Annotated in this window: 54 protein-coding genes and 1 tRNA gene (2 of these 55 cut by a window edge); 22 read left to right on the plus strand and 33 right to left on the minus strand. The window is 71.5% G+C overall.

The window, feature by feature from the left end:
• A protein-coding gene (locus tag ACYVGN_RS05765; RefSeq protein WP_460789396.1) for an ABC transporter substrate-binding protein crosses the window boundary here: on the minus strand, positions 1–980 show its 5' portion. Its footprint begins 292 nt before the window's first position; 980 of the gene's 1,272 nt are visible here — the first part of the coding sequence; the start codon lies at positions 978–980; its stop codon lies beyond the left edge, outside the window.
• 268 nt (positions 981–1,248) lie between these two features.
• Here ACYVGN_RS05765 and purS point away from each other — a divergent pair, with 268 nt between their 5' ends.
• The 3 genes from purS to ACYVGN_RS05780 all read left to right on the plus strand — a co-directional run bounded on the left by purS (position 1,249) and on the right by ACYVGN_RS05780 (position 3,233).
• Positions 1,249–1,515 (plus strand): phosphoribosylformylglycinamidine synthase subunit PurS, encoded by a 267-nt coding sequence (purS, locus tag ACYVGN_RS05770; protein WP_460789398.1) that lies wholly within the window; start codon positions 1,249–1,251, stop codon positions 1,513–1,515.
• Complete coding sequence (gene purQ / locus ACYVGN_RS05775; RefSeq protein WP_055988042.1) at positions 1,512–2,219, plus strand: phosphoribosylformylglycinamidine synthase subunit PurQ; 708 nt, start codon at positions 1,512–1,514, stop codon at positions 2,217–2,219. The genes purS and purQ overlap by 4 nt, the downstream gene beginning before the upstream one ends.
• A gap of 72 nt (positions 2,220–2,291) precedes the next feature.
• The gene (locus ACYVGN_RS05780; protein WP_460789399.1) at positions 2,292–3,233 is read left to right on the plus strand and encodes a 2-hydroxyacid dehydrogenase; all 942 of its coding nucleotides are present in this window, start codon (positions 2,292–2,294) and stop codon (positions 3,231–3,233) included.
• A gap of 9 nt (positions 3,234–3,242) precedes the next feature.
• Here ACYVGN_RS05780 and ACYVGN_RS05785 read toward each other — a convergent pair whose 3' ends face one another.
• From ACYVGN_RS05785 to ACYVGN_RS05810, 6 genes are all read right to left on the minus strand, one after another.
• On the minus strand, positions 3,243–3,731 hold the full coding sequence (locus ACYVGN_RS05785; RefSeq protein WP_460789400.1) for a copper homeostasis protein CutC: 489 nt from the start codon (positions 3,729–3,731) through the stop codon (positions 3,243–3,245).
• A 42-nt stretch (positions 3,732–3,773) separates the two neighbouring features.
• The gene (locus tag ACYVGN_RS05790) at positions 3,774–4,619 is read right to left on the minus strand and encodes an ABC transporter permease (RefSeq protein ID WP_460789402.1); all 846 of its coding nucleotides are present in this window, start codon (positions 4,617–4,619) and stop codon (positions 3,774–3,776) included.
• A 2-nt stretch (positions 4,620–4,621) separates the two neighbouring features.
• Positions 4,622–5,437 carry an ABC transporter permease gene (locus ACYVGN_RS05795; protein WP_460789403.1) on the minus strand — a complete coding sequence of 272 codons (816 nt, stop codon included), beginning with the start codon at positions 5,435–5,437 and terminating at the stop codon, positions 4,622–4,624.
• Positions 5,430–6,263 carry an ABC transporter ATP-binding protein gene (locus tag ACYVGN_RS05800; protein WP_055988031.1) on the minus strand — a complete coding sequence of 278 codons (834 nt, stop codon included), beginning with the start codon at positions 6,261–6,263 and terminating at the stop codon, positions 5,430–5,432. The genes ACYVGN_RS05795 and ACYVGN_RS05800 overlap by 8 nt, the downstream gene beginning before the upstream one ends.
• A 20-nt stretch (positions 6,264–6,283) precedes the next feature.
• Positions 6,284–7,345 (minus strand): ABC transporter substrate-binding protein, encoded by a 1,062-nt coding sequence (locus ACYVGN_RS05805; RefSeq protein WP_460789405.1) that lies wholly within the window; start codon positions 7,343–7,345, stop codon positions 6,284–6,286.
• Between the two features lie 260 nt (positions 7,346–7,605).
• Positions 7,606–8,136, minus strand: coding sequence for an adenine phosphoribosyltransferase (locus ACYVGN_RS05810; RefSeq protein ID WP_460789407.1), 531 nt, complete (start codon positions 8,134–8,136; stop codon positions 7,606–7,608).
• 11 nt (positions 8,137–8,147) lie between these two features.
• Between ACYVGN_RS05810 and ACYVGN_RS05815 the strand changes: the two genes are divergently transcribed.
• Both ACYVGN_RS05815 and ACYVGN_RS05820 read left to right on the plus strand, forming a co-directional pair.
• Positions 8,148–8,738, plus strand: a complete 591-nt coding sequence (locus ACYVGN_RS05815; protein ID WP_460789408.1) for a hypothetical protein — start codon at positions 8,148–8,150, stop codon at positions 8,736–8,738.
• Between the two features lie 141 nt (positions 8,739–8,879).
• On the plus strand, positions 8,880–9,152 hold the full coding sequence (locus ACYVGN_RS05820) for a GlsB/YeaQ/YmgE family stress response membrane protein (RefSeq protein ID WP_460789410.1): 273 nt from the start codon (positions 8,880–8,882) through the stop codon (positions 9,150–9,152).
• Between the two features lie 152 nt (positions 9,153–9,304).
• On the opposite strand, the gene ACYVGN_RS05825 is transcribed toward ACYVGN_RS05820, so the two are convergent.
• On the minus strand, positions 9,305–10,513 hold the full coding sequence (locus tag ACYVGN_RS05825; RefSeq protein ID WP_460789412.1) for an ROK family protein: 1,209 nt from the start codon (positions 10,511–10,513) through the stop codon (positions 9,305–9,307).
• Positions 10,514–10,710: 197 nt separating this feature from the next.
• On the opposite strand from ACYVGN_RS05825, the gene ACYVGN_RS05830 reads away from it, so the two are divergent.
• Genes ACYVGN_RS05830 through ACYVGN_RS05845 form a run of 4 tightly spaced genes read left to right on the plus strand, consistent with a single transcriptional unit; the run spans position 10,711 to position 15,480 of the window.
• A complete protein-coding gene (locus tag ACYVGN_RS05830; protein WP_460789504.1) occupies positions 10,711–11,916 on the plus strand; it encodes an ABC transporter substrate-binding protein in 1,206 nt (401 codons plus the stop codon).
• A gap of 27 nt (positions 11,917–11,943) precedes the next feature.
• Positions 11,944–12,873 carry a carbohydrate ABC transporter permease gene (locus ACYVGN_RS05835; protein ID WP_134745311.1) on the plus strand — a complete coding sequence of 310 codons (930 nt, stop codon included), beginning with the start codon at positions 11,944–11,946 and terminating at the stop codon, positions 12,871–12,873.
• Positions 12,870–13,757 (plus strand): carbohydrate ABC transporter permease, encoded by an 888-nt coding sequence (locus ACYVGN_RS05840; protein WP_460789413.1) that lies wholly within the window; start codon positions 12,870–12,872, stop codon positions 13,755–13,757. Before ACYVGN_RS05835 ends, ACYVGN_RS05840 begins: the two co-directional genes overlap by 4 nt.
• Positions 13,758–13,782: 25 nt before the next feature.
• Positions 13,783–15,480 (plus strand): glycoside hydrolase family 13 protein, encoded by a 1,698-nt coding sequence (locus ACYVGN_RS05845; protein WP_460789415.1) that lies wholly within the window; start codon positions 13,783–13,785, stop codon positions 15,478–15,480.
• A 65-nt stretch (positions 15,481–15,545) separates the two neighbouring features.
• On the opposite strand, the gene glgB is transcribed toward ACYVGN_RS05845, so the two are convergent.
• From glgB to ACYVGN_RS05865, 4 genes are read right to left on the minus strand one after another with little or no spacing between them, the layout of a single operon-like run.
• Positions 15,546–17,780, minus strand: a complete 2,235-nt coding sequence (glgB, locus tag ACYVGN_RS05850) for a 1,4-alpha-glucan branching protein GlgB (RefSeq protein ID WP_460789417.1) — start codon at positions 17,778–17,780, stop codon at positions 15,546–15,548.
• Entirely contained in the window at positions 17,777–19,237 is a 1,461-nt protein-coding gene (locus ACYVGN_RS05855) for a maltokinase N-terminal cap-like domain-containing protein (RefSeq protein WP_460789419.1), read from the minus strand. Before ACYVGN_RS05855 ends, glgB begins: the two co-directional genes overlap by 4 nt.
• Entirely contained in the window at positions 19,234–21,003 is a 1,770-nt protein-coding gene (gene treS, locus ACYVGN_RS05860) for a maltose alpha-D-glucosyltransferase (RefSeq protein WP_460789421.1), read from the minus strand. Before treS ends, ACYVGN_RS05855 begins: the two co-directional genes overlap by 4 nt.
• Positions 21,003–22,970, minus strand: a complete 1,968-nt coding sequence (locus ACYVGN_RS05865; RefSeq protein ID WP_460789423.1) for an alpha-1,4-glucan--maltose-1-phosphate maltosyltransferase — start codon at positions 22,968–22,970, stop codon at positions 21,003–21,005. The genes treS and ACYVGN_RS05865 overlap by 1 nt, the downstream gene beginning before the upstream one ends.
• Before the next feature lie 164 nt (positions 22,971–23,134).
• Here ACYVGN_RS05865 and glgP point away from each other — a divergent pair, with 164 nt between their 5' ends.
• Entirely contained in the window at positions 23,135–25,714 is a 2,580-nt protein-coding gene (gene glgP / locus ACYVGN_RS05870; RefSeq protein ID WP_460789425.1) for an alpha-glucan family phosphorylase, read from the plus strand.
• 125 nt (positions 25,715–25,839) lie between these two features.
• Here glgP and glgX read toward each other — a convergent pair whose 3' ends face one another.
• The 5 genes from glgX to dnaK form a co-directional block, all read right to left on the minus strand.
• Positions 25,840–27,984 carry a glycogen debranching protein GlgX gene (gene glgX, locus ACYVGN_RS05875; protein ID WP_460789427.1) on the minus strand — a complete coding sequence of 715 codons (2,145 nt, stop codon included), beginning with the start codon at positions 27,982–27,984 and terminating at the stop codon, positions 25,840–25,842.
• Between the two features lie 78 nt (positions 27,985–28,062).
• The gene (locus tag ACYVGN_RS05880) at positions 28,063–28,494 is read right to left on the minus strand and encodes a heat shock protein transcriptional repressor HspR (RefSeq protein WP_460789429.1); all 432 of its coding nucleotides are present in this window, start codon (positions 28,492–28,494) and stop codon (positions 28,063–28,065) included.
• Between the two features lie 90 nt (positions 28,495–28,584).
• Positions 28,585–29,568 (minus strand): DnaJ C-terminal domain-containing protein, encoded by a 984-nt coding sequence (locus ACYVGN_RS05885; protein WP_460789431.1) that lies wholly within the window; start codon positions 29,566–29,568, stop codon positions 28,585–28,587.
• An 11-nt stretch (positions 29,569–29,579) separates the two neighbouring features.
• Positions 29,580–30,233 (minus strand): nucleotide exchange factor GrpE, encoded by a 654-nt coding sequence (locus ACYVGN_RS05890; RefSeq protein ID WP_460789433.1) that lies wholly within the window; start codon positions 30,231–30,233, stop codon positions 29,580–29,582.
• Positions 30,233–32,092, minus strand: a complete 1,860-nt coding sequence (gene dnaK, locus ACYVGN_RS05895; protein WP_460789435.1) for a molecular chaperone DnaK — start codon at positions 32,090–32,092, stop codon at positions 30,233–30,235. Before dnaK ends, ACYVGN_RS05890 begins: the two co-directional genes overlap by 1 nt.
• A 174-nt stretch (positions 32,093–32,266) precedes the next feature.
• On the opposite strand from dnaK, the gene ACYVGN_RS05900 reads away from it, so the two are divergent.
• Complete coding sequence (locus ACYVGN_RS05900) at positions 32,267–33,664, plus strand: MFS transporter (RefSeq protein ID WP_055988005.1); 1,398 nt, start codon at positions 32,267–32,269, stop codon at positions 33,662–33,664.
• Here the strand turns inward: ACYVGN_RS05900 and ACYVGN_RS05905 are convergent, their stop codons facing one another.
• Positions 33,665–34,060 (minus strand): MarR family winged helix-turn-helix transcriptional regulator, encoded by a 396-nt coding sequence (locus ACYVGN_RS05905; protein ID WP_460789436.1) that lies wholly within the window; start codon positions 34,058–34,060, stop codon positions 33,665–33,667.
• A 58-nt stretch (positions 34,061–34,118) separates the two neighbouring features.
• Between ACYVGN_RS05905 and ACYVGN_RS05910 the strand changes: the two genes are divergently transcribed.
• The 4 genes from ACYVGN_RS05910 to ACYVGN_RS05925 all read left to right on the plus strand — a co-directional run bounded on the left by ACYVGN_RS05910 (position 34,119) and on the right by ACYVGN_RS05925 (position 38,133).
• Positions 34,119–36,497: an immune inhibitor A domain-containing protein gene (locus tag ACYVGN_RS05910; RefSeq protein WP_460789438.1), complete on the plus strand. Its 2,379-nt coding sequence runs from the start codon at positions 34,119–34,121 to the stop codon at positions 36,495–36,497.
• Between the two features lie 93 nt (positions 36,498–36,590).
• Positions 36,591–36,935, plus strand: coding sequence for a TfoX/Sxy family protein (locus tag ACYVGN_RS05915; protein ID WP_460789440.1), 345 nt, complete (start codon positions 36,591–36,593; stop codon positions 36,933–36,935).
• Complete coding sequence (locus ACYVGN_RS05920) at positions 36,932–37,315, plus strand: YchJ family protein (protein WP_055987999.1); 384 nt, start codon at positions 36,932–36,934, stop codon at positions 37,313–37,315. Before ACYVGN_RS05915 ends, ACYVGN_RS05920 begins: the two co-directional genes overlap by 4 nt.
• A 77-nt stretch (positions 37,316–37,392) precedes the next feature.
• Positions 37,393–38,133: a glycerophosphodiester phosphodiesterase gene (locus ACYVGN_RS05925; RefSeq protein ID WP_460789442.1), complete on the plus strand. Its 741-nt coding sequence runs from the start codon at positions 37,393–37,395 to the stop codon at positions 38,131–38,133.
• Positions 38,134–38,183: 50 nt separating this feature from the next.
• Here the strand turns inward: ACYVGN_RS05925 and ACYVGN_RS05930 are convergent, their stop codons facing one another.
• From ACYVGN_RS05930 to dcd, 3 genes are all read right to left on the minus strand, one after another.
• Positions 38,184–39,344: a zinc-binding dehydrogenase gene (locus ACYVGN_RS05930; RefSeq protein ID WP_460789443.1), complete on the minus strand. Its 1,161-nt coding sequence runs from the start codon at positions 39,342–39,344 to the stop codon at positions 38,184–38,186.
• A 1-nt stretch (position 39,345) separates the two neighbouring features.
• Entirely contained in the window at positions 39,346–39,972 is a 627-nt protein-coding gene (locus ACYVGN_RS05935) for an HAD family hydrolase (protein ID WP_460789445.1), read from the minus strand.
• Positions 39,973–40,281: 309 nt separating this feature from the next.
• Complete coding sequence (gene dcd / locus ACYVGN_RS05940; protein ID WP_055987990.1) at positions 40,282–40,887, minus strand: dCTP deaminase; 606 nt, start codon at positions 40,885–40,887, stop codon at positions 40,282–40,284.
• Between the two features lie 152 nt (positions 40,888–41,039).
• Between dcd and ACYVGN_RS05945 the strand changes: the two genes are divergently transcribed.
• The 5 genes from ACYVGN_RS05945 to ACYVGN_RS05965 all read left to right on the plus strand — a co-directional run bounded on the left by ACYVGN_RS05945 (position 41,040) and on the right by ACYVGN_RS05965 (position 43,276).
• Complete coding sequence (locus tag ACYVGN_RS05945) at positions 41,040–41,552, plus strand: hypothetical protein (protein ID WP_055987988.1); 513 nt, start codon at positions 41,040–41,042, stop codon at positions 41,550–41,552.
• Positions 41,553–41,690: 138 nt separating this feature from the next.
• Positions 41,691–41,764 (plus strand) — tRNA-Gly (locus tag ACYVGN_RS05950).
• A gap of 54 nt (positions 41,765–41,818) precedes the next feature.
• The gene (locus ACYVGN_RS05955) at positions 41,819–42,385 is read left to right on the plus strand and encodes a CDP-alcohol phosphatidyltransferase family protein (RefSeq protein ID WP_460789447.1); all 567 of its coding nucleotides are present in this window, start codon (positions 41,819–41,821) and stop codon (positions 42,383–42,385) included.
• A 57-nt stretch (positions 42,386–42,442) separates the two neighbouring features.
• On the plus strand, positions 42,443–42,742 hold the full coding sequence (locus ACYVGN_RS05960) for a DUF1905 domain-containing protein (protein WP_460789449.1): 300 nt from the start codon (positions 42,443–42,445) through the stop codon (positions 42,740–42,742).
• Between the two features lie 45 nt (positions 42,743–42,787).
• Complete coding sequence (locus ACYVGN_RS05965) at positions 42,788–43,276, plus strand: MarR family winged helix-turn-helix transcriptional regulator (RefSeq protein WP_134745240.1); 489 nt, start codon at positions 42,788–42,790, stop codon at positions 43,274–43,276.
• 1 nt (position 43,277) lies between these two features.
• Here ACYVGN_RS05965 and ACYVGN_RS05970 read toward each other — a convergent pair whose 3' ends face one another.
• The 9 genes from ACYVGN_RS05970 to ACYVGN_RS06010 form a co-directional block, all read right to left on the minus strand.
• Complete coding sequence (locus tag ACYVGN_RS05970; RefSeq protein ID WP_460789450.1) at positions 43,278–43,784, minus strand: NADPH-dependent FMN reductase; 507 nt, start codon at positions 43,782–43,784, stop codon at positions 43,278–43,280.
• A 45-nt stretch (positions 43,785–43,829) separates the two neighbouring features.
• Positions 43,830–44,318 (minus strand): hypothetical protein, encoded by a 489-nt coding sequence (locus tag ACYVGN_RS05975; RefSeq protein WP_460789452.1) that lies wholly within the window; start codon positions 44,316–44,318, stop codon positions 43,830–43,832.
• 11 nt (positions 44,319–44,329) lie between these two features.
• Positions 44,330–44,971: a TetR/AcrR family transcriptional regulator gene (locus ACYVGN_RS05980; protein WP_460789453.1), complete on the minus strand. Its 642-nt coding sequence runs from the start codon at positions 44,969–44,971 to the stop codon at positions 44,330–44,332.
• Complete coding sequence (locus ACYVGN_RS05985) at positions 44,968–45,999, minus strand: phosphotriesterase family protein (RefSeq protein WP_460789455.1); 1,032 nt, start codon at positions 45,997–45,999, stop codon at positions 44,968–44,970. Before ACYVGN_RS05985 ends, ACYVGN_RS05980 begins: the two co-directional genes overlap by 4 nt.
• 4 nt (positions 46,000–46,003) lie before the next feature.
• Positions 46,004–47,044 carry a DctP family TRAP transporter solute-binding subunit gene (locus ACYVGN_RS05990; RefSeq protein WP_460789457.1) on the minus strand — a complete coding sequence of 347 codons (1,041 nt, stop codon included), beginning with the start codon at positions 47,042–47,044 and terminating at the stop codon, positions 46,004–46,006.
• A complete protein-coding gene (locus ACYVGN_RS05995) occupies positions 47,041–48,009 on the minus strand; it encodes a shikimate dehydrogenase (RefSeq protein ID WP_460789458.1) in 969 nt (322 codons plus the stop codon). Before ACYVGN_RS05995 ends, ACYVGN_RS05990 begins: the two co-directional genes overlap by 4 nt.
• Positions 48,009–49,283, minus strand: a complete 1,275-nt coding sequence (locus ACYVGN_RS06000) for a TRAP transporter large permease (protein WP_460789460.1) — start codon at positions 49,281–49,283, stop codon at positions 48,009–48,011. The genes ACYVGN_RS05995 and ACYVGN_RS06000 overlap by 1 nt, the downstream gene beginning before the upstream one ends.
• A complete protein-coding gene (locus ACYVGN_RS06005) occupies positions 49,280–49,831 on the minus strand; it encodes a TRAP transporter small permease (protein ID WP_460789462.1) in 552 nt (183 codons plus the stop codon). Before ACYVGN_RS06005 ends, ACYVGN_RS06000 begins: the two co-directional genes overlap by 4 nt.
• 108 nt (positions 49,832–49,939) lie before the next feature.
• Positions 49,940–51,724, minus strand: coding sequence for a bifunctional sugar phosphate isomerase/epimerase/4-hydroxyphenylpyruvate dioxygenase family protein (locus tag ACYVGN_RS06010; RefSeq protein WP_460789464.1), 1,785 nt, complete (start codon positions 51,722–51,724; stop codon positions 49,940–49,942).
• A gap of 8 nt (positions 51,725–51,732) precedes the next feature.
• Between ACYVGN_RS06010 and ACYVGN_RS06015 the strand changes: the two genes are divergently transcribed.
• Both ACYVGN_RS06015 and ACYVGN_RS06020 read left to right on the plus strand, forming a co-directional pair.
• Positions 51,733–52,041, plus strand: a complete 309-nt coding sequence (locus tag ACYVGN_RS06015; protein ID WP_460789466.1) for a hypothetical protein — start codon at positions 51,733–51,735, stop codon at positions 52,039–52,041.
• Positions 52,042–52,129: 88 nt separating this feature from the next.
• Positions 52,130–52,471: a hypothetical protein gene (locus ACYVGN_RS06020; protein WP_134745243.1), complete on the plus strand. Its 342-nt coding sequence runs from the start codon at positions 52,130–52,132 to the stop codon at positions 52,469–52,471.
• Between the two features lie 6 nt (positions 52,472–52,477).
• Here the strand turns inward: ACYVGN_RS06020 and ACYVGN_RS06025 are convergent, their stop codons facing one another.
• The 3 genes from ACYVGN_RS06025 to ACYVGN_RS06035 form a co-directional block, all read right to left on the minus strand.
• The gene (locus tag ACYVGN_RS06025) at positions 52,478–53,362 is read right to left on the minus strand and encodes an EamA family transporter (RefSeq protein ID WP_460789468.1); all 885 of its coding nucleotides are present in this window, start codon (positions 53,360–53,362) and stop codon (positions 52,478–52,480) included.
• Positions 53,359–54,630, minus strand: a complete 1,272-nt coding sequence (locus ACYVGN_RS06030) for a serine hydrolase domain-containing protein (RefSeq protein ID WP_460789470.1) — start codon at positions 54,628–54,630, stop codon at positions 53,359–53,361. Before ACYVGN_RS06030 ends, ACYVGN_RS06025 begins: the two co-directional genes overlap by 4 nt.
• A 90-nt stretch (positions 54,631–54,720) precedes the next feature.
• On the minus strand, positions 54,721–55,238 hold the final stretch of the coding sequence (locus ACYVGN_RS06035; RefSeq protein WP_460789472.1) for an ATP-dependent DNA helicase. Its footprint extends 868 nt past the window's final position; the window shows 518 of its 1,386 coding nt (coding positions 869–1,386); its start codon lies off the right edge, out of view — the gene reads right to left on this strand; the stop codon is at positions 54,721–54,723.

A 55,238-nucleotide genomic window follows, 5' to 3' on the forward strand; every position in this document is an offset into this window, starting at 1 on the left:
GTCAGCCACGCGGCGAGCTCCTGGGCCGCGGCGACGTTCTCGCCGTTCGCGGGGACGACCAGGTACGAGCCGCCCCAGTTGCCGCCGCCGCCGGGGAAGACGTCGGCGATGTCCCAGCCGGTCACCTCGGGCGCCTCACCGGCGATGATGCCGTGCATCCACGGCGGGCACAGCATCGCGGCGAACTCGCCGTTGGCCATCGACGCGAACCAGTCCTCGCTCCACTGACCGGGGTATGCGGTGATCGGGACGGCCTTCTCGATGACGGTGTCGTACATCTCGCGCACGTCGGGGTTCTCGGTGGCCACGACCGTGCCGTCGGCCTCCTCGTAGGTGACCTCGAGCTGGTTGGCGAGGCCCTGCAGGACCGAGTTGGCCGAGTCGAGGAACGGCTGACCGGTCTTCTCGGTGTACTCGGCGCCCACGGCGAACAGGTCGTCCCACGTGGTGAACAGACCGGCGACCTCCTCGCGGTCGGTCGGCAGGCCCGCCGCCTCGAACAGGTCGGCGCGGTAGCACACCGCCTGCGGACCGATGTCGGTGCCGTAGCCGACGAGGTTGCCGTCCGCATCGGTCGCGGCGGCCTCCTTCCAGTCGAGCCAGCGGCCCTTCAGCTCCTCGGGCACGGGGGCCAGCAGGTCGGCGTACTGCATCATCTCGGCGGTCCAGTCGATCTCGATCGCCTCGATGTCGGCCAGGCCGGTGTTGCCGAGCTTCTGGAAGAAGTTGGCGCGCGCGTCGTTGGACGTCGCGGCCTTGTTGTGCACGATCGTCACGTTCGGGTGCTCGTCCATGTACTCCTGGAGGAGCTCGTCCGAGTAGCCGAAGTCGTTGAACGTGGCGATGCTCAGCTCGATCGGGGCGTTCGGGTCCGCCGACTCGGCGGGCGCGTTGCCGCCGGAGCAGCCGGCGAGCGCGATGGCGCCGGCGGCGACAGCCGACACCGCGGCGGCGCCGCGGCGGAAGGCACGTGAGTTCACTGTCACTCCTTTGTGTGTGAGGGCCGCGCGACACAGCGCGGTCCCGGTGCAGAACGGGCAGGCGGGTGCGCATCGCACGCGGTGCGTGGGAGCGCTCCCATCCGGACTGCAGGCGAGCCTATGGGAGCGCTCCCACGACCGCAAGTCCCGTGACCGGGTTGTGATCGAAGCGGGTGCGCACCGTCGCGTGGAGGCTCGGCCGGGGAGCGGCCGGCGGGCGACTAGAATGGTGGGGACTCTCCCGCCCGCGACATCCGGAGCTCCCCTTATGCCCACCATCGTCGTCGACGTCATGCCCAAGGCCGAGCTGCTGGACCCCCAGGGCAAGGCGGTCACCGGATCGCTCGCGCGCCTCGGCCACGGCACCTTCCGGAACGTGCGCATCGGCAAGCGCATCGAGCTCACGGTCGAGGGCGAGGTGACCGAGGAGGTGCTCGCCGAGGCGCGTCAGGTCGCCGACGAGATCCTCTCGAACGCCGTCATCGAGGACGTCGTGGGCGTCGAGGTGCTCGCCGAGGCTCAGGAGCAGGCATGACCGCCCGCATCGGCGTCATCACCTTCCCGGGCTCGCTCGACGACCGCGACGCGCAGCGCGCGATCCGCCTGGCCGGCGGCGAGCCCGTCGCGCTGTGGCACGGCTCGCACGACCTCGACGGCGTGGACGCCCTCGTGCTGCCGGGCGGCTTCAGCTACGGCGACTACCTGCGCGCCGGCGCGATCGCGGCGCACGCACCGATCATGGCCGAGGTCAAGGACGCGGCCGCGAAGGGCATGCCGATCCTCGGCATCTGCAACGGCTTCCAGATGCTCGTCGAGGCGCACCTGCTGCCGGGCGGCCTGATCCGCAACGCGCACCAGCAGTTCATCCGCCGCGACCAGCGCCTGCGCGTCGAGAACGCGGACACGGCGTGGACCAGCGCGTTCGAGGCGGGCCAGGAGATCGTGATCCCGCTCAAGAACGCCGACGGCGGCTACATCGCCGACGACGAGACGCTCAAGCGGATCGAGGGCGAGGGCCAGGTGGCGTTCCGCTACCTCGGAGTGAACCCGAACGGCTCGCTCGACGACATCGCGGGTCTCACCAACGAGCGCGGCAACGTCGTGGGCCTGATGCCGCACCCCGAGCACGCGGTCGAGCCGGGCTTCGGCCCGCAGACCCCCGCGGCCATGCGCTCGGGCGTCGACGGCCTCGGCTTCTTCACCAGCGCGATCTCGGCGGTCGTGGGCGCCGCCGCGTAGCCCCGCACGCCTCGCGGAGCCGCTCCCTCCCGGGGGGCGGCTTCGTCGTCTGCGCGCCGATAGGGTCGAAGCGTGAGCGATACCTCCGAGACCGTGGTCCTGTCCGTTCCCGACGCGCAGCTCGCCGACGACGTGCGCGCGCTGCTCGACCCGCAGCTGCCGATCGAGGTGATCGAGTGGGACGGCTCGGGCGACGCCCCGCGCGAGCGCATCGACATCGTCGTGCCGCCGTACATGAAGCAGGGAAAGACGCTCAAGAAGCTGTCGACGTTCGAGCACCGGCTCGTGCAGGGGCAGGCGATCGGGTACGACGGCGTCGCGGAGCGGCTGCCCTCCGGCACGGTCTACGCGAATGCGTCGTCGGTGCATGAGACCGCCACGGCGGAGCTCACGGTCGCGCTCATCCTTGCCGCCCAGCGCGAGCTGCCCCGCATGGTGCGCAACCAGGAGCGCGGCGAGTGGGAGACCTTCCAGGCCGAGGGCCTCGCCGACCGCCGCGTCGTGATGCTGGGCTTCGGCGGCGTCGCCAAGTCGATCGCCGACCGCCTGCTGCCGTTCGAGGTGGAGCTGATCCCGGTCGCGTCGCGCGCCCGCAAGGAGGAGGGCATCGAGGTCCGGCCGATCTCGGAGCTGCCCGAGCTGCTGCCGACCGCGGACATCCTGGTCATCGTCCTGCCCGGCGGCCCCGAGACGCATCACCTGATCGACGACGCCGCCCTGTCGGCCCTGCCCGACGGCACGCTGGTCGTGAACGTCGGCCGCGGGCCCATCGTCGACACGGACGCGCTGGTCGACCACGTGCGCCGCGGGCGCATCCGCGTCGCGAGCGACGTGTTCGACCCGGAGCCGCTGCCGCAGGACCACCCGCTGTGGTCGCTCCCGGGCGTGCTGATCGCCCCGCACGTGGGCGGCCGCTCGGGCGCCATGCGGCCGCGCATCGCCAAGCTGGTGGCGACGCAGGCCGAGCGGATGGCGCGCGGCGAGGAGCCGATCAACGTCGTGCTCCGCGCCTGATCTGCGGGGCTACGCGCCCCGCAGGATCTCGCGCAGCCGCATCGCGGTCGCCTCGTCGGTCGTCTCGTAGCCGCCCTCTCCCGCCGGCGCGCCGGTGCCGAGCGACACCGCGACCGCGTCCGACACGATCCCCTTCGCCGACGCGTGGATGCCGTCGACGCCGGTCGCGACGATCTCGGCGAGGTTCGACGGGTCGATGCCGCCGCCGGCCATGACCTGGATGCGGCCCGCCGCGTGGTCGGCGAGCGTGTCGAACGCGCGGTGGAACGAGACCGGCACGTCGCCCGCCGCGTCGAGCACGGGGCGCACGATCTCGGGATCCACGCGCCCGTCGCGCGTGCCGCCGATCACGATGCCGTGCGCGCCCGCGGCGACCGCACGGCGCGTGTCGGCGACCATGAGCGCGACCTCGTCGGCGTCGTACGCGAAGCCGCCCGCGCGCGGGCGCACCATGTCGAGGTCCTCGACGGCGACGACTACATCGCCACCCACATCCACGCCAGCGACCGGTTCATCACCGAGTGGCTCGAGTGACGGGGCTCAGAGGTTCTTAAGGGGGTGCATCCCGAGGCGCGTCAGGACGACGTCCTCGATCGCCTGGATCAGGTTGTACAGGATGAGCGCGGCGGCCGTGACGAGCACGATCGACGCCCACACCTCGGGGAACCGGGACTGCGAGATCGCCGGGCCGATGCCGCCGCCGATGCCGTCGCTGGTCGCGAGCCACTCGGCCAGCAGCGCGCCCGTGAGCGCGCCCGGCACCGAGATGCGGACGGCCGCGAAGAACGCCGGCAGGGACGACGGCAGGGCGACCTTGCGCAGGGCCGTGAACGCCGAGCCGCCGTACACGGCGACGAGGTCGAGCATCTGCGGCGACGCCGAGCGGAGGCCGAACACGATGTTCACGAGCGCCGGGAACAGCACGACGATGCCGCCGATCACGGCGACCGACCACAGATCCCGGCCGAAGATCAGCGTGATCACGGGCGCCATCGCGACGAGCGGCACCGAGCGCAGCAGCATCGCGAGCGGCATCAGCGCGTGCTCCACGCCGCGGTTCAGCTGGAACAGCATGGCTGCGACGAGCGCGACCACGAGCCCCGCGACGAAGCCGATCACGGCGTGACCGAGGCTCACCCAGAGCCGATCGAACAGCACGGCGCGGTTCTCGCCCGCGTCGGCGTCGGTCACGAGGTAGGCCCAGATGTCGGCGGGGCCCTTGCCGATGTAGGTGTTGACCCCGAAGGCCCACAGCGCGAGCTGCCACAGCACGGTCACGACCACGAGCGTGACCACGAGCTTCAGCAGGTCCCGGCCCAGTGCGCGGGCGGTCGCCGCGGCGGCCTGGCGGCGCAGCGAGGAGCGGATCTCGTTCGAGCTCGCCATCCTCACGCCCCCTTCGCCCACGGCGTGACCGCGCGGGCGATCAGCCCGACGATCCAGTAGCCCGCCAGCGCGACGACGCCCGACAGGATGGCCAGCGCCCACACGAGCGGCGCGTTGACGTCGACCTGGGCGATCATCATGGCCCGGCCGACGCCCATCCGGGTCTTGCCGAAGAACTCGCCGAGGACGGCGCCGAGGAACGCGGCGGGCACCGCGATCTGCAGGGCGTTCAGGATGGCCGGCAGCGCCGCGATGAGCCGCACCTTGGTGAGCTGGGTCAGCCGCGAGCCGCCGTACACCGTGACCACGTCGAGCGCGCTGCGGTCGGCGGCCTTCAGCCCGAGGAGGGCGCCCACGACCGTGGTGAAGAACACGCTGAGCGCGGCCAGGATGACCGAGTTGAGCCAGGGCTCGCCCGGCTTGGGCACGGGCACCATGACGCTCAGCAGCAGGCCGATCGCGACGATCGGGAGGCAGTACGTGATGGTCGCCAGCTGCATGACGGTGCCCTCGATGCGCGGCACGATCAGGACGAGCGCGGCGAACAGCAGCGCCAGGGCGTTGCCCCACAGGTAGCCGATGCCGGACTCGACCAGCGTGATCCCGAACTCGGGAGCGAAGTACGACCAGCCGCGCTCCGCGGCCTCGGCCACGACCTGCGCGGGGGTCGGGATCGCCTGCACGCCGGCCGGCCCGACGCTCGAGAACACCGTGGCGGCGAGCAGCCACCACAGCGCGATGATCCCGATCACGCCGGCGACGCCCCACGCCCACGCGGGCACGGGGCGCCGGTCGACGACGCGGCGGGCGTCAGTCATCCGAGCCGTCCTGGCCGCCGAACAGCAGGTCCGAGGCGTGGTCGACGTAGGCGTGGAACTCCGGCGTGCGCATCATCTCGGGCGTGCGCGGGCGCGGCAGGTCGATGTCCATGACCTCCTTGATGCGCCCCGGCCGCGGGGTCATCACCGCGACCTTGTCGCTCAGGAAGATGGCCTCCGAGATGCCGTGGGTCACCAGCAGGGTCGTCGCGGGCTTCTCGGTCCAGATGCGCAGCAGCTCGAGGTTCAGCCGCTGGCGGGTCATGTCGTCGAGCGCGCCGAACGGCTCGTCGAACAGCAGCACCTCGGGCTTCATCACGAGCGAGCGCGCGATCGAGACGCGCTGGCGCATGCCGCCCGACAGCTGCGCGGGCTTGGCGTTCTCGAAGCCCGTGAGGCCCACCAGGTCGATCAGCTCGGCGACGTACGCCTTGTCGACCGGCTTGCCCGCGACCTCGAAGGGCAGCTGGATGTTCGACTGCACGCTGCGCCACGGCAGCAGGGCCGAGTCCTGGAACGCGATGCCGAGGCTGTTGGACGCCCGCAGCTCCTTGGGCGACTTGCCGTCCACCCGCGTCGTGCCGCTCGTCGGCGACTCGAGCCCCGCCAGGATGCGCAGGATGGTCGACTTGCCGCACCCGGACGGGCCCAGCAGCGACAGGAACGTGCCCTGCTCGGTGTGGAGGTTCGCGTCCTGCAGGGCGACGACGTCGCGCCGCCCCTGCCGGAACACCTTGTTCAGTCCGCTGATGTGCAGGCCGGTGCCCAGGGTGTCCTGGGCTCCGGCCTGCGCGTCCTCAGCCGAGGACGAAGCCGTGTCGGTCACGGTCTCGATTCTCCCCCGCCTCAGCCGGCGTAGTCGACGAGCTCGGGGTTCTCGGCGTAGACCTCCTCGAGCAGGCTGAGGTCGAAGATGTCCTCGGCCGCGACCTCGATGCCGGCGCCCGCGAGGCTGTCGACCGTCGCCTGCTGCATCTCCTCCGTGATCGTGAACAGGCCGTTGGCCTCGGTGTCCTCGGTCACGATGAGCTCGAGCTGCGCGTTCATGGCCTCGAGGGTCTTGACCGGGTCGAGGTCGGTGCCGAACTCGGCGACCACGTCGTCCGCGGCCTGCTCGGGGTTCTTCACGACATCCGACCAGCCCTTGATCTCGGCGACCAGGAAGTCCTTCAGCAGCTCGCGGTTCTCGGCGAGGTACTGGTCCGTGACCGAGATCGTCTCGGCCACGAGCGGGAACCCGTTGTCGGCGAGCGGCAGGTTGGTGATCTCGTGGCCGGCCAGCTTGACCGTCAGCGCCTCGTTGGTGAGGTACGCGTAGAAGCCGTCGACCTCGCCGTTCACGAGCGGGGCCGGGTCGTACTGGACAGCGACGATCTCGAGCTCGTCCTGCGCGATGCCGTTGGCCTCGAGGAACGCGTCGAACGCGGCGCGGTTCGAGTCCTGCACGCCGATCGTCTTGCCCTTGAGGTCCTCGACCGTCGCGATGTCCGCGCCGTCCTTGAGCGAGAGCACCGTGAACGGGTTCTTCTGGAACGTGGCGCCGATCATCTTGATCGTGGCGCCGTCGTTGGCGACGGCCGAGCCGACCGCGAGCGGGTCGTTCAGCGCGACCTGGGCCGTGCCGCCCATGAGCTCCGCGACGCCGGTCGAGGGACCCTCGACGAGCGTGACCTCGTCGAAGCCCGCCTCCTCGTAGTAGCCGAACTTCTGCGCGTAGAACTCGCCGGCGAACTCCTCGTTCGAGATCCAGCTCTGCTGCACGGTGATGGCGCCGTGGCCGGCGTCCTCACCCTCGGCGGCGTCGCCGGCCGGGGCCGAGCCGCCGGCGCAGGCGGCGAGGGCCAGGGCGCCCGTGGTCAGGAGGCCGGCGGCGACGAGACCGCGGCGGAGGAAGGTGGTGCGGGTCATGTGAGAGTCTCCACTCGTGCGGGACGGGGCGCGATCCGACATCCGGGGTTCCGGGGGGTCTCGCGCCGGGAGGGTGATCGGCAGGAACGGGCCGGTCCTCCCACCGTAGGGTGCGGCGGAGCGACCAGCCGGACACCCGCGTTTCGGCGATGTAAAACATTGTGCCGTGCCCGATCCTGCGAGGTCGCAGAATGCCGGATATCCGGGCGTTCCGTGCCCGGATCGATACGGACGGGTCGGTCCGGTCGGGGTCGTCCGGATCAGGCGGTGAAGACCGCGTGCACGTCGCCGACGACCGCGCGGCCGCCGAGGTCCGTCAGCTCGAGCACGACGGCCGATCCCGCCACGACGGCGCCCAGCTCGGTGACCAGGCTCTGCGCCGCCGCGAGCGTGCCGCCGGTCGCGAGCACGTCGTCGAGGAGCAGCACGCGCTCGCCCGGGTGCAGTACGCCCGGGGCCTCGATGGTGGCCGTGCCGTACTCCAGCGCGTAGGACACCGCCGCGGCGGGGCGCGGGAGCTTGCCGGCCTTGCGGATCTGCAGCATGCCCACCCCGGCGAGCGCCGCGGCGTAGCCGGCCAGCAGGAACCCGCGGGCCTCGATGCCGGCCACGATGTCGAAGCGGCCCGCGTACGGCTCGATCAGGGCCTCGACGACGGCGCGCAGCGCGGCGCCGTCGGCCAGCATCGGCGACACGTCGCGGAAAAGCACGCCGGGCTCCGGGTAGTCGGGCGTCAGCGCGATCAGGGACTCGGCGCGGCTCAGGGCATCCACCCGTCCATCCTCCCCCATACCCTGGATGCATGACCCGACTGCAGGCCGACGCCGACGCCGCGCGGTGGGTGCCCATCACCGGCTCCCTGGGGCTGCGGGGCCGTCGGCACCGCAAGGCCGCGATCCGGATGCTCCTGGGTCACGGCAGCCGGATGATCGGCGGCCAGGGGCGCGGCAGCGGCCTGCTCGCCTGGACGATCAGCCAGGCCGCTCCCCTGCTGATGCGCCGCGCCGACGGCAAGCTGCTCGCGTGGGTGTGGAAGGACGAACCCGAGCTGCTGGTCGTCACGGCCCAGGTCCACCAGATCACCCCGCAGCTGCGCGCAGCACGCGCCATGCGGCCCATGGAATACGACGACACCGAGCCGTTCCGCGGCGCGTACCTCGGGATGGGCGAGCGCCTGGTCGTCGACGCCCCGGCGGGCGCAGGCACCCCGCCGTTCGCCGAGTACACGTGGGACACGGGCGCGCACTTCGTGACGGTCACGGCCGTGGGCGGCGACCGCGAGCGCTTCCGGACCGTCCTCGGATCGGTCGACGAGCTGGCCCGCACGGTGCGCATCGTGGACGATCTGCGCGTCGCGGAAACGCCCGGCGTGCTGCGCCTCGGCCCCGCCTGAGACCGGCTCCGGGCCCACGCTCCTCCCAGTCAGCGGAACCCCTAAGCGCACATTCCCAGCCCATGTCAAGCCCCTCAGGGGTATTCGCCTCGGCTCGTACATTGGATTCCGCGGGAGATCCCCGCAGGAAGGGAGCGCGTCATGGGCTTCATCGCATTCATCATCCTCGGTCTCATTGCCGGCGCGATCGCGAAGGCGATCCTGCCCGGACGGCAGGGTGGCGGCTGGCTCGTCACACTTCTTCTGGGTGTCGTCGGCGCCATCCTGGGAGGCTGGCTGGGTTCGGTCCTGTTCGGGGTCGGGCTGGAGAACTTCTGGGACCTCTCCACCTGGCTTCTCGCGATCGGCGGCGCGATCATCGTGCTTCTGATCTGGGGCCTGATCACGGGCCGCAGCAACCGGACGACCCGGTAACCACAGACGTCGGCCGCACCCCTCCCTCGCGTCCGACCGAAAGGGGAACATCCCTTCACGAGCCACCAGATCCCGCGCCTCGCGGGCCGGCCCCGGAGGGGATGCTTCCCGGAAAACGCAGAACGCCCGTCGCACATGCGGCGGGCGTTCCGCTATTCCGCGGGCGGCGCGATCCGCGCGGACGCCCGCGGAACGAAGCGGAGCGGCTCCTCGCGCAGCTGCGCGAGCGCGAACTCGACGGCACCGACGACCACGACGTCGCTTCCGAGCCGGCTCGCGACGAGCTCGGGCACGGGCGGGGAGAACTCATCGGCGAGCACGGCGCGGGCCCGCTCGAGGACAGGTTCGATGGCATCGGCCACGGCGCCCGCGATCACGACGCGCTCGACGTCCAGCAGGCTCGCGAGCACGACGGCGAGTCGCGCGATGCGCGCGCCGAGGCGGTCCAGGATGCGCAGCGCAACCGCGTCGCGCTCCGCCGCCGCCCGGAACACGTCCCGCGCCGTGATGCCCTCGGGAGCGAGCCGCGCGAGCGCGCCGCGCGCGCCGTCCGCGATCGCGTCGCGCGCCCAGGAGCGCGCAAGCGACGCGATGCCCTCGGCCGATCCGGCCCCTTCGACGATGTCGAGGAAGCGCATCTCGCCCGCTCCGCCGCGCGCGCCGCGGAGGAGGCGACCGTCGAGGATCACGCCCGCGCCGAGCCGCTCGCCCGACAGCACGGTCGCCACATCGCCCAGGTCCGCCGACCCCTGCGCGCGCTCGGCGACGGCGGCGAGGTTGGCGTCGTTCTCGACGACGACCGTCCCGCGCAGGGAAGCGAACCCCGGGTTCATGGTGCCCCAGAACCCGTCACCCGAAGGCGAGGAGCCGCGGGCGTCGACCGGCGCCGGGACGCCGATGACCGTCAGCAGCACGTCGCCGCCATCCAACCCCGCCTCCTCGCGCAGCTCGCGGACGAGGCTCGCCGCGAGCTCGGACCGCACCGGTCCGGACGAGGTCGGATCGAGCTGAAGCGTGCGGCGCGCGAGCGCGCGACCGCGCAGGTCGGCGACGACTCCCGTGAAGCGGTGCTCGCCTGCGTCGATCCCGACCACGGCACCGGCGCCGTCGCGCAAACGGTAGCGGCGGGCCGGACGGCCCTTGCTCGTGAGCCCCGCGGCGCGGCTGTCCTCGAGCTCCTCCAGCCAGCCGAGAGCGACGAGCTCATCGCACACACCGAGTGCGGTCGCGCGGGTCAGACCGGTCTCCGCCATGACCTCGGCGGCCGTGAACTCCGCGACGCGCAGCGCGAAGCGCACCACCGCCCCCGAGTTCATCCGCCGCAGCACCTGCGGCGAGCTCGCCGTCGCCTTCACGCCCACCTCTTGACGATATCCCCGGCCCTCGGACATACTTCCTCCAAGGTCTAAATTTATGCCCTAAATCAATCCTGTCGACGACCCGCCCCGCGCGATGCCGCGCACAGACGAAGGAGACGAAGGTGTCCTCTCCGCATCGGACCCCGCCGCCCGGCCTCAGCCGCCGGACGTTCCTGGCCGCATCCGGCGCGGCGCTCGCCATGCTCGGCCTCTCGGCATGCGCCGCCGGCCCTGCAGCCGGACGGACCACGATCACGTTCCACCAGAGCAAGCCGGAGGCGATCGGCTGGTTCCGCGACCTCGCGGCCGACTTCACGGCCTCGCAGGACCGCTGGCGCATCCTTCACGACACCGCGACCAACCTGTCCGCGAGCTTCGTGCGCAGCAATCCGCCCGACCTCGGATGCCTCAACTACAACCTGGAGATGGGGCGCTTCATGGAGCGCGGGGCGCTCAGCGATCTCGGCGACCTGCCCGAGGCGGCGACGATCCGCGACGACGTGCTCGAGCTCGCCGACTGGTACGCGACCTACGAGGGCCGCACGAGCGTCATCCCCTACTCGGTGACCGCCGCCTCGGTCATCTACAACAAGCGCATCTTCGCGGACCACGGCCTGGCCGTGCCTACCACCTGGGACGAGTTCATCGCCGTGTGCGACGCGCTGACGAACGCCGGCGTCACCCCGCTCTACAGCACCTTCCGCGACCCCTGGACGGTCGCGCAGGGCCTGTTCGACTACTCGGTGGGCGGCATGGTCGACGTGCGCGCCTTCTACGCCGCGATGACCGAGATCGGCGCCGATGTCGGCCCCGATTCCGAGGTCTCCTTCCAGCGCACCCTGCGCGAGCCGGTGGAGCGGATGATGACGATCGCGGCGTACTCGAACGACGACGCGGACAGCCGCGGCTACGGCGATGGCAACACCGCGATGGCCCAGGGCCAGGCGGCGATGTACTTCCAGGGCCCGTGGGCGTTCGGCGAAATCGAGAAGGCGGGCACGGACATCGAGCTCGGCACGTTCCCCCTCCCGATGACCGACGATCCCGCCGATCTGAAGGTGCGCGTCAACATCGACCTGTCGCTCTGGGTCCCCGAGATGGCGAGCGGCAAGGACGGGGCGCGAGCCTTCCTGCAGCACCTCATGCAGCCCGAGATCCAGGACGCCTACAACGCCGAGTTCCTCGCGTTCGGCACCACGAAGCATGCAGCACCCGTGACCGACGAGCGGATCATCGGGATGCGCGAGTACTACGACGCCGGACGCTTCTACATGGGCGCGTCGCAGTTCATCCCCCGCACCATCCCGGCCGAGAACTACCTCCAGGCGATCGTCACCGGCGCCGATCCGGAGGCGGTCCTCGCGCGGATGGACTCCGACTGGGCCCGGCTGGCGTACCGGCAGTGACCCCGACAGATTGAACGAGGACCCTTCATGTCGACCATGACCTCCACCCGCGCGGTGGTGACGGCCGGATCGGGACGGACCGTCCGCTCCGAGCGGCGACGCATCGACCCCGTGTACTACCTGTTCCTGCTGCCGTCGCTCGCGCTGTTCACGGTGGCCATCACGGTGCCGGCCGTCATCGGCATCGCCTACAGCTTCACCGACTCCATCGGCTTCGGCGACTTCGAGTGGATCGGGCTGCGCAACTACATCGCCCTGTTCCGCGACGAGGGCATCCTCGGATCCTACGGATTCACGCTCGGCTTCGCCCTCGTGACCGTGATCGTCGTCAACCTCGTGGCGTTCCTGCTGGCGCTCGGCCTGACCGCGCGCATCCGGTTCCGCACAGCGCTTCGCACCGTGTTCGTCATCCCGATGGTGATCTCGGGCATCATCATCGCGTTCGTCTTCCAGTTCCTGTTCTCGAACTCGCTCCCCGCCTTCGGCCGGGCCCTCGGCATCGAGCCGCTCGCGAGCAGCCTGCTGGCCGACCCCGATCTCGCCTGGCTGGCCGTGGTGTTCGTGACGGCGTGGCAGGCGATCCCGGGCACGATGCTGATCTACATCGCGGGCCTGCTCACGGTCCCGGGCGAGGTGTACGAAGCGGGCGCGATCGACGGCGCGACGGGCGCCCAGCGCCTGTGGCACATCACCCTGCCCCTCGTCTCGGGCTACATCGTGATCAACACGATCCTGGGCTTCAAGGGCTTCCTGAACGCGTACGACATCATCGTCGGACTCACCAACGGCGGCCCCGGCGTCGCCACCCGCAGCGTCGCCATGGCGATCTTCACCGGCTTCTCGGGAGGCGACTACGCCTACCAGATGGCGAACGCGGGCGTCTTCTTCCTGATCAGCATCGCGATCGCGGTGCTGCAGCTGCGCGCGACGCGCGGAAAGGCGGGCTTCGGATCATGACCGCGCTCGACAGCACCAGGGCCATCGTGACGGCCGAGGCGACCGCCCGGCGCCGTCGCATCGGGCAGGAGGCCGTGAACTGGCCGGCGACGATCATCCTGATCGCCTGCGCGCTCACGGTGCTCGTGCCCCTGTACGTGACCGTCACGATGTCCCTGAAGACGGGCGGCCAGGCGGTGGACGGCAACGCCTTCAGCCTGCCCGCGCCGCTCACGCTCGGCAGCTTCGTCGAGGCCTGGACGCTGACGAACTTCCCGCGAGGACTGGTCATCTCGGCGGTCATCACCGCGGTCGCGGTGAGCGGATCGATCGTCGTGTCCGCGCTGGCCTCCTACGCGATCGTGCGCAACTGGGACCGTCGCCTGTTCCGCTGGTCGTTCTTCTACCTGCTCGCGGCGATGTTCATCCCGTTCCCCGTCGTCGCTCTGCCCCAGATCCAGCTCACGGGCCTGTTCGGCCTCGACAACCCGGTCGGCGTGGCCGTCCTGCACATCGTGTTCGGACTCGCGTTCAACACGCTGCTGTTCACCGCCTACCTGCGATCGATCCCGCTCGAGCTGGAGGAGAGCATGCGGATGGACGGGGCGACCACGTGGCAGGTGTTCTGGCGGCTGATCTTCCCGCTGCTCGGGCCGATGAGCGCGACGGTCGGCATCTTCGCCTTCCTCGCGTCGTGGAACGACTTCATGATGCCGTCGCTCATCATCTCGGATCCGGAGCTGCAGACCCTCCCGGTTCTGCAGAGCATGTTCCAGACTCAGTTCAGCAACAGCTACAACGTCGCCTTCGCGTCGTATCTGATGGCGATGGCGCCGTCGATCGTCGTGTACCTCGTCGCCCAGCGGTGGGTCCTCTCCGGCCTCACCCAGGGCGCCATCAAGTGATCGCCGACCGTAAGAGGAACAAGCAGTGACCACCACCGCCACGTCCGCCGCACATCCCCACGAGCGCCCGCTCGACACCCCCGCCGACTGGTGGCGTCAGGCCGCCGTCTATCAGATCTACCCCCGGTCGTTCGCCGACGCGAACGGCGACGGGATCGGCGATCTGCGCGGCATCATCTCGCGCGTGCCGTACCTCGCCGCGCTCGGGATCGACGCTGTGTGGCTGAGCCCGTTCTACCCGTCGGCGCTCGCGGACGGCGGGTACGACGTCGCCGACTACCGCGACGTCGACCCGCGGATCGGCACGCTCGACGAGTTCGACGAGATGGTCGCGGCGCTGCACGCGGAGGACATCCGGGTCGTGGTCGACATCGTGCCGAACCACTCGTCCGACCAGCACGAGTGGTTCCAGGCGGCGCTGGCCGCCGGCCCCGGCAGCCCGGAGCGCGCCCGGTACATCTTCCGCGACGGCACGGGCCCCGGCGGCGGCGAGCCGCCCACCGACTGGGAGAGCATTTTCGGCGGCCCGGCGTGGACCCGCGTGCCGGACGGCCAGTGGTACCTGCACCTGTTCGCGCCGGAGCAGCCCGACTTCGACTGGTCGAACCACGAGGTGCGCGCCGACTTCCTGCACACGCTGCGGTTCTGGGCGGACCGCGGCGTGGACGGGTTCCGCGTCGACGTGGCGCACGCGCTCACGAAGGACCTCACGGAGCCGCTGCCGACCAAGGCGCAGCTCGAGGCCATCGCGCGCGGCGGCGACCACCCGATCTGGGACCGCGACGAGGTGCACGAGATCTATGCCGAGTGGCGCAAGGTGTTCGACTCCTACTCGCCGCCCCGCACGGCGGTCGCCGAGGCGTGGGTCGAGCGGCACCGCCGGCCCCGCTATGCCAGCCCGGAGGGCCTCGGCCAGGCCTTCGAGTTCGACCTGCTGACCGCGGAGTTCGACGCGCAGGCGTTCCGCGAGGTGGTCGACGACAGCCTCGAGCTCGCCGGCATCTCGGGGTCGTCGTCGACGTGGGTGCTGTCGAACCACGACGTGGTGCGCCATCCGACGCGCTACGGCCTGCCGCCGCTCGCCAAGCCCGTCGGCAGCACCGAGTCGGAGGACAAGCAGGGCCGCGCCTGGATCCTCGCGGGCGCGCCGGAGGAGGAGCTCGACCGCGACCTCGGGCTGCGCCGCGCCCGCGCCGCGACGCTGTTCGAGCTCGCCCTGCCCGGTTCCGCGTACCTCTACCAGGGCGAGGAGCTGGGCCTCCACGAGGTGGGCGATCTGCCCGACGAGGCGCGGCAGGATCCGACCTACTTCCGCAGCCCGGGCGTCGACAAGGGCCGGGACGGATGCCGCGTGCCGCTGCCGTGGACCACGACCGGCTCGTCGTTCGGCTTCGGCGACGACGGCGCGCACCTGCCGCAGCCCGAGTGGTTCGGCGCGTCCTCGGTCGAGGCGCAGGACGGCGATCCGGCCTCGACGCTCTCGCTGTACCGCGAGGCGCTGCGGCTGCGGCGCGCGCTGCAGGCCGCCGAGCGCCTGGAGTGGCTGGAGGAGTTCACGCGCGGCGACGTGCTGGCCTTCGCGCGGCCGAACGGCTGGATCTGCGTGACGAACTTCGGCGACGAGCCGGCGGCGCTGCCCGGCGGCGAGGTGCTGCTCAGCAGCGCGCCGCTCGACGGCGACCGCCTGCCCGGGGCCGCGACGGCCTGGCTCCGCGCGAGCTGACCCGCCGCAGCGAGAAGAGGCCCGCCGCGTCGTGATCGACGCGGCGGGCCTCTTCTCCGTCCTGATCAGCCCGCGTAGCGGAACCAGACCGTGCCGAGCGGCGGCAGCGCGACGTTCGCGTGGCCGTCCTCGGGCACCTCGACGCGACCGAGGTTGCCGACTCCCGATCCGCCGTACTGGTCGGCGTCGGTGTTGAGCACCTCGTCCCACGCGCCGAGCGAGGGGAACCGCAGGCGGTACTGGGTGTGCGGCACCGCGGAGAAGTTGCTGACGCTGACCAGCACCGAGCCGTGGCCGTCGCGGCGCGCGAACGCGTACACGCCGGCGTGCGCGTCGTCGGCCACGAGCCACTCGAAGCCGGCCGGGTCGTTGTCCAGGGTCCACAGCGCGGGGGTCTCGCGGTAGCGGGCGTTGATGTCGCGCATCGCGTGGTGCACGCCGCGGTGGTCGGGCAGGTCGAGCAGCCACCAGTCGAGCTCGCGCGACTCGGCCCACTCCGACTCCTGGCCGAACTCGCTGCCCATGAACAGCAGCTGCTTGCCGGGATGCGCCCACATGAACGCGAGGTACGCCCGCAGCGTGGCGAGCTGCCGCCAGCGGTCGCCCGGGGCCTTGCGCAGGAGCGATCCCTTGCCGTGCACGACCTCGTCGTGCGAGATCGGCAGCACGTAGTTCTCGGACCATGCGTACGTCAGCGCGAAGGTCATGTCGTGGTGGTGGTACGAGCGGTGCACGGGGTCGCGGCCGATGTAGCCGAGCGTGTCGTGCATCCAGCCCATGTTCCACTTGAACCCGAAGCCGAGGCCGCCCTGGGACGTGGGCTTCGTGACGCCGGGCCACGAGGTCGACTCCTCGGCGATGGTCACGACGCCGGGCGCGCGCTTGTAGACCGTGGCGTTCATCTCCTGCAGGAACTGCACGGCCTCGAGGTTCTCGTGGCCGCCGTGGACGTTCGGCGTCCACTCCCCCGGCTGACGCGCGTAGTCCAGGTACAGCATCGACGCGACGCCGTCCACGCGCAGTCCGTCGGCGTGGAACTCCTCGAGCCAGTACACCGCATTGGCGTACAGGAAGTTGCGCACCGGCGGGTTGCCGAAGTCGAAGATGTGGGAGCCCCACTCCTTGTGCCAGCCGCGCTGGGGATTGGGGTCCTCGTACAGCGGCGCGCCGTCGAAGCGCGCGAGCGCCCACTCGTCGGTCGCGAAGTGGCCGGGCACCCAGTCGAGGATGACGCCGATCCCGGCCTGGTGCAGCCGGTCGATCAGGTGGCGCAGGCCGTCCGGATCGCCGAAGCGGCTGTCCGCCGCGTAGTACGACGTGACGTGGTAGCCCCACGATCCGCCGAACGGGTGCTGCATCACCGGCATGAACTCCACGTGCGTGAAGCCCAGGTCCTGCACGTAGCCGACGAGCTCCTCGGCCAGCTGGGCGTACGACTTGTCGCGCCGCCACGAGCCGAGGTGCACCTCGTAGATGGACATGGGCCGGTCGGTGTGCCCGCGGCCCGCCTCGGCGGCGCGGCGCTCCAGCCACTCGTGGTCGCCCCACTGGTAGTGCGACTCGTGCACGACCGAGGCCGTCAGCGGCGGCTTCTCGGCGTACTGCGCCATCGGGTCGGCCTTCTCGCGCCACACCCCGTCGGCGCCGAGGATCTGGTACTTGTACCGGGTGCCGGCGCCCACGTCGGGGACGAACAGCTCCCAGATGCCCGAGGACCCCAGGCTGCGCATCGGGTGCTCACGGCCGTCCCAGTGGTTGAAGTCGGCCTTGACCCGCACGGCGCGGGCGCGCGGGGCCCAGACGGCGAACGCGGTGCCGGTCACATCCGGTGCGTCGCCCCAGCCCTCGTAGCGGTGGACGTGCGCGCCCAGCACGCGCCACAGCGCCTCGTGGCGCCCCTCGCCGATCAGGTGCAGGTCCATGTCGCCGAGCGTCGGCAGGAAGCGGTAGGGGTCGTCCTTCTCGTTCGTGACGCGCGACTCGCCCTCGCCGTACGAGGTGACGACCCGGTAGGGCGGGACGTCGTCGGCCGGGGCGCCGGGCGGCAGCGGCAGAGCGCCGACCCAGATGCCCTCGTGCTCGTGCTGCAGCTCGAGCTCGGCCCAGCCGTCGGGGGCCTTGCGCGTGGGCGGCGTGCGGTACTTGACCACGACCGACGACGCGAGGGGCTTCAGCACGCGGATCGTCACGGCGCCGTCGTGGGGGTGCGGACCCAGCACCGAGTGCGCGTCGTGGTGCTCGCCGGCGGCGATGGCCGCGAGCGTGGCGGTGTCGACGGGCAGGACCTGGGGGGACGTCATGATGCTCCGATCTGGGACAGCGCGGCCAGCGGGATCGCCGTCCACGACGGCCGGTTGCGCTTCTCGTACACGGCCTCGTACACGGCCTTGTCTGCCACGTACGCGTCGAGGAGGACGCCGCGCTCGCTCTCGAGGCCGGCCTCGGCGCCGAGAGCGGCGATGTAGGCCTCGAGTAAGTGGGCGCGGGCGCGCTGCGACCACTCGCGCGCGCGTTCGGCGCGCAGCGACTCCTCGCGCGGATCCCCGGGGTCGCCGGGGGTGGCGGTGGTCATCTCGACCACGCCGGGGGCGTAGTCGAACGAGCGCAGCATGCCGGCGACGTCGCGCCACGGCGAGTCCGGCAGGGCGCGCTCCGCGAACGGCCGCCCGGGCTCGCCCTCGAAGTCGACGATCTTCCACCCGTGCGAGGTCCGCAGCGTCTGGCCGAGATGCAGGTCGCCGTGCACGCGCTGCACGTCGAGGCCCTGCAGCGCGGCCACGGCGTCGTACGCCGAGCGCAGGCGCGGCGCGAACGGCTCGAGCTCAGGCACGGTGCGCAGGGCGCGATCCAGGCGTTCGGTCATGGCCCTGGCGAGGTCGGCGGCCGCCTCCGGTCCGCGCCGCTCCGCGGGGAAGCGCGCGCGCAGCATGGCGTGCACGGCGGCGAGCGCCTCGCCGAGACGCGCCGCCTCGCCGGCGAAGTCGCCGCCCGAGTCGCCGGCGCTCAGCTCGGGGTGGGCGAGCAGGGTGCGGACGCTGCCGGTCGCGAGCTCGAAGCCGTCGGTCGCCGTGCGGAGGAACCGCTGCAGCATGGCCAGCTGCAGCACCTCGCGCGGCTCCTCCTCACCCAGCTCGACCTCGATCCAGCCGTACAGGTCGGCGATCTGCTCGGAGCCGCCCTGGGTGAGCTCGGCATGGATCTCGATGTCCGGGTTCACGCCCGGGGTGACCTTGCGGAACAGCTTCATGATCGCGGTCTCGTCGAACTTGACCGACGAGTTCGACTGCTCGCCCGTCAGCGGCGCCGACCGCAGCGCGGGATCCAGCGGCTCGGTGCCCAGCACGCGCCGGAACCGCAGGCCGCCCGCGTCCGCCCATCCGGACTCCTCGGCCGACGTGAACCCGCGCAGCCACAGGGCCATCGCGTCCCGGTCGTGCACGGCGTCGTACAGATGCCGTGCGCGGCCGTCCACCTCGATCGTGCCGACGTGGGCGTGCGCGATCCGCTCCTCCGGGTGCTCGTGGGCCGCGAGGGGCACCTGGTACAGCTCGGTGCCGCCCTCCTCGTCGGAGTAGTCGACCGTGACCAGGTAGACGGTCGCGGACGGCCCGTGCTCGGCGGGCGCCAGCTCGGCGAGGGGCCGCACGCCGGACACCCGGAACGGGCGCCCCTTGCCGCCGAACCACCGGGTGCGCACGAGGTAGCCCTCGAGCATCTCGGCGTCGGGCGTCGCGCCGGATGACTGGTTGTCGCTCACAGCAGCCCCACCTCCTCCGACTCGTCCGCCGGCGCGTGCAGCTGGAACCAGAAGAAGCTGTGCCCGCCGAGGGTCAGCAGGTAGGGCAGCTCGCCGATCTGGGGGAACGGCACGCCGCCGAGCAGCTCGACCGGCACCATCCCCTCGAATCGGCGCAGGTCCAGCTCGACCGGCTGCGGGAACTGCGACAGGTTGTTGACGCAGATGATCACGTCGACGCTGCCGTCGGCGTTGGTGTGCTCGCGCGAGTACGACAGCACGGCCGGGTTGGAGCCGCCGAGGTCGTTGAAGCTCCCCAGGCCGAAGGCCGGATGCCGCTTGCGCGTCTGGATCATCTGGCGCGTCCAGTGCAGCAGCGACGAGCGGTCCTCCTGCTGCGCCTCGACGTTGACCGCCAGGTAGCCGTACACGGGGTCCTGGACCAGCGGCAGCGACAGCTTTCCCGGGTTCGCGGTCGAGAAGCCGGCGTTGCGGTCCATGGTCCACTGCATGGGCGTGCGCACGCCGTCGCGGTCGCCGAGCCAGATGTTGTCGCCCATCCCGATCTCGTCGCCGTAGTACAGCACCGGGGATCCGGGCAGCGACAGCAGCAGCGCCGTGAACAGCTCGATCTGGTCGACGTCGTTCTCGAGGAGCGGGGCCAGGCGGCGGCGGATGCCGATGTTGGCCTTCATCCGCGGGTCGCGGGCGTACTCGGCCCACATGTAGTCGCGGTCCTCGTCCGTGACCATCTCGAGCGTGAGCTCGTCGTGGTTGCGCAGGAAGATGCCCCACTGGCATCCGGACGGGATGGGCGGCGTCTGGGCCAGGATCTCGCTGATGGGGTACCGCGACTCCCGCCGCACCGCCATGAAGATCCGCGGCATCACCGGGAAGTGGAAGCACATGTGGCACTCGTCGCCACCCGACTCGAAGTCGCCGAAGTAGTCGACCACATCCGCGGGCCACTGGTTCGCCTCGGCGAGCAGCACGCGCCCCGGGTACTCCTGGTCGACGATCCGCCGGACCTTCCGGAGGAACTCGTGCGTCTCGGGCAGGTTCTCGCCGTTGGTGCCGGGCCGCTCGTAGAGGTACGGCACGGCGTCCAGGCGGAAGCCGTCCAGGCCCATGTCGAGCCAGAAGCGGAGCGCATCCAGGATCGCCTCGTGCACCTTCGGGTTGTCGAAGTTGAGGTCGGGCTGGTGCGAGAAGAACCGGTGCCAGAAGTACTGCTGGCGCACCGGGTCCCACGTCCAGTTGCTCGGCTCCGTGTCGACGAAGATGATCCGCGCGTCCTGGTACAGCTCGTCGGTGTCGCTCCACACGTAGAAGTCGCCGTACGGCCCGTCGGGGTCGCGCCGGCTCTCCTGGAACCACGGATGCTCGTCGCTCGTGTGGTTCATGACGAAGTCGATGATGACCTTGATGCCGCGCTCGTGCGCCGCGTTCAGCAGCGCCTGGAAGTCCTCGGTCGTGCCGAGGTCGGGCTGCACGCCCGTGTAGTCGGCCACGTCATAGCCGCCGTCGCGCAGCGGCGACGGGAAGAAGGGCGGCAGCCACAGGCAGTCGACGCCGAGCCACTGCAGGTAGTCGAGCTTCTCGATCAGGCCCCGGAAGTCGCCGATGCCGTCGCCGTCGCCGTCCTTGAACGAGCGCACCAGCACCTCGTAGAAGACCGCGGTCTTGAACCACTCGGGCTCGGCGCTGCCCGGCGTGTCCGGGAACGGCTCCTGCGTGAGGATCGGGATGGAGGTCGTGATGGGGGCGGGCTCGGAGGCGGCCGTCATCAGATCCTCCTCACGGTGAGGATGTGCGCGACGTCGCCCGACGGGTCGAGACGCACATAGTTGTCGGAGCCCCAGATCCACTCGGCGCCCGTGAGCTCGTCGTGCACCAGGTAGCGCTCGGGCAGGCCCGCAGCCTCGAGGTCGAGGTGGACGGTGGTCTCGCGCGCGCCGTGCGGGTCGAGGTTGATGACCACGATGACCGTGTCGTCGCCGTGCGTCTTCGAGAAGCACAGCATGTGGTCGTCGTCGGTCGCGTGCACCACGAGGTTGCGCAGCAGGCCGAGCGCCGGGTGGGCGCGGCGCAGCTCGTTGAGCTTGCCGATGTACGGCATCAGCGTCCTGCCCGACGCCTCGGCGGCGGCCCAGTCGCGCACCCGGACCTGGTACTTCTCGCTGTCGAGGTACTCCTCGCTGCCGGGCTTGACGGCCACGTGCTCGAACAGCTCGTAGCCGGCGTACATGCCCCACGACGGGGTGGCCAGCGCCGCGAGCGTGGCGCGGATCGCGAACATCGCGGGCCCGCCGTACTGGAGGGTCGCGTGCAGGATGTCGGGGGTGTTCACCCAGAAGTTCGGGCGCATGAGGTGGTCGCTCTCGCTCGACACCTCGCGCAGGTAGTCCTCGATCTCCTCCTTGGCCACGCGCCACGTGAAGTACGTGTACGACTGGTGGAAGCCCACGGCGCCCAGCGTGTGCATCATGGCGGGCCGCGTGAACGCCTCGGACAGGAAGATCACGTCGGGGTCCGTCTCGCGGATGCGGTGGAGCAGCTGCTCCCAGAACATGACCGGCTTGGTGTGCGGGTTGTCGACGCGGAACAGGCGCACGCCGTGCGACATCCACAGGCGCACCACGCGCTCGACCTCGGTGAGGATGCCGTCGAAGTCGTCGTCGAAGTAGATCGGGTAGATGTCCTGGTACTTCTTCGGCGGGTTCTCCGCATAGGCGATGGAGCCGTCCGCGCGGTGCCGGAAGAACGACGGGTGCTCGGTCACCCAGGGGTGATCGGGGGCCGCCTGGAGCGCGAGGTCGAGCGCGACCTCGATCCCGAGCTTCTCCGCCCGCGCCACGAAGCGGTCGAAGTCGGCGAACGTGCCGAGATCCGGGTGGATCGCGTCGTGGCCGCCGTGCTTCGAGCCGATCGCCCACGGCGAGCCGGGGTCCCTCGGGCCGGGCGTGAGGGTGTTGTTGGGTCCCTTGCGGTTGACCTCGCCGATCGGGTGGATGGGCGGCAGGTACAGCACGTCGAAGCCCATGGCCGCGACCCGGTCGAGGCTCTTCACGGCCGTCTTGAACGTGCCGCTGATCACGCGCCCGTTGCGCTTGTCGATCCGTGCGCCCTCGGACCGCGGGAAGAACTCGTACCACGCGCCCGTGAGGGCGCGGCGGCGGTCGGCGTACAGCGGGTACGGCCCTGACACCGTGACCAGGTCGCGCAGCGGGTGCCGGCGGAAGACCTCCTGGGTCTCGGGCCCCTCCAGCACCGCGAGGCGCGCCTCGACCGGCCGGACCTCGTCGGTCGCCGCGTCGAGCGCCGCGGTGAGCGCGGCCTCGTCGTCGGCCGTGAGCGGGTCGGTCGCCTCGGCGCGGATCCGCTCGACCAGGAGCTTCGCCTCGAGGAACATCAGCTCGACGTCGACGCCGGCGCGGATCTTGATGCCCGCGTCGTGATTCCACGTGGCCAGCGGATCGGAGAACCCGCGCACCTCGAACGACCAGTCGCCCTCGGCGTCGGGCGTGAGCCACGCCTCGTAGCGGTCGGTCCCCTTGACCAGCTCCCGCATCCGGACCGGCGGCCTTCGCTGCCCGTCCGGCCCGATCAGCAGCGCCTCGGCGCCCAGCTTGTCGTGCCCCTCGCGGAACACGGTCGCACGCACCGGCAGGGGCTCGCCGACCGTCGCCTTCGCGGGTCGCGCGCCGCCGTGGACGACGGGGTGGACATCGATGACGGGAATGCGTCCGACCATGTGCCCAACTTGTCACAAGCGCTGGCTCGGAGCCACTTCCGTGACGTCCCTTGCGCGTTTCGATCACCTCGGTGTAACGCCGCTGCACGGAATGCCGACGCCCGTTCACGTCGATGTCACCGACCGCGCGCGGTGGCGCCGCTGAGGGGCAGTACCGTATGCGCATGCGCGCCATCCGCCGATTCACCGTCCGACCCGTCCTGCCCGAGCCGCTGGCCGCGCTCGGCGAGCTCGCCGGCAACCTGCGCTGGTGCTGGCACCTGGAGACCCAGGACGTGTTCGCGCACGTGGACGCCGAGGTCTGGCGTCGCACCCAGGACCCGGTCCGCGTTCTCGGATCGGTCACGAACGCCCGGCTCGACGAGCTCGCGCAGGACGGCGCCTTCCTCGAGCGCCTCGGCCGCGTGCGCGACGACCTGCGCGCCTACCTCGCCGACGACCTCTGGTACCAGCGGAGCGTGCCCCAGGGCCCGCGCGCGATCGCGTACTTCTCGCCGGAGTTCGGCATCGCGGCCGCGCTGCCGCAGTACTCCGGCGGCCTGGGGATCCTGGCCGGCGACCACCTGAAGGCGGCGAGCGACCTGGGCGTGCCCGTGATCGGCGTCGGCCTGCTGTACCGGCACGGCTATTTCACGCAGTCGCTCTCGCGCGAGGGATGGCAGCAGGAGTCCTACCCGGTGCTCGACCCCGACGAGATGCCGATCACGGCCCTGCGGGAGGACGACGGCTCCCCCGCCATGATCTCGGTCGCGATGCCCGGCGGCCCCGACCTGCGCGCCCGGATCTGGGTCGCGCGGGTCGGCCGCGTGCCCCTCCTGATGCTCGACACCGACGTCGACCAGAACCCCGAGCACTTCAGCGACGTCACCGACCGCCTCTACGGCGGCGGCAGCGAGCACCGGCTGCGCCAGGAGATCCTGCTCGGCGTCGGCGGCGTGCGCGCGCTGCGCGTGTTCAGCCGCATCACGGGCGCACCGGTGCCGGAGGTGTACCACACCAACGAGGGCCACGCCGGGTTCCAGGGCCTGGAGCGCATCCGGGAGCTCACGACCGCGGCGGACGCCGGCGGGCCGGGCCTCGGCTTCGACGACGCGCTCGAGATGGCGCGCGCCTCGACGGTGTTCACGACGCACACCCCGGTGCCCGCCGGCATCGACCGCTTCACCCGCACGCTGATCGAGCAGTACTTCGCGGCCGAGGGCGGCGTGCTGCCGGGGGTCCCCACCGACCGGGTGCTCTCGCTCGGCGCCGAGGACTACGAGGGCGGCGACCCCGGCATGTTCAACATGGCCGTGATGGGCTTCCGCCTCGGCCAGCGCGCCAACGGCGTCTCGCAGCTGCACGGCCACGTCAGCCGCGGCATGTTCAACGGCCTGTGGCCCGCGTTCGACGAGGCCGAGGTCCCGATCGGCTCCATCACGAACGGCGTGCACTCGCCCACGTGGGTCGCGCGCGAGTTCCGCGAGCTCATCGCCGAGGTGGGCGCCGACCTCGACGGCGACCCGGCCGAGTTCGCGCGCGCGATCGACGACGTGCCGTTCGCGCGCGTCTGGGGGATCAAGCGGCAGCTGCGCGAGCGGCTCGTGCAGGACGCCCGTGCGCGCCTGCGCGACGCGTGGCGCCGCCGCGGCGCGGTCGAGGCGGAGCTCGGCTGGATCGACGACGTGCTCTCGCCCGACGTGCTGACGATCGGCTTCGCCCGCCGCGTGCCGTCGTACAAGCGGCTCACCCTGATGCTGCGCGACCCGCACCGCCTGAAGAGCCTGCTGCTGGATCCCGACCGCCCGATCCAGCTCGTGATCGCGGGCAAGGCGCACCCCGCCGACGACGGCGGCAAGAAGCTGATCCAGGAGCTGGTGAAGTTCGCGGACGACCCCGAGGTGCGGCACCGCATCGTGTTCCTGCCGAACTACGACATCGCCATGGCGCAGCAGCTCTATCCGGGCTGCGACGTCTGGCTGAACAACCCGCTCCGCCCGTACGAGGCGTGCGGCACGAGCGGCATGAAGGCCGCGCTCAACGGCGGACTCAACCTCTCGATCCTCGACGGGTGGTGGGACGAGTGGTTCGACGGCGAGAACGGCTGGGCCATCCCCTCCGCCGACGGCGTCGACGACCCGGACAAGCGAGACGACCTCGAGGCGGCGGCGCTGTACGACCTGCTCGAGCGCGAGATCGCCCCGCGGTTCTACGACCGCAGCGGCGAGGGCGTGCCGGTGCGCTGGATGGAGATGATGCGCCACACGCTCGAGTCGCTCGGGCCGAAGGTGCTCGCGACGCGCATGGTGCGCGACTACGTGGGGCAGCTCTACGCCCCCGCGGCCACCGCGGCGCGCGCGCTCGACGGCGACTACTCGGGCGCGGTCGAGCTCGCGGCGTGGAAGCGGCGCGTGCGTGCGGCGTGGGGCGGCGTGCGCGTCGAGCACGTCGAGTCCAGCGGCGTGGACGAGCTCGCCGAGGTGGGCGCGGAGCTCTCGGTCAGCGCGCACGTCGCGCTCGGCGGCCTCACCCCCGACGACGTCGAGGTGCAGCTCGTGTACGGCCGCGCCGAGGGCGACGACCAGCTCTCGTCGGTGCAGGCGGCTCCGCTGAGCCCGCGCGACGCGTTCTCCGGCGGCCGCACCGCGTTCGCGGGAGCCGTGCGTCTGGACCGCGCGGGCCCCTTCGGCTACACCGTGCGCGTCGTCCCCCGCCACGAGCGCCTGGCCTCCACGGCCGAGCTCGGGCTCGCCGCCCTGGCGTAGGGCGCGCGAGGGGGCTCGGCGCGTTTCGTCTCCGCTTCGCTCCGCTCAACGACCGGATGTCCCCCGGTCGTTGAGCGGAGCGAGCGCCAGCGAGCGGAGACGAAACGCCTGAAGCGCCCCTCGGCTCAGGCGGACTCGAGCACGACGACCGAGCGCGCCCCGATGCGGAACGTGCCGCCGGCGGGGTACACCGCCCCGACCGCGATCTCCGGGTCGGTCGACAGCGCCACGCGCCCCGCGGGCTCCCACTCCTGCATCGCGAGCGTGATGTCCACCGCGTGATCCGCCGCGTTGAACCACAGCAGGAAGGACGCGTCCATCTGCTGCTCGCCGCGGGGCCCCGGCTCGCGCAGCGGCTTGCCGGACAGGAACATCCCGATCGTGCGGAGGTGGTGTTCGTGCCAGTCGGCGCTGCGCATCACGCGCCCGTCCGGGTGCATCCAGGCCAGGTCGTTCGGGCCGTCCTTGATGATGGGCCGCCCCTCGAACCAGTGGCGCTGCCTCAGGGCGGGGTGCTCGCGCCGCAGCTTGAGCGCGGCCTTCGTGATCTCGTACACGTCGAGCCACGCGTCGTCCGGCCGCCAGTCGACCCACGAGATCTCGTTGTCCTGGCAGTAGGCGTTGTTGTTGCCGCCCTGCGTGCGACCGCGCTCGTCGCCCGCCGTGAGCATGGGCACGCCGTTGGACAGGCACAGCGTCACCATGAGGTTCGCGGCCTGGCGGCGGCGCAGGGCCAGGATGTCCGGGTCGTCGGTCTCGCCCTCGACGCCGTGGTTCCACGACCGGTTGTTGTCGGTCCCGTCGCGGTTGTCCTCGCCGTTGGCCTCGTTGTGCTTGTGGTCGTACGAGACCAGGTCGCGCACCGTGAAGCCGTCGTGGGCCGTGATGAAGTTCACCGAGTTGTACGCCGAACGGCCGTCGTCCGCGTACAGGTCGCTGGATCCGGCGAGACGGGTCGCGACGTCGCGGATGGGCGCGTGCCCGCGCCAGTAGTCGCGGATCGTGTCGCGGTACTTGTCGTTCCACTCGACCCACGGCGGCGGCATCTTGCCGACCAGGTAGCCGTCCATCGAGGTGTCCCACGGCTCGGCGATCAGCTTGACGTGACGCAGGATCGGATCCTGGTCGATCGCGATGAGCAGCGCGTTCTGGAAGTCGACGTCGTAGCCCGTGCGGGTCAGCGCCGACATCAGGTCGAAGCGGAAGCCGTCGACGTGCATCTCGGTCACCCAGTACCGCAGGGAGTCCAGGATGAGGCGCAGCGCGAGCGGGTTCCAGGTGTTCACCGTGTTGCCGCAGCCGGTGACGTCCCAGTACCGGTCGTCGAAGCCGCCGTCCTCGGCGATCACGCGCTTGTAGAAGCCGCGGTCGTCGAAGCCCCGGAACGACAGCGTCGGGCCGTTGGGCCCGGCCTCGGCGGTGTGGTTGTAGACCACGTCGAGGATGACCTCGATGCCCGCCCGGTGCAGCGACTTGACCATGTGCTTGAACTCGGCGACCTGCTGCCCGCGGTCGCCGGACGAGCTGTACGACGCATCGGGGGCGAAGTAGCACAGGGTGTTGTAACCCCAGTAGTTCACGACCCCGCGCTCGAGCAGGGCCGGCTCGGAGAAGAACTGCTGCACCGGCAGCAGCTCGACCGCCGTGATGCCGAGGTCGCGCAGGTACTCGACCACGGCGGGCTCGGCGAGGCCCGCGTACGTGCCGCGCAGGTGCTCCGGGATCCGGTCGTGCAGCTTGGTGAAGCCCTTGACGTGCAGCTCGTAGATGACCGTGTCGCGCCAGCGGCGCTTCATCGGCGTGTCGCCCTCCCAGTCGAACGACGGGTCCACCACCACGCTGCGCCCGGTGTATCCGGCGGAGTCCGTGTCGTCGCGCACGGCCGGATCGTCCTCGCGCGCTCCGTAGATCGGCTGCTCGGCGATGATCGTGCCGCTCGTCGCGAGCCCGTACGGGTCGAGCAGGAGCTTGTGGGGGTTGAACCGGAAGCCGTTGGCGGGATCCCACGGGCCGTCGACCCGGTAGCCGTACCGCTGGCCGGGCGCGATGTCCGGGAGGGCGCCGTGCCAGATGCCCTGCGAATGCTCGGTGAGCTCGTACTGACGCTCCGAGCCGTCATCGCCGAACAGGCACAGCGTCACGCTGGAGGCGTTCGGCGAGTACACCGCGAAGTTCGTGGAGTCGGGCGTCCACGTCGCGCCGAGCGGCCAGTTCCGGCCGGGCCAGACCTTAGCGGCCTGGCCCCAGCTCGTCCAGGTCTGAGGGCTCATTCCGCCCATTCTGCCCGCTCAGTGGAACCGCTCTCGCCACCGGCGCGCGAGATGCCGTCATCCGGCCGGCGCGGCGCCTCAGTTCTGCGGCGGGTGCCACAGCACGAGCTCGGCGCTGCGACGCACGCGCGTCCCCGCCCGCAGCGTCACGACCGACCCGGTCGACCCCGCGGCGAACACGCGCGCCCCGGGCCGGCTCTCGATCTCGGCGCGCAGGCGGTGCTCGAGCTCGGCGACGCGGCGGCGCAGATCGCGCACCTCGTCCTCGAGGTCGAGCACGCGCGCGATAGCCGCGAGGCTCATCCCCTCGCCCGACAGCTTGGCGACCTCGCGCAGCTGCTGGATGTTCCGCGCCGAGTACCGGCGCGACCCGCCGCGCGTGCGGCCGGGGACGACGAGCCCGATGCGGTCGTACTGCCGCAGCGTCTGGGGGTGCATCCCCGCCAGCTCCGCGGCGACGGCGATCGCGAAGACGGGCGCGTCCTCATCCACGTCGTACGTGTCGCTCATCCGTCCCACCTCCTCGCTGTCCTCGCCGTGTCTCACTTCGTGCCGGAATCCGGGCCGGATTCCGGCACGAAGTGAGACATCCTCCTCAGGCTATGAGCCCTGTGCCTTGGCCATGATCTCGGCGCGCGGGTTGCCCTGCGGGCCGACCTCGACGAAGCGCTCGAGCGCCTCGCGCGCGGCGTCGTCGAGGTGCGAGGGCACCACGACCTGGAGCTCGGCGAGCAGGTCGCCGGTGCCCTTCTGCGTCGTGATCCCCCGACCCTTGACGCGCAGCACGCGCCCCGACGGGGTGCCGGGGGCGACGCGCAGCTTGACCGGCTCGCCGCCGAGCGTCGGCACCTCGATCGTCGCCCCGAGGGCGGCCTCCGCAAACGTCACCGGCACCACGACGCGGAGGTTGAGGCCCTCGCGCGTGAACACCGGATGCGGCCGCACCGCGACCTCGACGACGATGTCGCCGTTCTCGCCGCCGTCGGGCGACGGGCGCCCCTTGCCGCGCAGGCGGATCTTCTGCCCGTCCGCGACGCCGGCCGGGATCTTGATCTTGAACGGCTTGCCGTCCTCGCTCTGCAGCGTGATCGTCTCGCCCTTGGCCGCGGTGATGAAGTCGATCGTGGTGCGCGCGCGGACGTCGGCGCCCTTGTGAGGCCCGCCGTAGCCGCGGAAGCCTCCCGAGGGCTGGCCGAATCCGCCCGTGCCGAACCGGCCGCCGCCGCCCTGGTTGAACATCGCGAAGATGTCGTCGAAGTCGGCGGCCGACCCGCGGTTCTGCGTGAACATGCTGAACACATCGTCGAAGCCGCCGGCCGAGCCGCCGCCCGCCGTGAAGCGCGCGCCCGAGCCCATGGCGCGGATCTGGTCGTACTCCTCGCGCTGGGCCGGGTCGGACAGCACCGAGTACGCCTCGCTGATCTCCTTGAACTTCGCCTCGGCGGCGGTGTCGCCGGGCTTGGAGTCCGGGTGATACTGCCGCGCGAGCTTGCGGTAGACCTTCTTCAGCTCGGCGGCGCTGACGTCCTTCGACACCCCCAGGACCTTGTAGAAGTCCTTCTCGAACCAGTCCTGACTGGCCATCGGCGCCTCGCTTACTCTGCCGGCACCGCGACGACGACCTTCGCCGGACGCAGTTCGACGTCGCCCAGGCGGTAGCCGACCTCGACGACCTCGAGCACGGTGGTCTCGGTCGCGCCGGGCGTCGGCTGCTGGAAGATCGCCTCGTGGTGCTGCGGGTCGAACGCCTCGCCGGCCTCGCCGAACGCGACCACGCCGAGGCGCTCGGCCACGCCGCGCACCTTCTCGGCGATCGCGGCGAAGGGCGTGCCCTCCGCGAGGTCGCCGTGCTTCTCGGCGCGGGCGAGGTCGTCGAGCACGGGCAGCAGGCCGCGGGCGGCCTCACCCTTGGCGCGGGCGACCTCGACGTGGCGCTGGTCCTCGGTGCGACGCCGGTAGTTCGCGTACTCCGCCTGGAGGCGCTTCAGGTCGTGCAGCAGCTGCGTCTCGTAGTCGCTCTTCTCCTGCTCGGCCGCCTCCTCCAGCTGGTCGGCGTTCAGGATGTCGTCGACGGTGAGCTCGAACTCGGCCGTCTCATCCGCGGTCGGCTCGGCACCGGCATCCGGGGTCTCCTCGGAGACCAGCTCCTCCTGCGCCTCGGGGGCGGCGGCGTCCTGCGCCTCCGCCCCCTCGGCTGCGGGCCGGACCTCGTCGCCGTCGTTCTCGGGCTTGCGGTCCTTGTCGCTCATCAGGCCTTCTTGTCCTCGTCGTCCTCGACCACCTCGGCGTCGATGACGTCCTCGTCGGCGGCGGGCTGCTCACCGGCGGGGGCGTCGCCCGCGGGCGCGGCCTGCTCGGCCTGCGCCTGCGCGTAGATCGCCTCGCCGAGCTTGGTCTGGCTCTGGTTCAGCTTGTCGTACGCGGTCTTCACGGCCTCGTCGTCGTCGCCGGCGAGGGCCTTCTTGAGCTCGTCGACGTCGGCCTGGACCGACTCCTTGACGTCGGCCGGGAGCTTGTCCTCGTTGTCCTTGATCAGCTTCTCGATCGAGTACGAGAGCGTCTCGGCCTGGTTGCGGGTCTCGGCGGCCTCGCGGCGCTTCCTGTCCTCGGCAGCGTGCTCCTCGGCCTCGCGGACCATGCGCTCGATGTCCTCCTTGGGCAGCGACGAGCCACCCGTGATGGTCATCGACTGCTCCTTGCCGGTGCCCTTGTCCTTGGCCGACACGTGCACGATGCCGTTCGCGTCGATGTCGAACGTGACCTCGATCTGCGGCACGCCGCGCGGCGCGGGCGCGATGTCGGTCAGGTCGAACGTGCCGAGCGGCTTGTTGTCGCGCGTGAACTCGCGCTCGCCCTGGAACACCTGGATCGACACCGACGGCTGGTTGTCGTCGGCCGTGGTGAAGGTCTCGCTGCGCTTGGTCGGGATGGCCGTGTTGCGCTCGATGAGCTTGGTCATGATGCCGCCCTTGGTCTCGATGCCGAGGCTCAGGGGGGTGACGTCGATCAGCAGCACGTCCTTGCGCTCGCCCTTGAGGACGCCGGCCTGCAGGGCGGCGCCGACGGCGACGACCTCGTCCGGGTTCACGCCCTTGTTGGGCTCCTTGCCGGTCTCGCGCTTGACGAGGTCGCTCACGGCGGGCATGCGGGTCGAGCCACCGACGAGGACCACGTGCGCGATGTCGGACACCTTGATGCCGGCCTCGCGGATGACGTCCTCGAACGGCTTGACGGTGCGCTCGAGCAGGTCCTTCGTGAGCTCCTCGAACTTGGCGCGCGTGAGGGTCTCGGACAGCGAGACGGGGCCCGACTCGGTGAGCGACAGGTAGGGCAGGTTGATGCTGGTCGAGGTCGAGCTCGACAGCTCCTTCTTGGCCTGCTCCGCGGCCTCCTTGAGGCGCTGCAGCGCGATCTTGTCGCCCGAGACGTCCACGCCCGTGGTGGCCTTGAACTGCTGGATCAGCCAGTCGACGATCCGCTGGTCCCAGTCGTCGCCGCCGAGGCGGTTGTCGCCGGCGGTCGCGCGCACCTGGATGGTCGAGAAGTCGTCGTCCTTGCCCACCTCGAGGAGGGACACGTCGAACGTGCCGCCGCCGAGGTCGAAGACGAGGATGAGCTCGTCCTCCTTGCCCTTGTCGAGGCCGTAGGCCAGGGCGGCCGCGGTGGGCTCGTTGATGATGCGCAGCACGTTGAGGCCGGCGATCTCGCCCGCCTCCTTGGTGGCCTGGCGCTCGGCGTCGTTGAAGTACGCCGGGACGGTGATGACGGCGTCCGTCACGGTGTCGCCGAGGTACTGCTCGGCGTCGCGCTTGAGCTTCATCAGGATGCGCGCCGAGATCTCCTGCGGCGTGTACTTCTTGCCGTCGACCTCGAAGGTCCAGTCGGTGCCGATGTGGCGCTTGACCGAGGCGATCGTGCGGTCGACGTTCGTGACGGCCTGGCGCTTGGCGGTCTCGCCGACCAGCACCTCGCCGTCCTTGGTGAACGCGACGACCGAAGGGGTCGTGCGGAAGCCCTCGGCGTTCGCGATGACCTTCGGCTCACCGCCCTCGAGGACGCTCACGACCGAGTTGGTCGTTCCGAGGTCGATACCCACAGCACGTGCCATGTTGTTCTCCTTTCTGCTGGACAGCCGGTAAGCCTGCACGCGATCTTGAGCCGCGCTGGCTCAACTGTACTGCGGGCCGCTCGGGCTGTCAAACAAAGTTGATACACCTCCGCTCAACTTCGGCCGACCGCGTGGCGGTACCGTCCGTTCACCGCGCGGTCCTACGCTCCACTCATGACGTCCGACCCGTCCCCCGTCACCCCGCCGCCGACAGCGGACAGCGGCGCCGTGCCCGTTATGGGCCTCGACCTGCGCGAGGGACGCCCCGCGCCGAAGCGCCAGGTCTACTCGTGGGCGCTGTGGGACTGGGCGACGCAGCCGTTCAACACGGTCATCCTGACGTTCATCTACACCGCGCTGTTCCTCACGACCGACGCGTTCCTCCCCGCCGGCCTGCAGTCGCTGCCCGACGGGGACCCCGCGAAGACGGCGGGGCTCGCCGACCTGGCATCGGGCCTCGGCTGGGGCGGCACGATCGCGGGCCTGGCGATCCTCGCGGTCGCGCCGGTGCTCGGCCAGCGCGCCGACGCGGCGGGCCGGCAGAAGCTGTGGCTGGGGATCGGCACGGGCGCGCTGATCGCGTGCATGCTCGGCCTGTGGTTCGTCGAGCCCACGCCCGCGCTGTTCTGGCTGGGCGTCGCGCTCATCTCGGCCGCCACGGTGTTCGGCGAGATCGCGGCGGTCAACTCGAACGCCATGCTGATCGGCATCGCGACCCCGAAGACCATCGGCCGCATCTCCGGGCTCGGATGGGGCTTCGGCTACCTGGGTGGCATCGTCGCGCTGGTGCTGGTCGTGGTGTTCTACTCCGCCGACTGGTTCGGGCTCTCCGAGGAGGGCGGCCTGCCGTTCCGGATCATCGCGGTCGGCTGCGCACTGTGGGCCCTTGTCTTCTCGATCCCGATCTTCCTCGCCGTGCCAGAGCCGTCCCGTGGGCGCCCCGAGCGACGGGTCGGGTTCTTCGCCTCCTACCGCCTGCTGGTCCGCGACGTCGCCGGCCTGTTCCGGAACCCCGAGACGCGGCACACCGGGTGGTTCCTGCTGGCGAGCGCGGTGTTCCGCGACGGCCTGGGCGGCGTGTTCGCGTTCGGCGCCGTGATCGCGGCCCAGGTGTTCGGGTTCGAGTTCCTGGATCTGGTGATCTTCGGCATCGCCGCGAACCTGATCGCGGGTGTCTCGACGATCGTCGCCGGGCGCTGGGACGACCGCTTCGGCGCCAAGACGGTCATCGTGTTCGCCCTGTCGGCCATGGTGGTCGCGGGCCTCGCCGTGTTCTTCCTGGTCGACCTCGGCACGATCGTGTTCTGGATCGGCGGGCTCATCCTGTGCGCGTTCGTCGGACCCGCGCAGGCGGCGTCGCGATCGTTCCTCGCCCGCGTCACGCCCGCGGGCCGCGAGGGCGAGATCTTCGGCCTCTACGCCACCACCGGCCGCGCCGCGAGCTGGATGGCCTCGGCGATGTGGTCGATCCTGATCGTCGCCGGCGGAGCGACGTCGTTCGGCATCCTGGGCATCATCCTGGTGCTGCTGGCGGGCCTGCTGCTCCTGCTGCCGGTCAAGCCCGTGCGCTGATCAGCGGGGCCAGGCGTCGGCGAGGCGCCCGAGGAGGGCGGCGAGCTGCGCGCGCTCCTCGGGGGCGAAGCCCGCGAGCGCGCGCTCGACGGCCTCGACGCGCGCGCCGGTGGACTGCGCGACCGTCGCGCGGCCCGCGTCCGTGAGGGCGATGAGGGTGCGGCGCGCGTCGGCCGGATCGGCTTCGCGGCGCGCCTCGCCCGCATGCACGACCGCCTGGACGAGGCGGCTCGCGCGCGGCTGATCCACCCCCAGGCGCTCGCCGATCTCGCCGACCGACAGCGGCGCCTCCGCCGACGCGAGCGTCTCGAGCAGCCGGATCCGCGCCGCGCCGCGACCGAAGGGACCGCCTGCTGAGCGGCGCTTTCGGCATGGCGGATGGGAACCGCTCCCCATCCGCCATACCGATCTACTTCTCCGAAATGACTTCCTGTGAAAGTGTGGGGAAACGACTGTGCAAGTCCCCTCCGGGCATCCGGTGGTGCCCGGGGTGCAGTCGGTGCGGACGGCCATGGTGGCCGCCCGGATCATCCCCGGAGGAACAGTGAAGACACGTACCACGTGCGCGCTCGGCACAGCAGCGATCCTGCTGGCCGGCTCGCTCCTCGCTCCGACCGCCGCGACCGCGGCACCGGCGACCGCCGCCCCCGAACCCGAGGGCGAGACCCACAGCCACAACCGCCCCGATCCGCTCGCCGAGAAGCGCACTGCGGAGAAGCAGAAGGCCGCGCAGCTCGTCGCGACGGGTGAGGCCAAGGTCAAGACGCGAGGCAAGGGCAAGGCGGCGACCGATGTGGTCGAGCTCAAGGCCGGCCAGTTCGTCGAATACGGCACCGCCGACACAGCGCAGCTGTTCACGATCCTGGTGGAGTTCGGCGACGCGATCGACGAGCGCTACCCGGACGCCCCGGCCGGTCCCGTGCACAACGAGATCCCGGAGCCCACAGCCGAGGACAACTCCACCTACTGGGTTCCGGACTTCTCGAAGGCCCACTTCGAGGACATGTTCTTCGGCGACGGCGAGTCGATGGCGGGCGTCTACGACGAGATGTCGTCGGGCCGCTTCGACCTCGCCGGCGGCGTGTCCGACTGGGTGCAGGTCGAGAACAACGAGGCCTCGTACGGCCAGACCGAGTCGCACGCCGACATGACGCGCTTCATCCAGGACACCGCGAACGCCTGGTACGACGCTCAGGTCGCAGCGGGCAAGACGCGCGACCAGATCGTGGCGGAGCTGCAGACGTACGACGTCTGGGACCGCTACGACGTCGACGGCGACGGGATCGCGAACGAGCCCGACGGCTACATCGACCACTTCCAGGCCGTGCACGCCGGCACGGGCGAGGAGGCCGGGGCACCCGAATGGGCCATCTGGTCGCACCGCTGGGCGGTCGGCCAGGACGGGCTCTGGCAGTGGGGGCCCTCGGCGTACGACCCGCTGGGCGGCATCCAGATCGGCGACACCGACATCTGGATCCGCGACTACACGACCGAGCCCGAGAACGGCGGTCTGGGCGTGTTCGCGCACGAGTTCGGCCACGACCTGGGCCTTCCCGACTACTACGACACCGCGGGCGGCGAGAACGGCACCGCGTTCTGGACGCTCATGAGCTCCGGCTCGTGGCTCGGCCACGGCGACGGATCGATCGGCACGACCCCGAACCAGATGGGCCCGCACGAGAAGCTGTTCCTCGGCTGGCTCGACTACGAGACTGTCGAGCCCGGCACGTCCGAGACCCTGACGCTCGGGCCGGCGTTCCACGCCACGACGCTCGGCGCGCAGGCCGTGCTGGTCAACCTGCCCGACGGCGAGGAGTTCATCGAGGTCGGCGACGCCTACGAGGGCACCAAGCACCTGTTCTCCGGCTCGGGCGACAACCTGGACAACACGGCCACCAGCCCGGCGTTCACGGTCCCCGCAGGGGCCGAGCTCACGGCGCAGGTGAACTACGACATCGAGGTGGACTGGGACTACGCCTACCTCGAGGTCAGCACCGACGGCGAGACGTGGACCCCGGTCGAGACGAACCTGTCGACCACGACCGACCCGAACGGCCAGAACGCCGGCTTCGGCATCACCGGTGCGACGGAGGGCTGGACGGCGCTCACGGCCGACCTGTCGGCCTACGCCGGCGACACCGCGCAGGTCCGCTTCCGCTACTGGACCGACGTCGCGGCCACCGAGCCGGGCTTCCAGGTCGACGCGATCGCCGTGGGCGACGCGCTGACCACGGATGACGGCGCGAGCGACTGGACGCTCGACGGCTTCTCGGTGATCGAGGGCGGCGGCTACCACCAGCCGTACAGCCACTTCTACCTCGCCGAGAACCGCGTCTACGGCGGCTACGACACGACGCTCAAGACCGGCCCGTACAACTTCGGCTGGCTGACCTCGAGCCCGGACAAGGTCGAGCACTTCCCGTACCAGGACGGCCTGCTGGTCTGGTACGTGAACTCGCTGTACGCCGACAACAACACGTCGCAGCACCCGGGCGGTGGCGAGGCCCTGCCGGTCGACGCGCGCGCCAAGGCGCTCACGTGGCCGGATGGCACGAACGCGCGCAACCGCATCCAGTCGTTCGACTCCACGTTCGGCCTCAACAAGACCGACGCGATCTCGCTGCACCGCGAGACGGCCGACGGCCTGCAGACGCTGAACGTGCCGTCGCAGAAGGCCGTGCCGGTGTTCGACGACACCGACCCGTACGCCTACTACGACGAGTCGAACCCGCGTCACTCGGTGATCGTGGGCGGCACGGGCACGACGATCGAGGTCCTGGGCGCCAACCAGCGCAAGGGCACCATGCAGATCGAGGTGAACGCGGCGGGCTGAGCCCGTTCGACACCGCGCGGACGCCGCGTCCCGGTTCTCCGGGGCGCGGCGTCCGTCGTTCCCGGCGCCGCGACCGCGACGTACGCTGATCCCGTGGCCTACGACGAGGAGCTCGCCGACCGCATCCGCGCCTACGCGCCGGTGTCGGACGACGCGACCGAGATGAAGATGTTCGGCGGCATCGCGTGGATGCTGCGCGGGCACATGTACGCGGGCATCACGCGCTCGTCGCTCATGGTCCCGGTGGGCCGGGACGGGATGGACGAGGCGATCGCGCGCGGCGCGAAGCCGATGACGATGGGCTCCAAGACCATGGCCGGCTTCGTGACGGTCGACGACCCGACCGACGAGCAGCTGGCCGAGTGGATCGGCGCGTCGGTCGAGCGGGTCGCGCAGCTGCCGCCCAAGGAGAAGAAGCCGAAGAGGGCCACGGCGTGACGTTCGATCCCTGCCCGTGCGGCAGCGAGCGCGCGTACCTGGCCTGCTGCGGCGCACTGCATTCCGGCGCGCGGCTCGCCGAGACCCCCGAGGAGCTCATGCGCTCCCGTTACAGCGCGTACGCGCGGCACGACGCCGACTACCTGCTGCGCACGTGGCATCCGCGCACGCGGCCGGCGGCGGGCGAGCTCACGTTCGACGACCGGCTCCGCTGGATCGGGCTCGAGATCGTCGGCGCCTCCGGATCCGAGGTCGACTTCGTCGCGGTCTACGAGACCGAGCACGAGGGCGAGCGGACGATGGGCGCGCTCGCCGAGCACGCGCGCTTCGAGCGGCGCGGCGGGCGCTGGGTGTACGTCGACGGAGACGTCACGGCCTGACGCGGGGCGGCGGCGCCGACGCCTCGGACGCACAGCCCGAGATCGCCTCCGTCGTCACCACCGCGCACCGCGGCGCGATGGGCTATGCGCCCGAGAACACGCTCGCCGCGTTCCAGGTGGGCATCGAGCAGGGGTCCACCTGGATCGAGTCGGACGTCCAGCTCAGCAAGGACGGGGTTCCGGTGCTCATGCACGACACCACGCTCTCGCGCACCACGAACGTCGAGGAGGTCTTCCCCGACCGCGCGCCGTGGCACGTCGCGGACCTCACCGTGGCCGAGATGAAGCAGCTCGACGCGGGCTCGTGGTTCGGCCCGGAGTTCGCCGGCGAGACCGTGCCGACCCTCGCCGAGATGGTCGAGCAGGTCCGCACGAGCCGCTCGGGCATCCTGATGGAGCTCAAGGCGCCGGAGCTGTACCCCGGCGTCGAGCAGAAGGTCATCGACGTGTTCGAGTCCTACCCCGCGTACGTCGACTCGGCGCTCGCGAGCGGCCGCCTCGCGGTGCAGAGCTTCAACTGGGTGTCGATGAAGACGTACTCCGACCTGGCGCCGGAGATGCCGGTCGGACTGCTCGGCGCCCCCGCGGTCGCGACGCTGCCGGCGTACGCCGAGTGGGCCGACCAGATCAACCCGAACTGGGCCCAGGCCACGCCGGAGTACATCGACGCCGTCCACGCGCAGGGCATGGACGTGCACGTGTGGACCGTCAACGACACGGCCACCATGACGCGTCTGCTGGACTCGGACGTCGACGGCATCATCACGAACTTCCCCGACCGCCTCGAGAACCTGCTCCTCGAGCGCGCGAACGACTGATCGCACCTGGCCTGGATCCCCGTCGGCGTCGCGCCGGCGGGGATCCGGCGTCAGCGGCGGCGCTGCGCGTCGCGCGGGTCGATCGCCACCCGCACGGCCTTGCCCGCGGCCGCGGCCGCGAGCGCCTGGTCGACCTGGGCGAGCGGGTAGCGGGCGCTCACCAGCTCGACGAACGGGTGCTCCGCCGCGTGGTGGCGGAGGTAGCCGAGGGCGCCGTCGAGGTCCCGCGGGGTGTAGTTGTGCACGCCCCGGATGGTGGCCAGCCCGCGGACGAGCCGCTCCGGGTCCAGCGGCACCGGGTCGGACGGGAAGACGCTGCCGACCAGCACGACCACTCCCCCGACGCCCACGGCGTCGATCGCGGCCTGCACGGCGCGCGGCGAGCCGGAGGCCTCGAGCACGACGTCGAACTCCGCGGCCCCTGTGGCGGCGAGCGCCGAGTCCAGCGCCCGGCGTCCCGTCGGGTCCACGGCCTGGGCCGCGCCGAACCGGGTGGCGAGCGCGCGGCGGGCCGGATCCGGATCCGCGACGACGACGGTCGCGCCGCGGTCGATCGCCATCGCGCACGCGGTCAGGCCGATGAGCCCGGCGCCCATGATCAGCACCGTGGCGTCGTCGACGTCGACCACCTCGTCGGCCCGCGCGAGCGCCGCCCATGCGGTGGGGGAGCCGCATGCCGCGGGCGCCAGGACCTCGGCGGGCAGCGCCTCGCCGACGCGCACGATGGTCGTGCCGGCGCGCAGGTGAGCGTGGGTGGCGAAGCCGCCCGTCAGCTCCCACCGCGGCTGGATGCGCTCGTGCCCGTACTTGACGAGCGAGCGGCACTTCTGCGGCACGCCGTGCCGGCAGCGGTCGCAGTCGCGGCAGCTGGCCATGATCGACCACACCACACGGTCGCCGACCTGGACCACGGCGCCGTCGACGGCCCGCACGCCCTCCGCCACGTCGACCACGCGGCCGACGTACTCGTGGCCGAGGACGAGCGGCGTCGGCGCGGCGCGGCGTCCTTCGACCGTGTGGATGTCCGATCCGCAGACCGTGGCCAGCTCGATCTGCACGAGCGTCTCGCCCGCGCCGAGCCCGACGCCCGGCACGGCGACGGTCTCGTGCGGGCGACCGGCGCCGGTCCACACCATCGCGAGGGCGGGCGGCGTGAGGCAGACGCTGCGCGTCGTAGGGGCGGGCGTCTGGGCGAGGGCGGGCGAGGCCACGTCAGCCCCGGTGGCGCTCGGGCAGGCCGAGGAGCGCGCGCAGCCCCGTGACGTCGTCGATCACGGCGTGCGCGCCCGCGGCCTCGAGCGCCGCGCGGTCGTGCGCCCCCGTGAGCACTCCGACCACCAGGCCTGCGCCCGCGGAGAGCCCCGAGGCCACGTCGCTCGCGGTGTCCCCCGCGACGACGATCGCGTCGACACCGGAGACCTGCGCGACGAGCGCGGCTCCGAGCACGAGGTCCGGCGCGGGGCGGCCGCGCCCCACGTCGACCGGCGAGAGCGCCTCGTCGACGAGGTCGCGCCACCCGAGTCCGTCGAGGATGGCGTCGCGCGTCACGGGCGCGAAGCCCGTGGTCAGGACCACGCTCACGCCCGCGTCGCGCAGGTCCTCCAGAAGCTCCCGGGCGCCGGGGATCGGCTGCACGCCGTCCTCCGTGATGAGCTCGGCGCAGGCCCGCTCGAACGCCGAGGTGGCCTCCTCGGCGCGGGCGCGGTCTCCCCCGGCGAGATGCGTGAAGACGTCGATCTTCGACTGGCCCATCGTCGTGCCGGCCATGTCGAGCACGACCAGCTCGACGGTCGACACCGGCTGCGCGACGGGGATGGGAGCCTCGGCTACCTGGGACATGCGGTGGATCCTCTCTCGGGGCCCGCTCCGCTCGGCAGCGGATGCCAGCCGATCCGATGTCGATCCGAGAGCCGTGCCGAGAGCGGTGCGAGCGCAGTGCGCCGCCCGTCGCCTGCGCTGCCGGGACCGCCCGGGGGCGGGTCCCGGCCCGCTTCCGCCGACGGGCCTTCTCCAGCGTCGCACCCCGTACGGACCGGAATATTCCGCTCGCGGCATTGTTCAGCCGCCGTTCACCGAGCCTTCCGCGGAGGGCTCGGCGGGCGTCACGCGCCGGCCGCGGCCGCGCCGGTCAGCGGGATCGCGCGACCGTCAGGACCCGGCGGAGCCGGCGTCCGTCACCGAGACGTCCGTGCGGTGGAAGCGCTGGAACGAGCGCGACGCCGTCGGACCGCGCTGGCCCTGATAGCGGTTGCCGTACGCGCCCGAGCCGTAGGGGCTCTCGGCCGGCGACGTCAGGCGGAAGAAGCACAGCTGGCCGATCTTCATCCCCGGCCAGAGCTTGATCGGCAGGGTCGCGACGTTCGAGAGCTCGAGGGTCACGTGGCCCGAGAAGCCGGGGTCGATGAAGCCGGCGGTGGAGTGCGTGAGCAGGCCGAGGCGGCCGAGGGACGACTTGCCCTCCAGGCGCGCGGCGACGTCGTCGGGGAGGGTGACCGCCTCGAACGTCGAGCCCAGCACGAACTCGCCGGGGTGCAGGATGAACGGCTCGTCGGGCTCGACCTCGACCAGGTGCGTCAGGTCGGGCTGGTCCTCGGCCGGGTCGATGAACGGGTACTTGTGGTTGTCGAACAGCCGGAAGTACCGGTCGAGCCGCACGTCGATGCTCGACGGCTGCACCATCGCCGGGTCGTAGGGGTCCAGGCCGATGCGGCCCGAGTCGAGCTCAGCCTTGATGTCGCGATCCGAGAGCAGCACGGCACCAGCCTATTGGGCGGCGCCGGCTCGAGCCGTCGCGGCGACCCCGGTCGGACCCCGTGGCACACGCCGGGCTCTCTCGTCAAGTGGGAGGCGCACGGCGGCCGGTTCGCGTTACATCGGTGATCAAGCCACGTCGGAAGGAGAAGCGCATGTCGCAGGACCAAGGCCAGACGCACACCGGAGGCGCCGACACGACGGCCCCGACCACGGCCGAGGAGGCGAAGCAGGCGGCCGCCGAGACCACCGGCACCGCCCGCGCGGAGGCGGAGGCCTCGGGCGCGAGCGCCCGCGAGGAGGCCGCCGCCACGGTCGAGGAGGCGAAGGAGCGCGCCGCGGAGGCCGCCGCCAAGGCCGAGGACGAGCTGACGGATCAGGCGGCGACGGGGCAGCACAAGGTCGCCGAGGGGCTGCGCACGGCCGGCGACAAGGTCGGGTCGCTGTCGCAGAAGGAGGGCGTGGTCGGCGATCTCGCCGGCAAGGCCTCCGAGGGCCTCAAGCAGGCGTCGGACTGGGTGTCGCAGCGCGACCCCGAGACGATGATGACCGAGGCGAAGTCGTTCGCGAAGCGCAAGCCCTGGGTCGTCGCCGCGATCGGCGCCGTCGCGCTCATGGTGCTCAACCGCCTCACCCGCGCCGCGACCGGCGGCCGGAAGAAGCGCTGAGCCCGGCACCCCGGCGCCGAGCCCGCGTCCCATCGCCGAACCCGCGTCCCATCGGATGCGGGTTCGGCGATCGACCGCGGGTTGGACGAGCCTCGGATGAGCGCTGTTATGCTGGCTGACACGCGCTCCGGCGCGTACGGGGCTGTAGTTCAATGGCAGAACTTCTGCTTCCCAAGCAGACAGCGCGGGTTCGATTCCCGTCAGCCCCTCCATATGACATCCATGGATCCGCGGATGTCGTCTCGTCGTCGAAGGCGGGTTCTCAGATGAGCACAGAGCCGAGCGGCGGGCGTTCGCGGGACTGGGCGACGATCCCGAACGCGATCACGCTCCTGCGACTGGCGCTCGTCGTCCCCATCGTCATCCTGCTCGTCGGCCACGGCGATCCGGTGCTGACGGTCGTCCTCCTCGTGCTCTTCGGAGGGTCGGACTGGATCGACGGCCACCTCGCCCGCCGGCTCGGCCAGACCAGCAGGACCGGCGCCATGTTCGATCCGATCTCGGACCGCATCGGCGTCGTCGCGATCGTGGTGGCGCTGGTCATCGCCGGCCATCTGCAGATGTGGGTGGCCCTGGCCGTGGGCGTGATCGACATCGCTCTCACCGCGCTGTACCTGAGCGTGCGCCCCGCGCAGCCTCCGCAGGTGACGCGACTCGGCAAGATCCGCACCGCGGTGATGATGTCGGGCATCGCGCTCGTCGGCTTCGGGCTGCTTCCCGGCGCGGGGGCCGTCGCCACCGCGGGCCAGGTCATCTGCGCGGTCGGGGCGGTCATCCACGTGGCGGTCGGCGTCGGCTACATGCGCACGATCCTGCGATCGCCGCGGCGCTGAGCCGGAGCGGATGCCCGCACTGCGGCAAGGTCGGCACCGCGCGGTAGGGTCGGCGCCGTGATCTTCGAGTTCGAGTCGGTCGTGTTCCGGTGGCAGGCGCGAGACGACTCGCCCTGGTACTTCACCGCGGTTCCGCCCGAGCTGAGCGAGGACATCCGCGAGATCCCCCGGCCGCGCCGCGGCTTCGGGTCCGTGCGCGTGCGGGTGCGGGTCGGCGAGACGGAGTGGGCGACGTCGATCTTCCCCGACTCGAAGAGCGGCTCATATGTGCTTCCGCTCAAGAAGGCCGTGCGCGAGGCGGAGGGCCTCCACGACGGCGGGAGCGTGACCGTGCGGCTGCACGTGCTCGACGCGTGAGCGCGCGCGGCCCCGCCCCGATGGCGCGCCCGCTACCGTGGATCCATGCCCGCCGATGCCCGCGATGACGAGGTCGATCTGCTCATCGACGCGTGGTCGCGGCGCCTGCCGGATCTCGACCTGACGCCGCTCGACGTGATGTCACGGCTGCGCCGCGCCGCAAACCGGCTGGCGAAGCTGCGCGCCGAGGTGTTCCGCGGCGCGGGGCTCGCCGCATGGGAGTTCGACGTCCTCGCGGCGCTGCGGCGCGAGGAGCCGCCGCACGAGCTCACGCCCATGCAGCTGGTCGGAGCGACGATGATCGGCAGCGCCGCCATGACTCACCGGATCGACAAGCTCGTCGAGCGCGGGCTGGTCGAGCGCCGCCCGAACCCGCGCGACGGTCGCGGCGTGCTCGTGAGGCTGTGCCCGGAGGGATCCGCGCGCGCGGACGCCGCGATGACCGCACTGGCCCTCCGCGAGGCCGAGGAGCTTCGGGGTCTCAGCCGCGAGGACCAGGCGACGCTCGCGCGTCTGCTGCGCGTGCTCGCCTGACTCAGCCCGCCAGCACGGGCTCCAGGCGGTGCCACTCGGCGTCGAGCCACTCCGCGACGATCCGCGCGCGGTCGTCCGTCTCCGCGGCGGGGAACGCGATGCCGCGCGTGGGCACGCTGGCGCCGAGCTCCACCAGGAGGGGCCGCAGCGTGTGCTCCACCGCCAGCGTGTGCGCGGGCGAGCCGATGGTGAGGATCGGCACCGCGGCCACGCGCGACAGGCCGTTCGTGCCGTACCGGTCGAGGAACGCCTTGAGCAGTCCCGTGTACGCGCCCTTGTAGGTGGGGCTCGCCACGACGACCAGGTCCGCGGTCGCGACGTCGTCGCGGAGCGCATCGACCTCGGGCTCGGGGAAGCGGAAGATGCGGTCGGCCAGGTCCGCGAGGTCGATGGTCGGGCGCACGGTCGCGCCGGAGCGCTCGGCGACCTGTGCTGCCACCTCCTCGGCGACGAGGCGCGTGCGCGACGACGGCTGCGGGTTGCCCACCAGGACGGCGATCTCGGTCATGCCCCGATCCCACCGCGTCGCGCCGCCGCGGGCAAGGGCGCCGACTCAGTCGGTAACCGGGGCGGTCGCCGCGCGTCGGCCCCGCGCGTCCGCCACGCTCAGGATCACGACGAGCGCGACCGCGAGAGCGCTCACGCCCGCCAGGACGAACGGCACGGGCTGATGGCTGCCGCCCCCGATCAGGAACGCGTCGCCGACCGCCATGCCCATCGGGAAGCTCGCCGAGAAGTACGCGATGGGTCCGAGCGCGATGATCCCCAGGATCCAGACGGTGGCCGTGAGCGGCCGCACGCGTCCCGCGCTCGCGAGCGCGGCGAGTGCGACCGCCGCGACGGCCCCCGACGCGAGGCACAGGACCGCTGCGGCCACGCCCGCGCCGTGGCTCTCGCCACCCGCCGCGATCCCCGCGACGATCTCGTCGTGGCTCAGCCCCGGCATCGCGGCCATCGGCTCCCACACCGTGATCGACAGGATGCCGACCGCCGCGTACGCCACGGCGGCGAGCGCGGCGAGGAGCACCACGGGCTTGGTCATGGCGCCGGTCGTCACCCCCCGTGCGGCCGCAGCCACGACACGACGATGTCGCCGATCATGGCGCGCAGATGCTCGCTGAGCGGCGGGGCGTGGAGGTCGCGGTCGAACAGGAACCCGAACGTGTACTGGTTCGCCACCTGGAAGACGCAGTACGAGCTGATCAGCATGTGCACGTCGAATGCGTCGACGTCGTCGCGGAACTCACCCGTCGCGCGACCGCGCTGCAGGATCTCGTCCAGGAGCCCGACCGCCGGCTGCCCGAGCTCGCGGATCGCATCGATCTGTCGGATGAACGCACCCCGATGGATGTTCTCGATCATCACGAGGCGGATGAAGTCGCTGTGGCGCACGTGGTGGTCGTACGTCAGCTCGGCGAGACGACGGAGGGCCTCGGTCGGTGCGAGGTCCCCGACGTGGATGACCCGCTCGGCCTCCCGGATGCCCCGGTACGCGTTCTCGAGCACCGCCAGGTAAAGCTGCTCCTTGCCGCCGAAGTAGTAGTAGATCATCCGCTTCGTGGTGCGCGTGCGATCGGCGATCTCGTCCACTCTCGCGCCCGAGTACCCCTGCTCGGCGAACACCTCGGTCGCGACGTCCAGGAGCTCGGCGCGCGTCCGCTCGGCGTCGCGCTGTCGCACTACGGCGTCTGTCACTTCCCCATCCCCCACTCGGTTGCGTCGATCCTCTCACCCGCGAGGACGCGACGCGGGTTGTGCACGAGCAGCGTCTCGATCGTGGCCTCGGTCACCCCCTCGGCGCGCAGGCGCGGCAGCACGCGGGTGTGCAGGTTCTCCATGTGCCAGTGGGGCGTGGCGCGCGACCTCCACGACGGCGGGGTGATCCGGCTGAACACCGCGGCGTCGTGCGACAGCACGACCCGCTCGGCGTAGCCGCGTCGGAGCAGCTCGAGGAGCGTCCGGATGCGCTGCTCATCGGGCGCAATATGCTCCATGCCGAACCGGTCGAAGCCGACGAACGAGCCCGCGTCCACCAGCTCCATCATGTAGTCGAGGTCATCCGAGTCGCCGGCATGGCCGATGACGACCCGCTCCAGCGGGACCCCGAGTCGCCGCAGCAGCGCCTGCTGGGCCAGACCGCCGCGTGAGGGCGAATGCGAGTGGGTCGTGATCGGCACGTCCGTGGCGAGATGCGCGCGCGCCGCCGCCGCGAACACCCGCTCGTCATCGGGCGTGATGCCCGGCTCGTCGGAGAAGACCTTGATCATGCCCGCGCGCACGTCAGTGCCCGCGATCCCCTCGCGGATATCGCGGAGGAAGAGCTCGTCGAGCGGATCCGGCACGTCGACGAGGCCGCCCGGGCGGTGGGTGCGGAAGAAGTGCGGCAGGCCGTCGGCCGTGTAGTAGCCGGTCGCGGCGACGATGCGCACCGGGCTCGCGCGCGCCACGCGCCGCACGCGCGAGATGTCGCGGCCGAGTCCGGGCACCGTGAGGTCGACGATGGTGCGCACGCCCAGCGCGTGCAGCCGCTCCAGCTGGGCCACCGCCTTCGCCACGGACGCCTCCTCGTCCCACTCGGGATGCGGGAGGTTCACCTCGAGCTCGGGATGCCCGACGAAGAGGTGCTCGTGGATGAGGGTGGGGCCCAGCTGCGCCGGCGGCACCGGCCCGGTGACGGTCGGGACCGCCGTCACCGGGTCCGGGCGCACCATCGTCGAGGTCACCGGATCAGGGGGCGGTCGCGCGGATCGCCTCGAAGACCGCGAGGGAGTCGCCCGTGTAGGCGCCCGCGAGGTGATCGAGCGCCTTCTCACGGAAGGCGTCCACGTCGACGTCCTCGACGATCTCCCACTCGCCGGCCGACTTCCACTCCTCGAGCGTCGCCGCCTCGTCCTCGGCGACGCAGTCCGTCACCTGGCCGACCGCGCTCTCGACCGCCGCGGTGAGCGCATCCTGCTGCTCGGCGGACAGCTCGTTCCACACCGGCCCGGCGATGATGAGGTTGGTGTTGAGCTGGTGGGCGCTCAGGCTCAGGTAGTCCTGCACCTCGGCGAGGTTCTGCGCCTTGATGTTGGTGATCGGGTTCTCCTGGCCGTCCACCGTGCCCTGCTGCAGCGCGAGGTAGAGCTCCTCGTAGGCGACCTCGGTCGCCGAGGCGCCCAGGGCCTCCGCGTTCATCAGGAACTGCGGCGATCCGGGGAAGCGGATGCGCAGCCCCTCCAGGTCAGCGGGCTCCGTGATCGGGACGTTCGCGGTGAAGTGGCGCGCTCCGGCCGACCACGCGCCCAGGGTCTGCACGCCCGCGGCCGCGGCGAAGCCGTCGATCACGGTCTGCGACTCCTCGCTCGCCATGAACGCGGCGAGGTGCTCGGGGCCCTCGAACACGTACGCGGCATCGAGGACGCTGATCGGCTCGTACACCGCACCGAGCGCCGACGCGCCCTGGATGTCGAGGTCGATGTCGCCGGAGGCGACCGAGGCGATGCGGTCTGCGTCGCCGCCGAGCTGGCTCGCCGGGAAGATCTCGACCGACAGGCCGACGTCGGCGGCTGCCACCTCGTCGGCGATGACCTGGGCGCCGCACCGGTGCTGCGGCTGGTCCTCGTTGTAGCTGTGCGCGAGCGTCAGCTCGATCTCCTCGCCGCCCCCTCCGGCGGGCGTCTCACCGCCGCCCTCTCCCGCGCTTCCGCCGGCGCATCCGGCCAGCATCATCGCCGGGGCGGCGGCCAGGAGCACCCAGCCTGCGCTCCGGACTCGTTTTGCGTTCATCGGTTCGTTCCTCTCATCTGCGGCATTGATGTGGCGTCATCACCACGCGGCCCCTCTGGTGCAGGGGGTGTGGCCGCGGCCTCCGCCGCGACCAGGTCTGTGAGGTCAGCGAGCATCGCCCGCCGGTCCGCCGGCTCGCCCGTGAAGATCTCGAACGCGTCGGCGGCCTGGCCCATCGCCATGCCGAGCCCCGACATCACGCGGCATCCGCGCGCGCGGGCGGCGAGCAGCAGCTCGGTCTCGGCCGGCCGGTAGACGATGTCAGCCACCCACGTGCGCGCGTCGAGCAGCGCGGGATCGAAGGCCGTGCCGGGATGCGCGGCCATCCCGAACGGGGTGGCGTTCACGACGCCCGCGGCCTCGCGCAGCAGGCCTGGCAGCTCGGCGGGCGTCGCGGACGTGACCTCGCTCCAGGCGTCGGACGCGACCACGTCGGCGAGCGCGGCCGCGCGGTCGCCGTCGACGTCGACGACCACCAGCTCGGCGATGCGGCGCGCAGCGAGCGCGGTGGCGACCGCGGCACCGGCTCCCCCCGCGCCGACCAGGATGACCCGCCCCTGCGGCTCGGTGCCGAACGCCTCGTCGAACGCCGCTCCGAACCCGGTCACGTCGGTGTTGTGGCCGGTCATCCGGCCGTCGCGGAACACGACCGTGTTGACGGCGCCGACCATGTCGGCGCTCGGGGCGAGTTCGTCCAGCAGCGGGACGATCGTCTGCTTCACGGGGTGGGTGATGTTCAGGCCGTCGAAGCCGAGCCGCCGCGCCGCCCACAGCAGGTCCGCAAGGTGGTCCTCGGTGGCCTCATCGGGCGTGATGTCGATCGTCCGGTACACGTAGTGCATCCCGTGACGCGCGCCCTCGAGCTGATGCATGGCGGGCGACAGCGAGGGCCCGACTCCCTGGCCGACGAGGCCGATCAGGATCGCGCGCGGCATGTCCGGAGCGCTCGCGGCCGCGTCATCCATCACAGCCCCAGAACCTTCGGCAGGGTGAGCACCGCGTCGGGGAAGAACGCGACGAACAGGACGATCACGATCGACGGGATCATGAACGGCAGGCACCCGCGGAACACCTCGCCGATTCGCGTCTTCGACACCGCGGAGGTGACGAACAGGACCGTGCCGACCGGGGGCGTGAGCAGGCCGATCATGAGCGAGACGATCAGCAGCACGCCGAGCGAGATCGGGTCGACGCCGTACCGCAGCGCGATCGGCATGAGGATCGGCACCACGAGCACCAGGATGGCGGTCGCGTCGATCACGGTGCCGAGGATCAGCGAGAGCAAGACGACCATCAGCAGGAACACGGTCGGGTCGTCGCTGATCGAGAACATCGCCTCGGTGAGCATCTGCGGGAGGCGCTCACGGGCGAGGATGTAGCCGAGGAGCGACGCGCTCGCGACGATCAGCATGATGCCCGCCGTGGTGAGCACCGTCTCCTTGATCGCGGCGACGAGCCCGGTCATCGAGAGGGTGCGCTGCCCGAGGCCCAGCAGCAGCATGTATGCGGCGCCGACCGCGGCGGCCTCGGTCGGCGTGAAGACGCCACCCAGGATCCCGCCCAGGATGATCACGGGGGCGAGCAGCGGCAGGGCGACGCCCCGCAGGGAGGCGACGAACTCCGCGCGGTCGAACCGCCCGCGCAGGATGTTCGGCTGGCGGCGGACCAGGACGAACACGACCACGCATAGGCCCAGCGTCATGGCCAGCGCGGGCACGACGGAGGCCGCGAAGAGCGCACCGGTCGAGACGGCCGCGAGACCCGAGAAGATCACGGCGGGGATGCTCGGCGGCATCACGGGGGCGATCAGCGACGACGACGCGACGACTCCGGTGGCGAACCGGCGGCTGTAGCCGTTGCGCAGCATCGCGGGGATCTCGACCTTGCCGAGCGCGGCCGCATCGGCGACGGCCGATCCGCTCATCCACGAGAAGCCGAGGCTGACGCCCACGCTGACGTAGCCGAGGTTGCCCCGCACCGATGCGAAGGCGGCCATCGCGAACCGGAAGAGACGGTCCGCGATCCCGGCGTGGTTCGCCAGGCTGCCGAGCAGGATGAACAGGGGGACGGCCAGCAGAGGGAAGCTGTCGGCGGCGTTGGCGACCTCGCGCAGCGCGCTGCCGGACGAGTGGCCGTTGATCGCCATGTAGGCGAGCGAGGGGCCGAGGAACGCGAACGCCACCGGCACCCGCAGGACGAGGAGCACCGCGATCGCGATGCCGAGGAGCGCGAGCATCATGCCGCCACCTCCGGCAGCTCGTCGGCGTCGTAGTCCGGCAGCATCGGCCCGTTCTTCGCGACGAGGAACGCCGTGACGAGGGCCCGGATCGTCGTGCTCAGCACGCCGATCAGCACGGGGATGTAGACGATCGACATCGGCACGCGCAGCACGGGCGACTTGATGATGCCCTGCGAATCGATCAGGGCGAACGCCTCCACAGCGAGGCCGGCGCCGGTCGCGGCGACGACCAGGAGCGCGAACACCTGGACCCAGCGGACGACGTCGCGGTTCGGCGCCGAGTCGATGAGCTCCAGCGCGATGTGCCCGTTGGTGGTGACCAGCACGCCGGCGGCGGCGAACGTCACCCAGATCAGCGAGAAGCGCGCGAGCTCCCCCGTCCAGGCGATGCCATCGCCGGGCAGGTACCGCTGCAGCGCCTGCAGGAACACCATCGTGAGGATGGCGATCAGCGCGACCGCGCCGATTCCGATCTCGATCCGGGTGATGATCCGCGCGAAGCGCTGCCATCCGGCAGGCGCGCTCCGCGGTCGGTGCGTCTCGCTCACAGGACTCCTTCGTCGTGGCGTGCGAGGCGGTCTGGGGTCCCGCCTCGCCGGTAACGTACTAGGTATTACATTAGTTCCGCAAGACCGCCTGGCGCGGACTCGCGGAAGTCACCGGTCCACGCCCGCGTGACGCTGGGCGGCGAGCCGGACGGGTGCACTCGCGGCTCCGTACCCCTCGTATCCGGCGCGCCGCTCGACGACCTCGAGGAAGACGCCGCCGAACGAGCGCGTGTAGAAGTGGATGAACTCACCCTCCCCCGATCGGTCGTAGAGCAGGTCGAGCGACCGCAGCGTCGCCAGGAAGGCGTCGTCGAGGTCGAAGCGCGCGGCGAGATCGTCGTAGTAGTTCGCGGGGATCGACAGCAGGGTCAGCCCGCGCTCACGGGCGGCCCGCGCGACCTCGACCACGTCGTCGACCCGGATGGCCACGTGACGCGTGGGCAGCGGGGCGGTGGGCGGCGCGAGGTTGATGGGGAGCCGGACGACGCCGTCCGGGGTCCGCATCACCTGGCTCCGGACGAGCCCGAAGGGCCCCGGGACCTCGGCCGACGACTCGGTCTCGAGCGACACCACGCTCGACATGAACAGCACGGCCTCGTCGAAGTCCTGCCACGCGTACGCCACGTTGATGTGGTCGATGGACGCCTCGAGCTCGCCGCCGGACTCCCCGCCGCGGAACTCGCCGACCCACGAGCGCTCCGCCGGCTCGTCGTTCCAGAAGACCTGCGTCCCGTCCGGCGCCGCGACGGCGCGCAGCTCGCGCTCCCCCGCGTAGGTGCGGCGGAACACCTTCGGGGCCCCGAGCGCATCGGCTCGCCGCAAGGCAGCCGGCGCGTCGTCGACCTCGAGCCCGAACGCCGCCAGCCACGGCGACGCCTCGCGGACCTGCTCATTGAGGACGATGCGGGCCTCCCCCGCCGACCACAGGCGCACCGGCTTGCTGCGATGCCGCCCCCGGAACGCGAAGCCCAACTGGTCGAGCAGCTCGTCGAGCTCCTGCAGGTCCGCGCCGGCGATCTCCACGAAGTCGATGCCCTGAGCCGGATGCGCCGGACCGACGGAACCGTCGGTGGAGCCGTTGCGCGCTGCCGTGCGGTCGGCGAGCCAGCGAAGCGATCGCCGCGCGTGCTCAGCCGTGCGTCGGACGTCCGTCTGCCGGAACGTGTCGTTGAACACCTCGAGCGACACCGGGCCGGCGTAGCCCGCGCGCATCACGTGGGTGAGGAAGGCGGGCAGGTCGAACGAGCCCTCGCCGGGGAACAGCCGGTGGTGACGGCTCCACGACAGCACGTCCATGTCGAGCGCGGGGGCATCGGCGAGCTGCAGGAAGAAGATCTTCTCGCCCGGGATGTCCTCGATGCCGGCCGGATCGTGCCCGCGCGAGAGGATGTGGAAGCTGTCGAGGCACGTGCCGAGGTTGGGGCGATCGGCGAGCTCCACGATCCGCCAGGCGTGCCGGTAGTCGTCGACGAACCGGCCCCACGCGAGGGCCTCGTACGCGATCCGGATGCCGTGCGGCGCCGCCGCGTCGGCCAGCGCCGCGAGCTGGCGCGCCGCAACCGCGTCGTCGTCGATGGTCGCCGTGGCGACATTGCTGCAGACGAGGATCAGGTCGGCCCCGAGGCGCGCCATGACCTCGAACTTGGCCTCGGCACGGCGGAGGTTGTCGCGGAAGGTCTCGTCGTCGACGCCCTCGAAGTCGCGGAAGGGCTGGAACAGATCGATCGAGAGCCCCAGGCGGCGGCACAGTGCGCGGACCTCCTCCGGCGACTCGTACGCGGCCACCAGATCGGCGTCCATGATCTCGACGCCGTCGAATCCCGCGGCGGCGCATGCATGGAGTTTGTCGACGAGGCCGCCCGAGAGGCAGACGGAGGCGATGGAGGTGCGCATGGCAGCCAATGTACCGGAAGGTACATTGTGCGCGACAGGCCCGCGCCGACGCCGACACCCTGCGGCGGACGTCGGCCGGCGGCGCCTACGCCCGGGTCGCGGACCGCGTGGCCACGACGCTCGAGGAGACCTCCGGGCCGGGCGCGCGGACCTCGGATCCCGCCGTCATCGCACGGACGATCGTGCGCGCCGCGACGGCGCGCCGCCCCCGGACCCGTTACCTGGTCGGCTTCGGCGCGGCCCCGGCCGTGCTGCTGCGCCGGGTGCTCCCGGATCGGGCGTTCGACGCCGTCATCCGGCGCGTCTTCCGCGTCTGAGCGCGCGGCGTCCGCGCCGCCGTGTCAAGCCCATCCCCCGCGTCCTCGCGCCCGCCTACCGTGGGAAGCCCGGATGAAGGAGGCGACCGTGAACAGCGTGGGACCCTCGAGACACGGCGATCCGAACCTCGTGCGCAATCAGCCGGCGCTGCACACGCCGAAGCGGTGGATCTGGCTGGTGCCGGGGCTGCTGCTCGCCGTCGCGGCGATCTTCGCGTTCGCCGTGTCCATGCCGATCAACATCGCGCTCGCGTGGATCGGGATCGCGTTCGTGACTGCCGCCGCGGTCGCCCTGGTCGTCACCGCGCTCAGCGTCAGGGACGACCGGCAGCGCAACCTCGTCATGGCCGGGCTGATGGCGATCATGGCGGCCATGTCGCTGGTGCTGCTGGTCGCGATCCTGTGGGCGAACGCGCTTCCGCGCGCGTGACCCCGATCAGGCCGTCGGCTCGGCGACGGGCTCGTGGCCGGGGCGGTGACGCGAGGTCCACACCGCGCCCGCGCTCGCGATCATGACCAGCGCGACGCCGGCGACCTCCAGCCAGGTCAGATGCTGGCCGAGCAGGAGGAACCCGGCGAGCGCGGCCGTGGCCGGCGCCAGGCTCATCAGGATGCCGAACGCGGCCTCCGTGAGGCGCCGCAGCGCGATCAGCTCGAAGGCATACGGGATGGTCGACGACAGCACGGCCACGGCCAGGCCCATCGCGAGGAGCTCGGGGCGCAGCAGCACCGGCCCCGCAGTGAGGATGCCGGACGGCAGCGAGATCAGTGCCCCGATCGACATCGCGAGCGCGAGCCCTTCCAGCCTCGGGAAGTCCCGGCCCACGCGCGCCTGCCCGCGGATGTAGAAGGCCCAGCTGGCGGCCGCGCCCAGCGCGCACCCGACGCCCACGGGATCGAGCCGGCCCCATCCCCCGCCGCCCAGCGCGAGCACGCCGAGGAGCGCGATCGCGGCCCACAGCCAGCGGGATCGCGTGCGCCCGACCAGGATCGACAGCGCGAGCGGTCCGAGCACCTCGATCGTGACCGTGACCCCCAGCGCGAGCCGCTCCAGCGCCACGTAGAAGAACCCGTTCATGACGGCGAGCGCGATGCCGAGCCGGGCGACCGACCACCACGCCTCGCGCGTGCGGCCGCGCAGCGCGGGCCGCGCGATGGCCATCAGGATGACCGCGGAGAAGACGAGCCGCAGCATCACCATGCCGAGCGGGCCGGTGTGCGGGAACAGCAGGACGGCGATCGCGGCGCCGACCTCCTGGCACGCGAGGCCCAGCGCGACCAGGCCGACGGCAGGGCCCGAGCCCGGGCCGCGGCCGCTCACTCGATCGGGCACACGGCGCGGTCGGCGATGCGCTGGTGGTAGTCCTCGGCGGTCCAGGGCAGCCCGAACTCGGGCGCCGTCTCGCCCTCGCGCGCGGGCACCTTCGACACGATGGCGGCGAGCTCCTTGGCGAGGTAGCCCACGAGCGACTCGGGGGCGGCGGAGTTGTTCAGCACGACGGCGACCGTCAGGCCGTTGTCGGTGTCGGCGTAGGCGCTGGTCATGTAGCCGGGCACGGCGCCCTGCTGCCCGATCATCGACCCGGCGATGAACGTGCCGCCGGCGTACTGGTACCAGGAGTCGGACTTCGTGCTGACGGGCTTCGCGTCGGCCCAGCGGGGCGCGAGGGAGTCGCCGTCCTTCGCACGCGCGGCCAGTGAGGCCGTGTACGCGCCCAGCTCGTCGATCGTCGACACGGCGCCCGAGTCGGTGTAGCCGAAGCTCGCGGACATCTCGGTGTACTCGCGGGGCGCCACGCAGCCGGCGTCCCGGTCCTCTCGATCGGAGAAGTAGCCGGGCAGCGCCGGCTCGCCGGGCGCCTCGGCGCGCGGCCCGGGCAGTCGCGTGCTCTCGAGGCCGAGCGGCCCCGTGACGTACTCGCGCACGAGCGCGGCCGGCGTCTCGCTCGCGGCGTTCTGCAGCGCCACGCCGAGCAGCAGGTAGCCCGTGTCGGAGTCGGTGAACGCCACGCCCGCCTCCGTGCGGTCCTTGCCGAGGCCCGCGGCCGCGACCTCGCGGGCGTTCCATTCCCGCTCCGGCGTGCGCAGGTAGTTGTCGAGCAGCGTGTCGCCCGAGCGGGCCAGGCCCGAGGTGTTGTCGCACAGCTGCTTGAGGGTGACGTCGTCGAGGTCCGGCGTGCTGGGGACGTACTCGGACACGGGGTCGTCGAGCTCGACCAGCCCGTCCTCGACCATCCCGTAGAGGACGTCGCAGGTCATCGGACGCGTCATGGACGCGATCCGGAACGCCATGTCGGTGGTCACGTCGGATCCGCCCTCGTGGGCGGTCGAGCCCAGGCCCGTGACCCACGCGCCCGCCCACGGCACCCACACGCCGACGATGGCGCCCGAGGATCCGGTCGCCGCCATGGCGTGCTCGACCGCGCCCTGCAGCTGCTCGACGGTGTCGCCCGGGAGCTCGCCGGTCACCAGGTCGGGCGTGGTCGCGTCGCGCGGATCGCCGCCCGTGCAGCCGCTGATCGCCACGGCGATCGCCGCCGCCCCCGCGAGCGCCGCCATCGCGCGACGCCACCGACTCGTGATCCGCATGAAACCCCCGTTATCCGGACTTCTCCCGAGTCTAGGCGGTGACCGCCGCGAACCCGCGCGGCGGGATGTCCTCCCTCCGGGGGACGCGGGTCAGGTCCTCGCGGCGGCGCCGGCCTGCTCGCGCGCGGCCGCCTGGCGCTGCTCCCACACGTCCTTCATGAAGCGGCGCACGTCCTGGTCGACCCGGATGTCGCTGGGCCGCAGCGGCCGGGACAGGTACAGCCCGTCGAGCGACGTGAGGCGGCTGAGCGCGACGTACGTCTGGCCGGGCGCGAAGGCGCCGGCGCCGAGATCCACGATCGCGCGGTCGTAGGTCTTTCCCTGCGACTTGTGGATGGTGACGGCCCACGCCAGGCGCAGGGGGAACTGCGTGAACTCGGCCACGACCTCGCGGCTGAGCTTGCGCCCGATCGGGTCGTACGCGTAGCGGTACTTCTCCCACACCGCCGGCTCGACGTCGAACTCCTCGTCGTCGACCTCGACGCGCACGGTCTCGCCCACGATCCGGGTGACGGTGCCGATCGTGCCGTTCACCCAGCGCGGCGGCTCGCCCGGCGAGCCGGTGTCGTTGCGCAGGAACATCACCTGCGCGCCGACCTTGAGCTTGA

This window comes from Microbacterium lacusdiani (genome assembly GCF_054779895.1).

What these genes read in the sequence shown, in the direction of transcription:
- purS (WP_460789398.1), top strand. Translation starts at nt 1,249, where the DNA reads ATGCCCACCATCGTCGTCGACGTCATGCCCAAGGCCGAGCTGCTGGAC.
- purQ (WP_055988042.1), top strand. Translation starts at nt 1,512, where the DNA reads ATGACCGCCCGCATCGGCGTCATCACCTTCCCGGGCTCGCTCGACGAC.
- ACYVGN_RS05790 (WP_460789402.1), bottom strand. Translation starts at nt 4,619, where the DNA reads ATGGCGAGCTCGAACGAGATCCGCTCCTCGCTGCGCCGCCAGGCCGCC.
- ACYVGN_RS05795 (WP_460789403.1), bottom strand. Translation starts at nt 5,437, where the DNA reads ATGACTGACGCCCGCCGCGTCGTCGACCGGCGCCCCGTGCCCGCGTGG.
- ACYVGN_RS05805 (WP_460789405.1), bottom strand. Translation starts at nt 7,345, where the DNA reads ATGACCCGCACCACCTTCCTCCGCCGCGGTCTCGTCGCCGCCGGCCTC.
- ACYVGN_RS05810 (WP_460789407.1), bottom strand. Translation starts at nt 8,136, where the DNA reads ATGGGGGAGGATGGACGGGTGGATGCCCTGAGCCGCGCCGAGTCCCTG.
- ACYVGN_RS05815 (WP_460789408.1), top strand. Translation starts at nt 8,148, where the DNA reads ATGACCCGACTGCAGGCCGACGCCGACGCCGCGCGGTGGGTGCCCATC.
- ACYVGN_RS05820 (WP_460789410.1), top strand. Translation starts at nt 8,880, where the DNA reads ATGGGCTTCATCGCATTCATCATCCTCGGTCTCATTGCCGGCGCGATC.
- ACYVGN_RS05830 (WP_460789504.1), top strand. Translation starts at nt 10,711, where the DNA reads ATGCTCGGCCTCTCGGCATGCGCCGCCGGCCCTGCAGCCGGACGGACC.
- ACYVGN_RS05835 (WP_134745311.1), top strand. Translation starts at nt 11,944, where the DNA reads ATGTCGACCATGACCTCCACCCGCGCGGTGGTGACGGCCGGATCGGGA.
- ACYVGN_RS05840 (WP_460789413.1), top strand. Translation starts at nt 12,870, where the DNA reads ATGACCGCGCTCGACAGCACCAGGGCCATCGTGACGGCCGAGGCGACC.
- glgB (WP_460789417.1), bottom strand. Translation starts at nt 17,780, where the DNA reads ATGACGTCCCCCCAGGTCCTGCCCGTCGACACCGCCACGCTCGCGGCC.
- treS (WP_460789421.1), bottom strand. Translation starts at nt 21,003, where the DNA reads ATGACGGCCGCCTCCGAGCCCGCCCCCATCACGACCTCCATCCCGATC.
- ACYVGN_RS05865 (WP_460789423.1), bottom strand. Translation starts at nt 22,970, where the DNA reads ATGGTCGGACGCATTCCCGTCATCGATGTCCACCCCGTCGTCCACGGC.
- glgP (WP_460789425.1), top strand. Translation starts at nt 23,135, where the DNA reads ATGCGCGCCATCCGCCGATTCACCGTCCGACCCGTCCTGCCCGAGCCG.
- glgX (WP_460789427.1), bottom strand. Translation starts at nt 27,984, where the DNA reads ATGAGCCCTCAGACCTGGACGAGCTGGGGCCAGGCCGCTAAGGTCTGG.
- ACYVGN_RS05880 (WP_460789429.1), bottom strand. Translation starts at nt 28,494, where the DNA reads ATGAGCGACACGTACGACGTGGATGAGGACGCGCCCGTCTTCGCGATC.
- ACYVGN_RS05885 (WP_460789431.1), bottom strand. Translation starts at nt 29,568, where the DNA reads ATGGCCAGTCAGGACTGGTTCGAGAAGGACTTCTACAAGGTCCTGGGG.
- ACYVGN_RS05890 (WP_460789433.1), bottom strand. Translation starts at nt 30,233, where the DNA reads ATGAGCGACAAGGACCGCAAGCCCGAGAACGACGGCGACGAGGTCCGG.
- dnaK (WP_460789435.1), bottom strand. Translation starts at nt 32,092, where the DNA reads ATGGCACGTGCTGTGGGTATCGACCTCGGAACGACCAACTCGGTCGTG.
- ACYVGN_RS05900 (WP_055988005.1), top strand. Translation starts at nt 32,267, where the DNA reads ATGACGTCCGACCCGTCCCCCGTCACCCCGCCGCCGACAGCGGACAGC.
- ACYVGN_RS05905 (WP_460789436.1), bottom strand. Translation starts at nt 34,060, where the DNA reads ATGGGGAGCGGTTCCCATCCGCCATGCCGAAAGCGCCGCTCAGCAGGC.
- ACYVGN_RS05925 (WP_460789442.1), top strand. Translation starts at nt 37,393, where the DNA reads ATGGGCTATGCGCCCGAGAACACGCTCGCCGCGTTCCAGGTGGGCATC.
- ACYVGN_RS05935 (WP_460789445.1), bottom strand. Translation starts at nt 39,972, where the DNA reads ATGTCCCAGGTAGCCGAGGCTCCCATCCCCGTCGCGCAGCCGGTGTCG.
- ACYVGN_RS05945 (WP_055987988.1), top strand. Translation starts at nt 41,040, where the DNA reads ATGTCGCAGGACCAAGGCCAGACGCACACCGGAGGCGCCGACACGACG.
- ACYVGN_RS05955 (WP_460789447.1), top strand. Translation starts at nt 41,819, where the DNA reads ATGAGCACAGAGCCGAGCGGCGGGCGTTCGCGGGACTGGGCGACGATC.
- ACYVGN_RS05965 (WP_134745240.1), top strand. Translation starts at nt 42,788, where the DNA reads ATGCCCGCCGATGCCCGCGATGACGAGGTCGATCTGCTCATCGACGCG.
- ACYVGN_RS05970 (WP_460789450.1), bottom strand. Translation starts at nt 43,784, where the DNA reads ATGACCGAGATCGCCGTCCTGGTGGGCAACCCGCAGCCGTCGTCGCGC.
- ACYVGN_RS05975 (WP_460789452.1), bottom strand. Translation starts at nt 44,318, where the DNA reads ATGACCAAGCCCGTGGTGCTCCTCGCCGCGCTCGCCGCCGTGGCGTAC.
- ACYVGN_RS05990 (WP_460789457.1), bottom strand. Translation starts at nt 47,044, where the DNA reads ATGAACGCAAAACGAGTCCGGAGCGCAGGCTGGGTGCTCCTGGCCGCC.
- ACYVGN_RS05995 (WP_460789458.1), bottom strand. Translation starts at nt 48,009, where the DNA reads ATGGATGACGCGGCCGCGAGCGCTCCGGACATGCCGCGCGCGATCCTG.
- ACYVGN_RS06000 (WP_460789460.1), bottom strand. Translation starts at nt 49,283, where the DNA reads ATGATGCTCGCGCTCCTCGGCATCGCGATCGCGGTGCTCCTCGTCCTG.
- ACYVGN_RS06010 (WP_460789464.1), bottom strand. Translation starts at nt 51,724, where the DNA reads ATGCGCACCTCCATCGCCTCCGTCTGCCTCTCGGGCGGCCTCGTCGAC.
- ACYVGN_RS06015 (WP_460789466.1), top strand. Translation starts at nt 51,733, where the DNA reads ATGTACCGGAAGGTACATTGTGCGCGACAGGCCCGCGCCGACGCCGAC.
- ACYVGN_RS06030 (WP_460789470.1), bottom strand. Translation starts at nt 54,630, where the DNA reads ATGCGGATCACGAGTCGGTGGCGTCGCGCGATGGCGGCGCTCGCGGGG.